Source organism: Sinomonas terrae, from assembly GCF_022539255.1.
In the GTDB taxonomy this organism is placed as follows: Bacteria; Actinomycetota; Actinomycetes; order Actinomycetales; family Micrococcaceae; genus Sinomonas; species Sinomonas terrae.
The window spans coordinates 110922-167939 of the sequence record NZ_JAKZBV010000002.1 but is presented as its reverse complement, the minus strand read 5'-3'; the positions used below and the strand labels follow the sequence as shown (position 1 = coordinate 167939).

At 69.6% G+C, this 57018-nt stretch carries 51 protein-coding genes and 3 pseudogenes (2 of these 54 running past the window's edge); 37 read left to right on the top strand and 17 right to left on the bottom strand.

Annotated features, from left to right (window positions below; translation table 11 throughout):
* Window positions 1-458, bottom strand: the 5' portion of a protein-coding gene (locus L0M17_RS21610; RefSeq protein WP_241056693.1) for a TIGR04255 family protein. It extends 364 nt beyond the left edge of the window; only the first 458 of its 822 coding nucleotides appear in the window; it begins with the start codon at window positions 456-458; its stop codon lies off the left edge, out of view.
* Window positions 459-704: 246 nt separating this feature from the next.
* Complete coding sequence (locus L0M17_RS21605) at window positions 705-1286, bottom strand: hypothetical protein (RefSeq protein WP_241056692.1); 582 nt, start codon at window positions 1284-1286, stop codon at window positions 705-707.
* 437 nt (window positions 1287-1723) lie between these two features.
* Here L0M17_RS21605 and L0M17_RS21600 point away from each other — a divergent pair, with 437 nt between their 5' ends.
* The 9 genes and pseudogenes from L0M17_RS21600 (at window position 1724) to L0M17_RS21560 (ending at window position 9964) form a co-directional block, all read left to right on the top strand.
* Window positions 1724-2830, top strand: a complete 1107-nt coding sequence (locus L0M17_RS21600; RefSeq protein ID WP_308196852.1) for a tyrosine-type recombinase/integrase — start codon at window positions 1724-1726, stop codon at window positions 2828-2830.
* Complete coding sequence (locus tag L0M17_RS21595) at window positions 2827-3165, top strand: helix-turn-helix domain-containing protein (protein ID WP_241053865.1); 339 nt, start codon at window positions 2827-2829, stop codon at window positions 3163-3165. The genes L0M17_RS21600 and L0M17_RS21595 overlap by 4 nt, the downstream gene beginning before the upstream one ends.
* Window positions 3155-4675 (top strand): site-specific integrase, encoded by a 1521-nt coding sequence (locus L0M17_RS21590; protein ID WP_241053864.1) that lies wholly within the window; start codon window positions 3155-3157, stop codon window positions 4673-4675. Before L0M17_RS21595 ends, L0M17_RS21590 begins: the two co-directional genes overlap by 11 nt.
* A gap of 305 nt (window positions 4676-4980) precedes the next feature.
* Window positions 4981-5370: a hypothetical protein gene (locus L0M17_RS21585; protein WP_241053863.1), complete on the top strand. Its 390-nt coding sequence runs from the start codon at window positions 4981-4983 to the stop codon at window positions 5368-5370.
* Between the two features lie 325 nt (window positions 5371-5695).
* Window positions 5696-6805 carry a tyrosine-type recombinase/integrase gene (locus tag L0M17_RS21580; protein ID WP_241056691.1) on the top strand — a complete coding sequence of 370 codons (1110 nt, stop codon included), beginning with the start codon at window positions 5696-5698 and terminating at the stop codon, window positions 6803-6805.
* Window positions 6802-7143 carry a helix-turn-helix domain-containing protein gene (locus L0M17_RS21575; RefSeq protein WP_241056690.1) on the top strand — a complete coding sequence of 114 codons (342 nt, stop codon included), beginning with the start codon at window positions 6802-6804 and terminating at the stop codon, window positions 7141-7143. The genes L0M17_RS21580 and L0M17_RS21575 overlap by 4 nt, the downstream gene beginning before the upstream one ends.
* Window positions 7136-8692 carry a site-specific integrase gene (locus L0M17_RS21570; protein WP_241056689.1) on the top strand — a complete coding sequence of 519 codons (1557 nt, stop codon included), beginning with the start codon at window positions 7136-7138 and terminating at the stop codon, window positions 8690-8692. Before L0M17_RS21575 ends, L0M17_RS21570 begins: the two co-directional genes overlap by 8 nt.
* Before the next feature lie 150 nt (window positions 8693-8842).
* A pseudogene (locus L0M17_RS21565) lies at window positions 8843-9091 on the top strand (transposase); the annotation flags it as partial.
* Window positions 9092-9658: 567 nt separating this feature from the next.
* Window positions 9659-9964, top strand: coding sequence for a hypothetical protein (locus L0M17_RS21560; RefSeq protein WP_241056688.1), 306 nt, complete (start codon window positions 9659-9661; stop codon window positions 9962-9964).
* A gap of 522 nt (window positions 9965-10486) precedes the next feature.
* On the opposite strand, the gene L0M17_RS21555 is transcribed toward L0M17_RS21560, so the two are convergent.
* From L0M17_RS21555 to L0M17_RS21545, 3 genes are read right to left on the bottom strand one after another with little or no spacing between them, the layout of a single operon-like run.
* The gene (locus tag L0M17_RS21555; protein ID WP_241056687.1) at window positions 10487-13075 is read right to left on the bottom strand and encodes a multicopper oxidase domain-containing protein; all 2589 of its coding nucleotides are present in this window, start codon (window positions 13073-13075) and stop codon (window positions 10487-10489) included.
* On the bottom strand, window positions 13072-14151 hold the full coding sequence (locus tag L0M17_RS21550; protein WP_241056685.1) for a DUF8744 domain-containing protein: 1080 nt from the start codon (window positions 14149-14151) through the stop codon (window positions 13072-13074). Before L0M17_RS21550 ends, L0M17_RS21555 begins: the two co-directional genes overlap by 4 nt.
* The gene (locus L0M17_RS21545) at window positions 14148-14846 is read right to left on the bottom strand and encodes a helix-turn-helix transcriptional regulator (RefSeq protein WP_241056684.1); all 699 of its coding nucleotides are present in this window, start codon (window positions 14844-14846) and stop codon (window positions 14148-14150) included. Before L0M17_RS21545 ends, L0M17_RS21550 begins: the two co-directional genes overlap by 4 nt.
* A 27-nt stretch (window positions 14847-14873) precedes the next feature.
* On the opposite strand from L0M17_RS21545, the gene L0M17_RS21540 reads away from it, so the two are divergent.
* From L0M17_RS21540 to L0M17_RS21525, 4 genes are all read left to right on the top strand, one after another.
* A complete protein-coding gene (locus tag L0M17_RS21540; protein ID WP_241056683.1) occupies window positions 14874-15494 on the top strand; it encodes a DUF2249 domain-containing protein in 621 nt (206 codons plus the stop codon).
* Between the two features lie 154 nt (window positions 15495-15648).
* The gene (istA, locus tag L0M17_RS21535) at window positions 15649-17181 is read left to right on the top strand and encodes an IS21 family transposase (RefSeq protein WP_290427278.1); all 1533 of its coding nucleotides are present in this window, start codon (window positions 15649-15651) and stop codon (window positions 17179-17181) included.
* Window positions 17178-17975 (top strand): IS21-like element helper ATPase IstB, encoded by a 798-nt coding sequence (gene istB, locus L0M17_RS21530; protein WP_308196793.1) that lies wholly within the window; start codon window positions 17178-17180, stop codon window positions 17973-17975. The genes istA (L0M17_RS21535) and istB (L0M17_RS21530) overlap by 4 nt, the downstream gene beginning before the upstream one ends.
* 461 nt (window positions 17976-18436) lie before the next feature.
* Complete coding sequence (locus L0M17_RS21525) at window positions 18437-18835, top strand: cytochrome c oxidase subunit 4 (RefSeq protein WP_241056682.1); 399 nt, start codon at window positions 18437-18439, stop codon at window positions 18833-18835.
* Window positions 18836-18906: 71 nt separating this feature from the next.
* Here the strand turns inward: L0M17_RS21525 and L0M17_RS21520 are convergent, their stop codons facing one another.
* The gene (locus L0M17_RS21520; protein WP_241056681.1) at window positions 18907-19881 is read right to left on the bottom strand and encodes an NADPH:quinone reductase; all 975 of its coding nucleotides are present in this window, start codon (window positions 19879-19881) and stop codon (window positions 18907-18909) included.
* Between the two features lie 169 nt (window positions 19882-20050).
* On the opposite strand from L0M17_RS21520, the gene L0M17_RS21515 reads away from it, so the two are divergent.
* The 6 genes from L0M17_RS21515 (at window position 20051) to L0M17_RS21490 (ending at window position 28608) form a co-directional block, all read left to right on the top strand.
* Entirely contained in the window at window positions 20051-23782 is a 3732-nt protein-coding gene (locus L0M17_RS21515) for a nitrate reductase subunit alpha (RefSeq protein ID WP_241056680.1), read from the top strand.
* A 28-nt stretch (window positions 23783-23810) separates the two neighbouring features.
* On the top strand, window positions 23811-25481 hold the full coding sequence (gene narH, locus L0M17_RS21510) for a nitrate reductase subunit beta (protein WP_241056679.1): 1671 nt from the start codon (window positions 23811-23813) through the stop codon (window positions 25479-25481).
* The gene (narJ, locus tag L0M17_RS21505; RefSeq protein ID WP_241056678.1) at window positions 25471-26103 is read left to right on the top strand and encodes a nitrate reductase molybdenum cofactor assembly chaperone; all 633 of its coding nucleotides are present in this window, start codon (window positions 25471-25473) and stop codon (window positions 26101-26103) included. The genes narH and narJ overlap by 11 nt, the downstream gene beginning before the upstream one ends.
* Window positions 26103-26852 (top strand): respiratory nitrate reductase subunit gamma, encoded by a 750-nt coding sequence (narI, locus tag L0M17_RS21500; protein ID WP_241056677.1) that lies wholly within the window; start codon window positions 26103-26105, stop codon window positions 26850-26852. The genes narJ and narI overlap by 1 nt, the downstream gene beginning before the upstream one ends.
* Before the next feature lie 31 nt (window positions 26853-26883).
* Window positions 26884-28125 (top strand): MFS transporter, encoded by a 1242-nt coding sequence (locus tag L0M17_RS21495; protein WP_241056676.1) that lies wholly within the window; start codon window positions 26884-26886, stop codon window positions 28123-28125.
* 147 nt (window positions 28126-28272) lie between these two features.
* Window positions 28273-28608 carry a YegP family protein gene (locus tag L0M17_RS21490; protein WP_241056675.1) on the top strand — a complete coding sequence of 112 codons (336 nt, stop codon included), beginning with the start codon at window positions 28273-28275 and terminating at the stop codon, window positions 28606-28608.
* 91 nt (window positions 28609-28699) lie between these two features.
* Here L0M17_RS21490 and L0M17_RS21485 read toward each other — a convergent pair whose 3' ends face one another.
* From L0M17_RS21485 to L0M17_RS21465, 5 genes are all read right to left on the bottom strand, one after another.
* Complete coding sequence (locus tag L0M17_RS21485; RefSeq protein ID WP_308196927.1) at window positions 28700-28978, bottom strand: carboxymuconolactone decarboxylase family protein; 279 nt, start codon at window positions 28976-28978, stop codon at window positions 28700-28702.
* A gap of 845 nt (window positions 28979-29823) precedes the next feature.
* Window positions 29824-30627, bottom strand: a complete 804-nt coding sequence (gene istB, locus L0M17_RS21480; RefSeq protein ID WP_241054808.1) for an IS21-like element helper ATPase IstB — start codon at window positions 30625-30627, stop codon at window positions 29824-29826.
* Window positions 30624-32297, bottom strand: a complete 1674-nt coding sequence (istA, locus tag L0M17_RS21475; RefSeq protein WP_241054806.1) for an IS21 family transposase — start codon at window positions 32295-32297, stop codon at window positions 30624-30626. Before istA (L0M17_RS21475) ends, istB (L0M17_RS21480) begins: the two co-directional genes overlap by 4 nt.
* 614 nt (window positions 32298-32911) lie before the next feature.
* Window positions 32912-33193, bottom strand: a complete 282-nt coding sequence (locus L0M17_RS21470) for a YegP family protein (RefSeq protein WP_241056674.1) — start codon at window positions 33191-33193, stop codon at window positions 32912-32914.
* A gap of 77 nt (window positions 33194-33270) precedes the next feature.
* Window positions 33271-33564, bottom strand: coding sequence for a DUF3040 domain-containing protein (locus L0M17_RS21465; RefSeq protein WP_241056672.1), 294 nt, complete (start codon window positions 33562-33564; stop codon window positions 33271-33273).
* 316 nt (window positions 33565-33880) lie between these two features.
* On the opposite strand from L0M17_RS21465, the gene L0M17_RS21460 reads away from it, so the two are divergent.
* The 5 genes from L0M17_RS21460 (at window position 33881) to L0M17_RS21440 (ending at window position 36141) form a co-directional block, all read left to right on the top strand.
* Window positions 33881-34198, top strand: coding sequence for a pyridoxamine 5'-phosphate oxidase family protein (locus L0M17_RS21460; protein WP_241056670.1), 318 nt, complete (start codon window positions 33881-33883; stop codon window positions 34196-34198).
* Between the two features lie 59 nt (window positions 34199-34257).
* Complete coding sequence (locus L0M17_RS23025) at window positions 34258-34434, top strand: hypothetical protein (RefSeq protein ID WP_372498082.1); 177 nt, start codon at window positions 34258-34260, stop codon at window positions 34432-34434.
* 234 nt (window positions 34435-34668) lie between these two features.
* Window positions 34669-35028, top strand: coding sequence for a non-heme iron oxygenase ferredoxin subunit (locus tag L0M17_RS21450; RefSeq protein WP_241056669.1), 360 nt, complete (start codon window positions 34669-34671; stop codon window positions 35026-35028).
* Window positions 35029-35459: 431 nt separating this feature from the next.
* Window positions 35460-35744, top strand: a complete 285-nt coding sequence (locus L0M17_RS21445; protein WP_241056668.1) for a hypothetical protein — start codon at window positions 35460-35462, stop codon at window positions 35742-35744.
* Between the two features lie 169 nt (window positions 35745-35913).
* Window positions 35914-36141, top strand: coding sequence for a hypothetical protein (locus L0M17_RS21440; RefSeq protein WP_241056667.1), 228 nt, complete (start codon window positions 35914-35916; stop codon window positions 36139-36141).
* A gap of 156 nt (window positions 36142-36297) precedes the next feature.
* Here the strand turns inward: L0M17_RS21440 and L0M17_RS21435 are convergent, their stop codons facing one another.
* Window positions 36298-36627 (bottom strand): cupin domain-containing protein, encoded by a 330-nt coding sequence (locus L0M17_RS21435; RefSeq protein ID WP_241056666.1) that lies wholly within the window; start codon window positions 36625-36627, stop codon window positions 36298-36300.
* A gap of 260 nt (window positions 36628-36887) precedes the next feature.
* On the opposite strand from L0M17_RS21435, the gene L0M17_RS21430 reads away from it, so the two are divergent.
* The 10 genes from L0M17_RS21430 (at window position 36888) to L0M17_RS21385 (ending at window position 50543) form a co-directional block, all read left to right on the top strand.
* Window positions 36888-39239 carry an ATP-binding protein gene (locus tag L0M17_RS21430; RefSeq protein ID WP_241056665.1) on the top strand — a complete coding sequence of 784 codons (2352 nt, stop codon included), beginning with the start codon at window positions 36888-36890 and terminating at the stop codon, window positions 39237-39239.
* Window positions 39240-39444: 205 nt separating this feature from the next.
* Window positions 39445-40527: a thiamine pyrophosphate-dependent dehydrogenase E1 component subunit alpha gene (locus L0M17_RS21425; protein WP_241056664.1), complete on the top strand. Its 1083-nt coding sequence runs from the start codon at window positions 39445-39447 to the stop codon at window positions 40525-40527.
* The gene (locus L0M17_RS21420; RefSeq protein ID WP_241056663.1) at window positions 40524-41516 is read left to right on the top strand and encodes an alpha-ketoacid dehydrogenase subunit beta; all 993 of its coding nucleotides are present in this window, start codon (window positions 40524-40526) and stop codon (window positions 41514-41516) included. Before L0M17_RS21425 ends, L0M17_RS21420 begins: the two co-directional genes overlap by 4 nt.
* A 10-nt stretch (window positions 41517-41526) precedes the next feature.
* Window positions 41527-42771, top strand: coding sequence for a dihydrolipoamide acetyltransferase family protein (locus L0M17_RS21415; protein ID WP_241056661.1), 1245 nt, complete (start codon window positions 41527-41529; stop codon window positions 42769-42771).
* Between the two features lie 187 nt (window positions 42772-42958).
* Window positions 42959-43699, top strand: coding sequence for a succinate dehydrogenase cytochrome b subunit (locus L0M17_RS21410; protein WP_241056660.1), 741 nt, complete (start codon window positions 42959-42961; stop codon window positions 43697-43699).
* On the top strand, window positions 43687-45642 hold the full coding sequence (locus tag L0M17_RS21405; protein WP_241056659.1) for a fumarate reductase/succinate dehydrogenase flavoprotein subunit: 1956 nt from the start codon (window positions 43687-43689) through the stop codon (window positions 45640-45642). Before L0M17_RS21410 ends, L0M17_RS21405 begins: the two co-directional genes overlap by 13 nt.
* A complete protein-coding gene (locus L0M17_RS21400; protein ID WP_241056658.1) occupies window positions 45639-46391 on the top strand; it encodes a succinate dehydrogenase/fumarate reductase iron-sulfur subunit in 753 nt (250 codons plus the stop codon). Before L0M17_RS21405 ends, L0M17_RS21400 begins: the two co-directional genes overlap by 4 nt.
* A 49-nt stretch (window positions 46392-46440) precedes the next feature.
* The gene (locus L0M17_RS21395) at window positions 46441-49248 is read left to right on the top strand and encodes an aconitate hydratase (protein ID WP_241056657.1); all 2808 of its coding nucleotides are present in this window, start codon (window positions 46441-46443) and stop codon (window positions 49246-49248) included.
* Between the two features lie 48 nt (window positions 49249-49296).
* A complete protein-coding gene (locus L0M17_RS21390; RefSeq protein WP_241056655.1) occupies window positions 49297-49659 on the top strand; it encodes a DUF488 domain-containing protein in 363 nt (120 codons plus the stop codon).
* Between the two features lie 134 nt (window positions 49660-49793).
* On the top strand, window positions 49794-50543 hold the full coding sequence (locus L0M17_RS21385; RefSeq protein ID WP_241056654.1) for an SDR family oxidoreductase: 750 nt from the start codon (window positions 49794-49796) through the stop codon (window positions 50541-50543).
* A gap of 92 nt (window positions 50544-50635) precedes the next feature.
* Here L0M17_RS21385 and L0M17_RS21380 read toward each other — a convergent pair whose 3' ends face one another.
* Together L0M17_RS21380 and L0M17_RS22825 are read right to left on the bottom strand one after the other, a co-directional pair.
* Window positions 50636-51358, bottom strand: coding sequence for a ferredoxin--NADP reductase (locus L0M17_RS21380; protein ID WP_241056728.1), 723 nt, complete (start codon window positions 51356-51358; stop codon window positions 50636-50638).
* Window positions 51359-51569: 211 nt separating this feature from the next.
* Window positions 51570-53240 (bottom strand): transaldolase family protein, encoded by a 1671-nt coding sequence (locus tag L0M17_RS22825; protein ID WP_308196924.1) that lies wholly within the window; start codon window positions 53238-53240, stop codon window positions 51570-51572.
* Window positions 53241-54203: 963 nt separating this feature from the next.
* Between L0M17_RS22825 and L0M17_RS23085 the strand changes: the two are divergent.
* Window positions 54204-54323: pseudogene (locus L0M17_RS23085) on the top strand (ATP-binding protein); the annotation flags it as partial.
* 266 nt (window positions 54324-54589) lie between these two features.
* On the opposite strand, the gene L0M17_RS21360 reads toward L0M17_RS23085, so the two are convergent.
* Window positions 54590-54874, bottom strand: coding sequence for a putative quinol monooxygenase (locus L0M17_RS21360; protein WP_241056653.1), 285 nt, complete (start codon window positions 54872-54874; stop codon window positions 54590-54592).
* Between the two features lie 359 nt (window positions 54875-55233).
* On the opposite strand from L0M17_RS21360, the pseudogene L0M17_RS22820 reads away from it, so the two are divergent.
* Window positions 55234-55740, top strand: a pseudogene (locus tag L0M17_RS22820) (sulfatase-like hydrolase/transferase); the annotation flags it as partial.
* A gap of 61 nt (window positions 55741-55801) precedes the next feature.
* Here L0M17_RS22820 and L0M17_RS21350 read toward each other — a convergent pair.
* The gene (locus L0M17_RS21350; RefSeq protein ID WP_241056652.1) at window positions 55802-56005 is read right to left on the bottom strand and encodes a cold-shock protein; all 204 of its coding nucleotides are present in this window, start codon (window positions 56003-56005) and stop codon (window positions 55802-55804) included.
* A 225-nt stretch (window positions 56006-56230) separates the two neighbouring features.
* Here L0M17_RS21350 and L0M17_RS21345 point away from each other — a divergent pair, with 225 nt between their 5' ends.
* Window positions 56231-56767, top strand: a complete 537-nt coding sequence (locus tag L0M17_RS21345; protein WP_241056651.1) for a GNAT family N-acetyltransferase — start codon at window positions 56231-56233, stop codon at window positions 56765-56767.
* Between the two features lie 25 nt (window positions 56768-56792).
* On the opposite strand, the gene L0M17_RS21340 is transcribed toward L0M17_RS21345, so the two are convergent.
* Window positions 56793-57018, bottom strand: the 3' portion of a protein-coding gene (locus L0M17_RS21340; protein ID WP_241056650.1) for a hypothetical protein. It continues 182 nt past the right edge of the window; 226 of the gene's 408 nt are visible here — the last part of the coding sequence; its start codon lies off the right edge, out of view; its stop codon occupies window positions 56793-56795.

Genomic DNA, 57018 nt, shown 5'->3' with positions numbered 1-57018 from the left:
ATCCATTCTCCCCACTCACGCGCATCGATTGTGGGCGCAGAAGGAACGCGAATCTCGTCGAGGTATCTGAGACCAATTCTCTGTATCGCCGGGGTGACTCGGGATTCAACAAGCGCTGATGTGCAAGCGAGCACGGCCTCACGAAAAGAGCCAAAATCTGTGTAGTCAGTGGTCTCGAATGCTAGGCGGTCTGGAAAGAGGGTCATGGCCGATGTGCTCGCCACATTCTTCATCGTTCTGCCCGAGACGAATTGAACTTGGGGCTGTTGCCCGGGCACTACGACCTGCACGTTCAGGGCCTGCTGGTGTTGAACCTGGATTGGAAGCAGATGCTCCAGGGCAACAGCGATCCCGTCCAACGTCTCCTGCTGACGCAGTCGAGGGGCATCCGTGAACCGGATCTCTGCCGCTACCAGAGCCAGAGGCGAGTTAGGGAAGACTTCGCGCTGTGGGTACATAGTCCGTTAACCTATCGTTCCGACACTTAGAATGGTACCTCCACCTGCACTAAAACTGACACCAAATCTAGCATCGCTTCCTAGGCCCCTATGTGCCACGCATGGTAAGCAGAGAGCACCAATCGCGGCGACCTAAGGCCGACCTCCTGAGAGCTTGGTCGGCCGTTCGAGGGCCGATAGGAACCGATAGGTCGGCTAGAAGGCGAGTCTCCCGAATCGGCTTCGGTGCCACGGCCGGGCTGGCCTTCAGACCAGCTGGTACATCCAGTCGCCGTCGGCTTTTTCGAACCCTGCAGCTGACCAGTAGCGAGCGAGGGAGCGCTTGGCCGAGCGGTGCAGCAGGCTGCCCTCCTCGGCGGCGTCGTCGCCGGGCAGGGGCGCGGCCTCGAGGACGACGAGCCCCACGTACCGGCCGACGCCGTCGAGGATGCCCTCCAGGACCGCCTTGCCCAGCCCGCGGCCGCGGTGGGCCCTGTCGAGCTCGATATAAGACACGTACAGGAGGTCTCGGCCCCAGGATTCGGCGAGGGCCTCGAGGAGGTCCGGGCGGATAATCTGGAGCATCTCGCCGACGTCGGCGAGGTCCTGGCTGTGGGCGTCGAGGGTGAGGAAGAGGTCTCGCTGGCCGGCGGCGTCCGGGATCACGTAGGCCTCCGCGTCGCCGACCGTCACCTCGTCGACCTCGTCGAAGTCCTCGTCGAGCTGCCTGCCTGTGATCTTCACCCGCCAGTGATGCGCGTATTCCTCCGGGATGTCCCGCAGCGCCTCGGGTCCCAGACGGCGCATGGAGAACTCGAATACCAGGTCTTTGGGTTCCAGCAGCCCCACGGGCGCGTCCTCTCCACGGCGGTTGTATCCCGATTCTAGCCAGCAGGTGCGCACGCCTTCCGTGGCCATCGGGAACCGAACCCGGCGCGTCCTCCGGGGCCGGGGTTCTGCAAAACGGATGCACGATTCTCGCGTCTAACGAGCGTTCAGAATGAACGCCGATAACCCGCCTTATGTCAAGCAGTACTCTGCGTATCTCATCTGATGAATCACACTGCCTCCTCGCCCAGCACTGACGCGGGACGGCCCCTGGTGCCCGGAGTTGTGCGGATCTGGGGCTGATCCCGGCCCTGATTTCAGGCCGGGCTCGGCTTCCGCACGAGGACTGGCCGGGAGCTTGCTTGTCCAGAGAACCGGCCTCTGACGTGGGGATTTGCCCTGATGTTGCGTCTGATGAATCATTGATTCGTTTGTTGAGCGGCGTCTGGAGGCAGGAATTGGGTGTGGACCGGTCGGGTCGGGTGCTGTCTGTGGCGGGCTCGGTCCCGCTGCTGCATCCCGAGCAGCACACCTTCAAGGAGATGCTGGACGGGTGGCGCAACCAGCAGCTCTCGCGCAACCTCCAGTTCGACACGATCGCCCAGCGGATCCGCTACGTGAGCCGTTTCGTCGAGCACATGAACGAGTTCCCGTGGAACTGGACGCCGGCCCACGTCGAGGAGTACTTCGGCGACCTGCGCTCGATCAAGCACCTCGCCCACTCCTCGGTCCGGGCCCAGCAGTCCGCCCTGAGGGCCTTCACCTCGTACGTCGCCAACCCGGACTACGGCTGGGACCGGCACTGCGAGAAGCTCTTCGGCACCCACCCTGCCCAGGTGTTCTTCGAGTGGAACACCGCCGCCCATGTTCAGGAGTTCGAGGGCCGGCCCGCGAAGCGCCCGTTCACCCGTCGGGAGCTGCAGCTGCTCTTCGACCACGCGGACGACGAGGTCGAGCGCGCCGCCGCCTCCGGGAACAAGGGCTGGCAGGCAGCCTACCGCGACGCGGTCATGCTCAAGGCCGCCTACTCCTACGGGCTGCGGTTCAACGAGGTCCGGCACCTTCAGGTGGTCGACTTCGCCACCAATCCGCACGCCCGCCGGTTCGGGAAGTTCGGGGTGTGCAAGGTCCGCTTCGGCAAGTCCCGGCGGGCCTCCCCTCCCAAGCCCCGCAGCGTCCTGACCGTCTTCGACTGGACCCCCGGCATCTTCGAGGACTGGCTGGCCAACGGCCGCGGCACCCTCGACACCCTCGACCTGTTCCCCAGCGAACGCGGAGGGCTGATCAGCGAATCCACCCTCCTGCGGCGGCTGCGCCGCTACGTCGCCGAGCTCGGAATCCCGGCAGACGGGCTGGACCTGCACTCGCTGCGGAGGTCTTATGCGACCCATCTTCTGGAGGATGGATGGGATCCTAGGTTCGTGCAGTTTCAGATGGGGCACGAGCACGCCTCCACCACCGGCATCTACCAGTTCGTCAGCGACGACTTCCGCACGAAGACCCTACGGGAAGGGCTCGAGCGGACCCTGGACGAGGCCCTCGGGCATCCGGAGGGCGAGTGGTGAAGCGGCAGGTCGAGTACCGGTGGCGGCTCGCGGAGCTGATGGCCGCCCGCGGTCTGCACAACACCACCGACCTCATCCCGCTGCTCGCCGAGCGCGGGATCGTCCTCTCCCGCCCCCAGGTCTACCGGCTCGTGAACCAGAAGCCCGAACGTGTCGCCCTGCAGCTGATCGCCGCGATCTGCGACATCTTCTCCTGCGGCCCCGAGGACCTCATCACCGTCACCGCAGCGGACGTGAAGGCCCGAAGGACCGGAACCGCCTCATCCCCCAACGTCGTCGACCTCAACCGCGCCGCCCGCCCACGCCGCGCCCGCATCATCGACGATGACCACTGAGCCGGCAGGCCTGAACCCGCGCACGACCACCCGCGGACGGCCCCGCACCACCGGCACTACTCTCTGTGCTCGCTGCGGCCGCAACGCCGGCAGGGCCAGGGTGTGGTGGCCGGAGGGGAAGGTCTGCGGCCCCTGCTTCACCACCGCCACCCGGACCCACGGAACCTGCCCCGGCTGCGGCCAGCACCGCCTCCTCCCCGGCCCGCCCCACCTCGAGGACGGGCCCCGCTGCGCCCATTGCGCTGGCATCCCCCACGACTTCCACTGCACCCGCTGCGGGACCGAGGCCGAGCCCTACCGGCACGGCACCTGCGCCCGCTGCTCCCTCCGAGACGACCTCACCGCCCTGCTCCTCGCCGAACCGGCGGATCCCGCGGCGATGGGACGGCTCGTCGACGTCCTCTGCCAGGCCGAGCGCCCGGAGAGCATCATCACCTGGAAGCGCTCCCCCAAGGTCCAGACTCTCCTGGCCTCGCTCGCGGCGGGGACCACGTCCCTGACCCACGGAGGCCTCGACACCCACATCCCGACCGCGGCGCGCGCCGTCGACCACCTCCGCGCCCTCCTAGTCCACCATGGCCTGCTCCCCTACCAGGACCCGTACCTTGCCCGGTTCGAGGCCTGGATCGAGGACAAGCTCCGCCCCCTGGCACCCGAAGTCGCCAGACCAGTGGAGCACTTCGCCAGATGGCACCACCTCAGGCGCATCCGGTCCACCGCCACCCCGGAGAGCCCGGCCAGAGGACCGGTCCACTCCGCCAAGCAGGAGATCACCGAGACCGCCAAATTCCTCCAATGGCTCTGGGAGACCCACCACCGCAACGCCGCGAGCTGCACCCAGCAGGACGCGGACGAGTGGAGAGCCAGCGGCCCCACCACCCGCAAGCTGATCCGCACCTTCTTCGTCTTCGCCCGCAAGACCCGGCTCAACACCAGCGTCGACATCGGTTACTACACGGCCCAATCACGGCCGACCCTCGCCCAGGACCGGCGGCTCGCCTGGCTCCGTGAGCTCCTCACGGGAACCAGCGAATCCCGCCCCTACCGCGTCGCAGGCATCCTCCTGCTGCTCTATGCCCAGCCCCTCGTCCGCGTCGCAGCGCTGCGCGCCGACGCGATCACCGTCGATCCCGCGACGGGCCAGACCTACATCACCTTCGGAGTCCGCCCCGTCCCCGTCCCGGCACCGTTCGGCGACCTGCTCCTCGATCACCTCGAGTGCAGGCCCAACCTGAGGACCGGTGTCACCGAGAGCCCTTGGCTCTTCCCCGGAGCGCGCGCCGGCCACCACCTGCACCCGAACACCATCATGGACAGGCTCCGCTCCCTCGGCATCGACCTGCAGGGAGCCCGGAACCGGGCACTGGACGACCTCGTCACCCAGATGCCCCCGTCCGTGGTCGCCGACGCCCTCGGCTACAGCTACCAAGTCGCCTTCCTCCACGCCAACGCAGCCGGAGAGAACTGGGCTCGATACGCGGATCTCAAGCGGCCTGTCACTCGGCCCTAGAAGGAGGTAGTCTCCGGTCTCAACGAACGCGGAGGGGGACGCATGGGCAAAGCGAGCAGCAATCCGGTCGGCGACAACATCTGCTCCCCGACAGCGAGGTCGGGCGCCAGAGGGGGGAACCAAGATCTTCCGCCCCTGCACTATCCCCTTTCGAATGCGGTCATATCGTGGTGGCAAGGATGAGTCGAACGCCTTCCTACCATCCATCCCCGGCTCGTACTTGGCCAGGAGCCCGCCTGATCCTCTGGGGTGCGATCCTGACCCTGCTCGGTGCTTTGGGCGGGGCAGGCTTGACAGCCTCCTCAATGCAGCCGCAGGGAACGGCGGTGCCCGTGACCGTCACCGCGCTGAATCGCCTCACGCCCGACGGGTGCCGGAATAGCCAGAGTCTGCGCGTGGCCTTCGATTGGCATGGGCAAAGAACAGAGCAGTTCTACTCCACGTCCTGCGACCAGACCTATTCGGCCGGCGAGACGTTCCAGGCCTTTGCCCTTTCGAATGACCCTTCGGAACTGGGACCAACCGCAGAGTGGATCCTTCACCCCGATGAGCACGACCCTTTCGACTTCATCGGACCGAATGGGCTCCCGACCGTTCTCGCCATCTTTTCGCTGCCGGTCCTGGCGGCCGGGGTATCGCTTCTGATAGTCGGACTCGTCGCCGTCCGGAAACGCTCACGGCTGGCAGCGTCCTGAAGTTCAGGCTCAAGGCGAGCCCCTGTCATGTGTGTTGATTACGCCCAAACCTGATACGCAGGGGTGCCAGTAGAAAAGACTCCGTGTGCCTTCTTCGCACATCGTGAGGTTTCGGGTAACGATCCTCTGCCTACCTTCAACTGGCTTCTGACCTGCACTTTCTCTGTACGGCAGCGCCTCGGCCCTGTGGTGCCCGTGGGTGTCGGCCAGCCCAAGAAATCTGGGCTGATTCGGCTTCTGACGTGCGGATTCGGTGTGGTGCATTGCGGTTCTCGCAATCTGTGTGCGAGTATCGCAATCACGTTTCGAGTGCTGAGGACGGTCGATGGCCCAGGATAAGAATGTGCTTTTCGCCCCGTTCGGCGGGCAGGCGCCAGACCCGGATGCGTTCCTCGGCATGGTCCTGGACGGCTGGGGCCGTCAGCAGCGGGCGAAGGACTTCGCGTCGGCGACGATCCGGACCCGTCGGAGCGTGGTGATGAGCCTGGTGGACTTCTCCGGCCGCTATCCGTGGGAATGGACCCTCGGGGACGCCGACGACTTCTTCTCCCACGCCAGGGCTGTTCGGAACCTCTCCCACGGGACCGTTCGCTCGTACCAGGGCCACATCAAGCTCTTCTGCGAGTACGCCTGCGACCCGCACTACGACTGGTGCGAGCAGAGCGCGAAGCTGTTCGGGCAGGTCTTCGCCCAGATCGTCACCGAGCTGAACCGCGTCACCCACGCCCAGCCCTCCGAGGCGCGCCCGGCCAAGCGGCCCTTCACCCAGCGGGAGCTGCAGGACCTCTTCGACCTGGCCGACCTGGAGGTCGAGCGGATCCTGGACTCAGGCCGCAAGGGCGCCCTGGCAGCGTGGCGGGACGCGATCGCGTTCAAGACGGCCTACGGCTGGGGCCTGCGCGCCAACGAGCTGCGCCACCTGCAGGTCGTGGACTTCTCCCGCAACGCGCGTGCGCCCTACCTCGGCGACCACGGCGTGCTGCGCGTGCGCTGGGGGAAGTCGCACCGCGGCTCGGCGAAGAAGCCCCGCTCGGTCCTGACCGTCTGGCCCTGGTCGGTGGAGATGATCCAGGACTGGATCCGCAACGGGCTCCCCCGCTACGGGCACCCCGTGACCGACCTCTTCCCCACCAGCGGCGGCTCGATCGTGGGCGAGTCCCACCTGATCGGCAGGCTACGCGACCTTGTCGACGAGCTCGGCTTCCCGCCCGGGCTCGACCTGCACTCCTTCCGCCGCTCCTACGCCACCCACCTGATCACCGGAGAGGGCTTCGACGTCGCCTTCGTCCAGCTCCAGCTCGGCCACGAGCACGCCGCGACGACCTCGGGCTACACCATGCCCTCCCCCGACTACCAGCGCCTCGCCCTCGAACGGGCCCACGAACGCACCATCCAGGCAGCCCTCGGACTGCAGGCACAGAGGAGGAACCCATGAGCCGACGCGAGATCACCTACACCTGGCGCGTCCGCGAGATCATGGCACGCCGCGGCGTCCACACAGCCAAGGACCTCGCCGAGCTCCTGCACGAGCGCGGCATCACCCTCACCGCCAACGCCGTCTGGCGCATCGTCACCCAGGAGCCCGAGCGGATCTCCTTCAAAGTCCTCGTCGCCCTCTGCGACGCGCTCGACGTCACCCCCAACGACCTGATCGCCTACACCGCCACCGACGCCAGGACGGTGCGACAGCGCCGCAAGGCATCCGGGGACGACATCCCCGACCTGCGCCAGTACAGGCCTGTCCGGGCACGGATCGTCGAAGACGATGAGTGACCCCGGCCGCCCGGCAACCGGAGGCAACGGATCGGCGCGCCCGCCCACACTCGAGAACTTCGCACCGCAGAACAAGCGAGGCCGGCCCCGCTCGGCAGGCAGCCACCTGTGCGACCGGTGCCAGCAGCATGTCGCCAAGATCCGGGTCCGCTGGCCGGACGGGGCAGTCTGCGGAGCCTGCTTCACCCAGGCCACCCACACCTACGGCACCTGCCCGGACTGCCGCGAGGACAGGATGCTCCCCGGCCGCTCCCCCGCCACCGGCGAGCCGATCTGCCGCGACTGCGCCGGCATCGCCACCGACCTCTCATGCACCCGCTGCGAACGCGAAGCAGAGAGATTCCGTGCCGGCCTGTGCGTCAGGTGCGCCCTCGCCGACGACCTCACTGCCGTGCTCAAACCCGGCGAAGACCTACGACTCCACCGCCTCATAAGCCTGCTCACCGAGACAGGGCGACCCGAGAGCATCTACACCTACATGCGCCCAGGCACCAAGGCCCGGCAACTCCTCGAGTCCATCGGGAACCGCACCCTCGCACTCACCCACGAGGCCTTCGACGCACTCCCCCGCTCCGCCGCCGCAGAGCACCTGCGCGCCCTGCTTGTCCACCACCGCATGATGACCGCCCGCGGGAACGAGAACCTCGCACGCTTCGAACAATGGATCGCCGCCAGAATCGACGCCCTGCCCGATGACGGGACCAGCCGGCTCATCGAGCGCTTCGCCACCTGGCACCACCTCAAACGAGTCCGCGCCAGGGCAGCAGACCCCGAGACCAACCTCGAGACCGTCACCCACGCCGCCAAACAGGACATCACCGAAGCCGGGAAGTTCCTCCTCTGGCTCCGGCAGCACCACAACGCCGGAGCAGACGACCTCCAGCAGTCCCACGTCGACGACTACCTCAGCAGCGGCCCCAGCACCCGCAAGGCCGTCCGGAACTTCGTCCGCTGGCTCAACAGGCAACAGAGTGGCCGCCCCTCCGGGCTCGACGCCCCGTTCCGCAGCGCCCAGAGCATCCCGATGATCACCCAAACCCAGCGGAGAGAGCTCGTCCGGAACTGCCTCGAGCACCACCACGTGGTCAGATCCACGCGCCTCGCTGGGCTGATCCTCCTGCTCTGGGCACACCCGCTGAACAAGATCGTCATGCTCCGCCGAGATCACCTCACGACCACCCCGGAAGGCATGCTCATCAAGCTCGGCATGACCCCGGCGGCCGTACCCGCGGCACTCACCGAGATGTTCTGGCAACAATCGCAGAACCCCGGGAACCGCAACACCGCCAACACCGGCACCGACTGGCTCTTCCCAGGCACCCGCGCAGGCCGGCACCTCCACCCGGGCACCCTCGCAGAACGCCTCAGAGTCCTCGGCATCGACGCCCAACGAGCACGCAACGCCACGCTCCGCGACCTCACCCAAGAAGTCGACGCCCGCACCCTGATGGACCTGCTCGGCTACAGCCCCGGAATCATCGCCCAGCACGCTGCCCGCGCCGCGGTGCCGATGTCCGACTACGTCGCGCTGAAGAACTCCGGCCGCTAGATCACGGCGCAATCGCCGCACCACCGAGGATCTCCAACCCCGAGCTTCCTGGGCGCATGGCTGCCCGTCTGCCTCTGAGGGGACCACCAAAGGAGTCAAGATAAGCGAGGAAACGGATAACGCGTTTTCCCATCAGAAAAGACTCCGTGCGACGTGGAGATCCGCAAGGTCATCTGCACGACGAATTCGATTGAGTCGATCAATGCCCGGTACCGGCGGGCAGTGCGGGCACGGGGCCATTTCCCCACCGAGGCCGCGGCCCTGAAATGCCTCTACCTCGTCACCCGCTCGCTTGACCCCACCGGCGGTGGGCGGGCACGCTGGGTGGCCAGGTGGAAAGCCCCGCTGAACGCGTTCGCGATCACCTTCGACGGACGCCTCGAACGGCCCGACGACTAGAAGAACGCCGGACTCAAACACCGTTCGTCAGACACTCCCCCCGTTAGTGCGGGTGGGACCTGAATACGTGAGAAACGGGCCATGACCCGATCTTGGATGTTGGATGTGAAGGCGCCGTTCGGCGCTTATGCCGACGACGACGAACACGAACGTGCTGACGGGGGCGTGGAATTTGGGACGACCCTCAGCGGTGGCCCTTCGCGTTGGCTGACTGGCGATGGTCCTCTTCGCGTACCAGGGGCATGGGGAGCAGAACTGAGAAAAGTGGCGTTAGCCTGTGTGCCCCTGTCGGGGTGTCACCGGAGGTGAGGAATTACGTGGCGGACGACAGCCGGGGCACCCGTTCCGAGTTGAGAATGGTCCTGCGGCCGCCCGATGAGGCCGTTTTCCCCATGGTCCGTCGAGGCCGTGCGTTAGCCGGGTGGGGAGCCACGGTGTGAGCCTTTCAGTGCTGCCAGGGCCGGGTGACGGTGGTCGGTGTGCGTGAAGGCATGCCAAGAGCCCCTGACGAGAGACGGGACACCTCGATAGCATCCGATTGGAGCAAGTAGCGATGGATCGTGTGTCATGAGGGTTGGAGCACTTGTGGGGCTGGGGCTCATCATTGTGGTGGTGCTGGGCCTGATCGTCATGAACTTCGTAGTGCGGCGTCAGGGCTACTCCATCCCGGGTCGCACGGCCGTTCGCTGCAGCAAGGGCCACCTCTTCAGCACCACGTGGGTCGAAGGCGCCTCCTTGCAGGCTGTCCGCCTCGGGCCTTTCACTCGTTTTCAGTACTGTCCTGTGGGCAGGCACTGGGCAATAGTGCATCCTGTCAAAGCGGACGACCTTTCCGACGACGAACGGCGGGCTGTCGACGGAGGCTCGGGGTAGGCAGCTGAACGAGAGAACGTGCTCACTTTGAGGCCGGAAGCGTGCTCACCGATCCCACCGGGCACCGTCCTTCCGCTCTACGGCAGATAGTTTCCAGAGTCGCCGGTGCGCGCGACCGACATCGCGGCAGGACGGCCCACCAGTTCCGGCAGGTAGTGTGCGGCTATCTGCCGCAACTCCTTAGCGCCACTTTTTTCGCGAGCACCGACCCGGCGCTCGGTCCTTCACGACGAGTTCGGGCTCGACGCGGCCTGGCTGATCGCGCGCACCGGGGACCTCGTTGCACTCTGAGCCGGTCCCATGGGGCGTGGCCGAGGAGTCCCGTCGCCATCTTCGGGCCGTCGACGACTGTGCCGCGAGGGGCTTGGGCCGGAAGCCTGACGTGGCCCGCGACCTCTGCTGCGGTGCAGGCGGCGCCCGTCGGGTATCTCCGTATGGTTGGCGGCCGCTGCTGGCTGGCCACTGTGTTGGGTGGATGCGTTTCCCCGGCCCGGGCGGTGGAAACGCCCTGGGCAGGGAGGGCTACTGGGTCCCGGCCGTGATGTCGAACGTCCCTTGGGCTCCGTGTTCGGCGTCGACCATGTAGTGGGTCACGAAAGGATAGTGACCAGCCTCCGGGAAGGTGAGGTCCACGTAGCCGCCTTGGCCCGGCGCGAGGTCCATGGCCTGAGATGCGCCGGTCCCGGGCGCGAGCCGGAATGTCCCCTCGGCCCAGACCGCGGTGAACTGCCCGCCCACCACGTGGAATGACGTCGGCCGGTCGGGCCCTGCGTCGAGCACCCAGATGCGGACTGGCTCGCCGGCCTTCGCCTTGAGCGGCGCCTGCTGGTACTGGTCCGCGTAGCCGTTGAAGACCACGGCGTCGGGCTTCTCGGCGGCGATCTTCGCGGGATCGGCCGAACCGGCAGCCATTCCGGGCTGGCCGTCGGTCGGCTGGCCGTAGTAGAGCTCGCTCTGGATGAGGACAAACTGCTCTGCGACGGGCGGGGCATCAGGCGGGTCGATGACGACGGCGCCGAACATCCCGTTGGCGATGTGCAGCGACATGGGCATTGTGCTGCAGTGGTAGAGCCAGATTCCCGGGGCGGTTGCGGTGAAGGTGTACGTGCCGGTCTTCCCCGGCGCAATGGTGCTCATCGGCCCATCGGGGGCGACCGATCCTGCATGGAAGTCGATCGAGTGGCCCATGGGCGCGTGGTTGACGAGGGTGATCTCGAACGTGTCGCCGACGTGGCCGTGGAGGATCGGCCCCGGTGAGGTGCCGTTGTAGGTCCACAGCTCCTGCACCACGCCGGGGGCGACCGCCCGCGCGGTGTCCTGCACGGTGAGGGTGATGCGGTGCACCGTTCCGGGAACGGCGGGTGGGAGCGCGGCGGGATAGGGCGTGAAGGGAGGGGCCGAGGCCGCCGGGGTGGTGCCGGCATCGATGCGGAACGTCATGCCCATCTGCTTGTGCCCCACGACTGAGCACCAGCCGTCGACACTCGCGGTGATGATGCCGGCGTCGAAGTCCGCCGTGGTGCCGGGGGCAACGCGTGGCGATGCCTTGCCGTTGGCGAGGGTGAGGTCATGCGGGGTCGGGTCCAGGTTGTGGAGATGCACCAGGAGGTGCTCGCCCGCGGGAACCGTGACGGACGCGGGGCTGAAGTGCATCCCGGTCATCGTAACAGTGACGGTCGTGGTGTGGCCTGTGGGCGTGACCGACGCCGTGCTCGCCGCGGAGCCGCTCCCCTGAGCCAGTATGAGAGCGGAGGGGTCGAAGGCGGCGCCGACCACCACGGCCACGATCAGCAGGGCCAGGCCGAGGGCCCCCGAACCGTACCTGCTCCGAGCCTCTTGGCCAGCTGTGGAGGCCACGGGGGTCTCCTTCGTCGGCGCCCTCCCCCACAGCGCCTTCGCGACGAGCCACAGGAACGCGCACAGCGCGATGAGCCCGACCGCCGCTGCGGCGACACGCACCGCACTCGGCACGGGAAGGACGTACAGGAGGATCGCGCCGTTGGCGAGGATGACGCGGAACCATGCCCCGCGGTCGAGCGCCGCGGTCCGGGCTCGCACCATGGTGGGCCCGCCGCCGAGGACGACGGGCAGGAGGTAGGCCAGGGCGCCGAGGAGCACCTGGGCCGCGAAGCCGGCGGCGAGCACGGGCGTGAGCTCGCCGAGCGCATCGTGGAGCGCCATCCAGTCTGGCTCGGTCGTGCAGAGCGCCAGGAGCCAGACGAGGGCGACGACGAGCCACAGCACCGACGCCACCGCGCTGAGCGGGGCGAAGTGCACGGGCGCCTTCCGTGCGACCGTCCGGGCGAGCGGGCCCGAGGAGACGAGGACGCCGGCGAGGTACGCTGCGATGCCGGCGGCGGTGAGCCACTGCGCATCGACGAGCGCGCCAGCGGTGGCGACGAGGACCCCGGCGAGGAGCAGCCACAGCGCGCGCCGCGAGGTGGGCTCAGCGGCGTCGTCCGCACGCGTGCGGAGCATGGTGGGCAGGAGCGTCACGAGAGTCCCCAGCACCGTGAGCCCCACCCAGCCGAGGACGTTGAGTGACTCGTGGGCCACGAGGATACGCGCGTGCCACTCACCCTGCGCGCCGTCGTCGATCGCCGCGAGCGCTGCGCCCGCGGCGGCTCCGAACGGAAGCATCGCGCAGGACGCGAGATAGTACCGGACGGTCGAGGCGAAGCGCGAGGGGAGCGCGCGACGGGCACGGGCGAGGATCGCTGTGCCGTGCCAGGCCGAAGCCACGCCGACAGCGGCCGCTCCCCCGACTGTGAGCGGCCACGCCGGCAGGACGACGCCGGCCATCGCCGCGGCCGCTCCCAGGTTCAGCAGCACGAGCCGGACGGCGAGCGGCCGGCGGGACGGCACGGGCAGCCTCAGCAGCGCCTCGGAGAAGTGCCAGCTGTAGACCACGATCGCGTTCGTGACCGCGCCGAGCAGCGTCAAGTGCACGAGTAGCCACGCCGGATCTGGGACAGCGCGGTGCGCGAGCGCCAGGACGGCGACGGCCGTGAGCCAGCCGAGCGTCGGGATGTTGGCCCAGCGGTGCCAGCCGGCACGGCCCGTCATACCCCCCGGGTTCGTACCCGGCCCGTCCATGCCCAGCCCGTTCATGCCCGCGCCCTCGCGCCGGACCACAGCGCAAGGGCGAGGAATGAGAGCACCGCCACCACGTTGCCCACGCCCCCGACCTGCCACCCGAGGGCCGAACCGCGGGCGTCGCCGAGCGCGAGCCGTGTGAGCAGCGTGGCGTGCAGGAGCGCCGCGGGGACCCACATGGCGGGCGAATACGGGAGGGGCCTGCGCAGGACGGCGGGGAGGATCACGGGTGCGTGGGCCATGATCATCGACATGACGAAGCCGAGGAAGATGGCGTGGAGCAGCGCGTCGTAGGCGGCGCCCGTCGGGGGGCCGGGGGCGAGGAGGCACACGCCGCCCGCGACGGCGAGCCAGCCGTAGCCTGCGATGAGGCACGCGGCGACGAAGCGCGGGAGTCCGGACGAGCGCAGTGTTGTGCGCGCGATGTCGTAGCGGAAGAGCCAGGCCGCGAACGCGAGGATGGCGAGCCCCAGGAGGGGGTAGCCCACGGCAGGCCACAGGAGCGTGGCGGGGCAGGCGATCAGGAGTGCCGCCGTGGCCGTGAGCAGGAGCGGTTCGGGCCAGCGCCCGCGGATGCGGAGGCGGGCGAGCTCGAGGCGTTCGCCGCCGATCGTGAGGAGCAGGAAGACCGCGAGCCAGGGAGCGACGGGGTCCATGGGGACTTCCCGGGCGAGCAGGAGGGCCCCGCACGCCGCGGCCAGGGCCCCGAGGGCCTGGACGAGGACGGCGGGGTCGCGCTGCCGGCGCCACAGCGGGACGTACACGTAGGCGAAGACGACGGCCCCGGCGAGGACGGCCGCGCGGCCGGCTCCGGCGGCTGCGGGCAGGAGCTGGACGAGGCTGCCGAGGGCCAGCAGCGCCGGGGCCGCGTACCCCCAGGGGCGGCGCAGGGCGACCGCGCGCTCCAGGGCGATGAGCGTCCCGACGAATCCGAGGGTCATGAGCTCCCCATGGGTGTCCGGGAGGTCCGGGACGGTTGTGACCACGACCGGGGCCGGGAGCCGGAGCAGCGTGAGGGCGGCGTCGAGCCCGGTCAGGAGTGCGGCGGCACCGAGGGCGAGGACGACGACGCGGGGCCAGAGGCGCGTCATCGGGTCCCCTCTGCAGGTGCCGGATCGCCCAGCGTCAGGAGGCATGCTCCCGGCTCGGCGAACGGCTCGAGCCTGGACGGGATGTCGTCGCGGCCGAGCAGGCGCAGCGCTTCCTCGACGAGCCCGGCATGGACGGCGCACACGACCCCGGAATGCGCCCGTGCGGCCGAGAGCAGAGGGCACGTCACGAGACGCACCGTCGGGCCGCCCGCGTCCTCCACGCCGAAGCCGAGGCGCTCGAGCTCGGCGAGCACTCGCCGTCGGGCGTCGTCGGCGCTGACGGGCCCGGCGGAGGGGCCAAAGGTCTCCTGCGCCCAGCGGACGCCCGCCTCGCGCCCGGCCCCGACGGGATCAGGGGCGAGGCGCTCGATCTCCCCTGCGAGCATCGCGGCAAGCGCGGCGTACTGGGCCGAGCCTTCGGGGGCCTCCGACGCCTGGTAGAGCATCGCGGGCCGCCCCCGCCCCCTGGCTGCGGCAGCGCTGCGCGTGGCAAGGCCCTCGAGCGTGAGCGCCTCCAGGTGCTCCCGCACAGTGTTCGGGTGCTGGCCCGTCTCGCGGGCCAATTCCTCGACCGTCGCAGGGGAGCGCTTCGACCTCAGCCGATCGAGGATCGCCGCGCGAGCCGTGGAGAGCGGGCGGGCGGGAGCCGTCGCGGCCGACGCGGGACCCAGAGGAACTGCCGCACTATTTTTCACGGAATCTATTGTAGTAAAGTTTCGGGCATGGACACCTCCCCCAGCCCCCTGAGCCTGACAAGCAGTGCCGCCGACGCCGCGGCCCTGGCCCGCACCCAAGAGCTCATCGCAGAAGCGCAGGGTTCCCTCGACGCTCACGTCCGCGAGAGCCTGCGGGCCGCACTCGACGACACTCTGGCCGCGCTTGGCGCCGCCGGGGCGGCAGGCCCCGCCTCGACGCTTTCCACAGCGTCGGCGCTCGAGGAGTACTCGACGCGCGTCCTTCCCGAGCTCGCGCTGGCGCCCGGTGCCGACCTCGCGGCGATACTGGCGGCCGCCGAGGCGTCGCTCCCGGCCGAGACCGAGCAGCATCGCGAGCGAGCCCACGGCCACGCGCATTCCTGCGTGTGCGGCGAACCGGACGGCGAGGGATTCCCCGAACTCGACACACGCCTGATCCCCCACGCCATACGCCACGCGACCATTTTCGGCGCCCTCGACTCGATCGCCGCCCCCACCGCATCGGGCAGGGGGCTCGTCATCACCGCGAACCACAACCCCCTTCCCCTGCTCGCCCAGGCCGGCCAGCGCTACCAGGAGGGCACCTTCGAGGTGCGGTACCTCGCGGAGGGCCCCGAAGAGTGGATGCTGCTCTTCCAGCGCCGCTGACCCACTCGAGCCGCCCGCGTGTCAGCGGCCATGAGATTCTCCCCATTGGCGGCCAGATAGTTCCCCGCTGACGGCCAGTTCTTTCTCCCCGTCCACGGCCAGTTGTTCTCCCCGGGTGCGGGATTCCTTCCGCCGGTCGTGGTGATGATCGCGGATGAAGAGCAACGAGGAGATCATGGAGATTCTTGAGGCGTATGACCTCACCGGCAGCTACCGTGCCGCGGCGGAGCTCGCGGGGTGTGACCATCACACGGTGGCCAGGTATGTGAAGCTGCGGGCTGCCGGAGGGCCGGATCGCGAGAAGGGGCAGCGGGCCAGGCCGATCGACGGGTTCCTGCCGAAGATCGAAGAACTCGTCGAGCGCTCGGGAGGCCGGGTCCGGGCGGATGTGGTCCATGAGCGGCTGGTCGCGATGGGGTTCGCCGGCGCGGAGAGGACCACGAGGCGCACGGTCGCGGAGGCCAAGGCGCAGTTCGCGGCGGGGCGGCGGCGCGTGTTCCGCCCCTGGATCGTCGAGCCTGGGCTGTGGCTGCAGTGGGACTACGGATGGGGGCCGAGGATCGGGGGCCGGGCGACGCTGCTGTGGTGCGCGTGGCTGGCGTGGTCGCGGTTCCGCGTCGTGATCCCGATCTGGGACAAGAGCCTGCCGACGGTCGTGGCGTGCATGGATGCCACGCTGCGCAGGATGGGCGGGGTCCCGGCGTTCGCGCTGACCGACAACGAGCGCACCGTGACCGCCGACCACATCGCCAGGGTCGCGGTGCGCAACCCGCAGATCGTGGAGATGGGCCGCCACTACGGGATGACCGTGCGCACCTGCGTTCCCGCCGACCCGCAGTCCAAGGGCGGCTCGGAGTCCACGGTGCGGATCTCGAAGGCGGATCTGGTGCCCACGGCGGCGAACCTGCTCGAGGAGTACCGCACCTTCGGGCAGTTGGAGAAGGCGTGCCACGATTTCTGCGACGAGGTCAACGCCCGCCCGCACCGGGAGACACGGCAGGCGCCGGCGGCGATGCTCGCTGCGGAGCGGGAGCGGCTGCATCTGCTTCCGAAGGCGCCGTTCACGGTGGTGTTCGGGACCACCCGCCGGGTGAACTGGGACGCGACCGTGTCGATGAACGGGGTCCGGTACTCGGTCCCGCACGAGCTGGCCAACACCAGGGTCTGGGTGCGCGAGGCGGGCGAGGAGGTCATCGTCACCTCCGTGGCCGAGCGCGGGGAGGCCCGCGAGGTGGCCCGGCATGCGACCGGGCGTCCCGGGACCCCAGTCCTGGACGACGCGCACTACCCGCCCCGGGCGGATGAGGCCGCGGACCGGCAGCCCAGGGCGACCACCCCGGAGGAGGCAGCGTTCCTGATGCTCGGCGCGGGTGCCAAGGCGTGGCTGGTCGAGGCCGCCGCCGCGGGAGCCAGGCGGATCCGCGCGAAGATGGCCGAGGCCGTCGCGTTCGCCAAGCTCTACGGCACCGACCAGGTCGACCGGGCCCTGGGCACGGCCGCGACGACGGGCAGGTTCGCCGACAGGGACCTGGTCTCGATCCTGGGCTACCAGGCCGGGCTCGCCCACGTGGAGCCCTCCCGGGCCTCCGAGGCCCATTCCCTCCAGCCGGGCACGGGCGGCTGGGGCCGCCTCGATGGCTCAGAGCCCGCCGCCGCCGACATGACGGGCGAGGAGGAGGGCCGGTGACGATCACAACGATGCAGACCGTGGTCGCCCGCGCCCACGGCGACCCGCTGGCCGAGGCCCTGGAGCTGACCCGCCGGCTGAAGCTGCCCCACATGCGCAAGGCGCTCACGGACCTGATCCCCACCGCGAAGGCCCAGCGCTGGGACCCGGCCGAGCTCGTGCGGGTCCTGCTCGCGGAGGAAGTCGCCGGCCGCGACCGCGCCAACCTGATCACCCGCCGCAAATCCGCCGGCTTCCCGGCAGGGAAGACCTTCGGCGACTGGGACGAGGAGCTCTCCCCGATCCCGCGCCCGACCCAGGAAGCACTCAAGTCCCTCGAATGGGTCCGCCGGCGGGAGAATCTCGCGATCTACGGGCCGTCGGGGACTGGGAAGTCGCACTTCTGCGAGGCGCTCGGCCACGCGGCAGTCGAGGCCGGCATGATCGTGTCCTGGTTCGGGATCGAGGATCTCGGCGCCCTGGTGCGCAAGCACCGCGCCGACGACTCCATCGCCCGGGCCCTGACCAGGGTCGTGCGCAGCGATCTGATCATCGTGGACGACATAGGCCTGCTCCCGGTCTCCCCAGACGCCGCCGAGGGGTTCTACCGCCTCGTGGACGCCGCCTACGAGCGCCGGGCGATGGCGGTCAGCTCGAACCTCGCCCCGGCCGGATTCGACGAGATCATGCCCAAGACCATCGCGACCGCGACGGTGGACAGGTTCATGCACCACGCCCACCGGGTCGAGACCAAGGGCGAGTCCTACCGCCTCGCCCAAGCCGCCTCCGGCAAGGGGGTGACGCCCTTCCGCTGACCCGACAGACAGTCCAAACCCGAACCGGGGAATCAACTGGCCATACGTGGGGAGGAAAGATGGCCGCCACCGGGGAGAACAACTGGCCGTCCACGGGGAAAACCAACTGGCCGTTGACACCCGCGCAGGGGCACCCCCCGCCAGAGCTCGGCCCAGTCCGCCGCTGCGGCGATGGAGCATGGAACCCTCGTGGCACCACCGGAGGGCAGGACCTCGACCCCTGTGGAAGACAAGGGGTACCGGCCGCGGCGGCGGCACCTGCATCAAGCATCGCCATGGGGTCCCCGGACCCCGTGAATCCGGGACGAGGACCAGCCTCGGCCCAATGCCTCCTCCAGGCTGCCTCCCACACCGGTTCGGCCCGCTTCCGCTCATCCCGTGCGGGGAGCAGGCACTTGGCGCCCTGGGATCCCGACGCACGGGCAGGATTCCGCTCGGCGGAACCCGGAAAGGGGAACGGTGTGAAAGTCGAACGGACCATCTTCCTGCTCCTGGCGGGATTCTTCGTCATTGTCTCGACCGCCTACGGGCTGCTGACCTGGATCGAGCCCGTCGGCACGGCCGGGCTGGCCCTGTGCGCCGGCCTGGCCCTGCTGATCTGGTTCTACCTGAGCCAGACCGCGCGACGTGTCGGGATGCGCCCCGAAGACCGCGAGAACGCCGAAGTCCAGGAAGGAGCCGGGGAACAGGGCCACTTCTCTCCCTGGAGCTGGTGGCCGATCTGCCTGGGCGCCTCGGCCGCCGTGTCCGTCCTCGGGCTGGCCATCGGGTTCTGGATCCTCTTCATCGGTGCCGGGTTGGCCCTGATCTCCCTCGTCGGCTGGGTCTTCGAATACTCCCGCGGAGACCACGCCCACTGAGCCTCTCGAACCGGCCGGGGGCGCGGGACGGTCCGGCCCGCTCCAGGGCAGGCCCCGCGATGGGCCCGTGGTCACACCGACGGGTCGATGAGGATCCGTCCCTTGAGCCCGCCGGCCTCGAGCAGCTCATGCGCGTGTCGCGATTCGGAGAGGCCGAGCGTGGCGGCGGTGCGGAACCTGAGGCGGTCGGCGGACAGGGCGCGGTTCACGACCAGTGCTGCGTCGGCCAGCTCGGCCGCCGAGGCGTTGCTGATGGCGAACCCGACGAGGCGGACGTCCTTCGTGTACAGGGCCCCGAGCGGGATCCGCGCCCAGGCTGCGATGCCCGCCGTGACGAGCACCGTGGCGCCGGTGCGCAGGAGCCCCGGCGCGGCGTCGAGGTCCTGGCGCCCGGACTGGTCCCACCACAGGTCGATCCCCTCCGGTGCCGCCAGGGCCAGCCGGGCGGGCATCTCCGGGTCCCGGTAGTCCAGGACCGTTCCGGCTCCGCACGAGCGGCACCACCCGGCGTCCTGCCCGGAGCAGCTCGCCAGGACCCGCAGGCCCGCGGCGGCGGCCAGCTGCACGGCTGCCGAGCCCACTCCCCCGCCGGCGCCGGCGATGAACACCGTGTCCCCCGGGCGCAGCCGGGCCCGCCGGAACAGGCCCAGGGCCGCGGTCGCGCCCGTGTGCAGGACGCCGACGGCAGACCAAGGGTCCACCCCCTCGGGGAGCCGGTACAGCCGCTCGCCCGGGACAAGGCAGAACTGGGCGAAGGAGCCCTGCCGGCCGCCGTGGCCGAGGCTGTTGGACCACACCCGCTCCCCCTCGGCGAAGCCGCTTCCCTCCCCGGCCTGCTCGACCACGCCGACCACGTCGCGGCCGATGACGAACGGGAACGGGGTGGGGGTCCGATAGGCCCCGCTGCGCACGAAGGCATCCACCCTGTCCACCGCGAGGGCCTCGGCACGGACCAGGGCCTCCGTCGGCCCCGGGTCCGGCACGGGCAGCTCCCCGACCTCTATGGCGTCGGGGCCTCCCAGCCCCCTCACGTAGGCCGCCCGCATGCCCCCACCATAGAACGCCTGTGCCCGGCACGGAGCGGTCGGGAAGTGGGAGGGAGCGCATCCGGGGCCGGGTTGCCCCAGCCCGCGCCCGCGGGCCTGCGCCCCGGTCCCCGGGGCGGGCGGCGGGCGGGGCCTTCACTTCCCCGCGCGGCTTCCCTAGGCTGGCGCCATGGCCGTCGGACCGCTTCGCCCTGGAACTGATGGAACCGCCTCGGATGCGTTGCTCGCCCTGGGGCGGTTCTTCACGAGGTGGGAGGAGACGGAGGACGGCCGTGCCGTCTTCCGGGAGGGCGGCCGGGCCGGGGACGTGTTCTACCGGGACCGCTGGAGCCACGACAAGGTGGTCCGCTCCACGCACGGGGTTAACTGCACGGGCTCGTGCTCGTGGAAGGTGTACGTCAAGGACGGGATCATCACCTGGGAGTCCCAGCAGACCGACTACCCGAGCGTGGGCCCGGACCGGCCGGAGTACGAGCCCCGCGGCTGCCCCCGCGGCGCGGCGTTCTCCTGGTACACCTACTCGCCGACGCGGGTGCGCTACCCCTATGTGCGCGGGGTCCTGCTGGAGATGTACCGGGAGGCGAAGGCCCGGCTGAAGGATCCGGTGCTCGCGTGGGCGGACATCATGGCGGACCCGGCGCGGCGGCGCCGCTACCAGCAGGCCCGGGGCAAGGGCGGGCTCGTCCGCGCGGGCTGGGCCGAGGCGGTGGAGATCGCCGCGGCCGCCCACGTGAACACGATCAAGGAGTACGGGCCCGACCGCTGCTCGGGCTTCTCCCCGATCCCGGCGATGTCCATGGTGAGCCACGCGGCGGGCGCCCGGTTCATCCAGCTCATCGGCGGGGTGATGACGAGCTTCTACGACTGGTACGCCGACCTGCCGGTGGCGAGCCCGCAGGTCTTCGGCGACCAGACCGACGTGCCCGAGTCGGGGGACTGGTGGGACTCGACGTACCTGCTGATGTGGGGCTCGAACGTGCCGATCACGCGCACCCCCGACGCGCACTGGATGACCGAGGTCCGCTATCGCGGCACCAAGGTCGTGGTCGTGAGCCCGGACTACGCCGACAACACCAAGTTCGCCGACGAGTGGGTCCCGGCCCAGGCCGGAACGGACGCGGCCCTGGCCATGGCCATGGGACACGTGATCCTCAAGGAGTTCTACCTGGAGCGGCAGGTGCCGTTCTTCACGGACTTCGCCAAGCGCTACACCGACCTGCCCTTCCTGGTCACGCTCGTGCCCTCCCCGGACGGGACCGGCCTCGTGCCCGGGAAGTTCCTCACGGCGGCCGACCTGCCCGGGCAGGAGACCCAGGCGCACCCCGAGTGGAAGACCGTCCTGCTCGATGCCGCGACCGGTCAGCCCGTCGTGCCCAACGGCTCGATGGGCTTCCGCTACAACCCCGCCGACGAGGGCCGCTGGAACCTGGACCTCGAGGACGTCGACCCGCTGCTCTCCGCGGCCGACGGGGCCGGGGGCGCCCCGCCCCCGGCCGTGGCCGAGGTCCTCCTGCCCTGCTTCGAGGCCCCCGACGGGTCCGGGTCGGTCCTGCACCGCGGGGTGCCCGTGCGCACCGTCGCCGGCAGGACGGTCACCACCGTCTTCGACCTGCTGCTCGCCCAGCACGGGGTGGGCCGGCGCGGCCTGCCCGGGCAATGGCCCGCGGGCTACGAGGACCCGCAGGTGCCCTACACGCCGGCGTGGCAGGAGGGCATCACGAACGTTCCCGCCGCCCAGTGCATCCGCATCGCCCGGGAGTTCGCGCGCAACGCGGAGCAGTCGCACGGGCGGTCCATGATCATCATGGGGGCCGGGATCTGCCAGTGGTTCCACGGGGACGCCACCTACCGCTCCGTGCTCTCGCTGCTGATGCTCACCGGCTCGATGGGCCGCAACGGGGGCGGCTGGGCGCACTACGTCGGGCAGGAGAAGGTGCGCCCGCTCACGGGCTGGGCCTCGCTCGCGAACGCCCTGGACTGGAACAGGCCGCCGCGGACCATGACCGGGACCTCGTACTGGTACATGCACACCGGCCAGTGGCGCAGCGACGGCTACACGGCCTCGGCGCTGGCCTCCCCGCTGTCGGAGGGGCACCTGGACGGGATGCACACCGCCGACGCGATCGCCCAGTCCGCCCGGCTCGGATGGATGCCGTTCTACCCCCAGTTCGACCGGAGCCCGCTCGAGGTCGCGGACGAGGCGCGCGAGGCCGTCGCGGCAGGGGCTGCGGAGTCCGAGGCGTCCTACATCGCCGCGCAGGTCGCCTCGGGCGCGCTGCGGTCCGCGATCGAGGACATCGACGCGCCGCAGAACTGGCCGCGGACTCTCCTCTTGTGGCGCTCGAACCTGCTGGGCTCCTCGGCCAAGGGCAACGAGTACTTCCTGAAGAACCTGCTGGGGACCCACCACAACGTCATCGGCAACGCGGCCCAGGCGCGCATGCCGCGGCCGAGGGACGTGGCCTGGCACGAGGAGACCCCCGAGGGCAAGCTCGACCTGCTGGTCTCCGCAGACTTCCGGATGACCTCCTCGACGCTCCTCTCCGACGTCGTCTTCCCCGCGGCCACGTGGTACGAGAAGCACGACCTGTCCTCCACGGACATGCACCCGTACGTGCACGCGTTCAGTCCCGCGATCGACCCGCCCTGGGAGACCAAGACCGACTTCGAGATGTTCCACCTCCTCGCCCAGGAGCTCTCGCGGCTGGCCCGGACCCACCTCGGGGTCCGCCGCGACCTCGTCACGGTGCCCCTGCAGCACGACACCCCGGGGCAGATCTCCCAGCCCGGGGGCGTCGTGCGCGACTGGCGCGACGGGAGCGTCCCGGCGGTGCCGGGGGTGACCATGCCGGCCGTAGCCGTCGTCGAGCGCGACTACACCGCGATCGGGGAGCAGATGGCCGCGGTCGGCCCGCTGGCGCGCGAGAAGGGGTTCACCGTCAAGGGCGTCACGTTCGACCTGGGCCACGCGCTCGACCAGCTGGCCGGGGCGAACGGGGTCATGTCGCACGGGGTGGCGGCGGGCCTGCCGGCGATCGACACGGATGCGAAGCTGGCCGAGGCGATCCTGGCCTTCTCGGGCACGACCAACGGGGAGCTGGCCGTGCAGGGCTTCCGCACCCTCGAGCGCAGGACCGGGCACCGCCTGGCGGACCTCGCCGAGGGGTCCGAGGAGAAGCGCATCCGCTTCGCCGACACCCAGGCCGCCCCCGTGCCCGTGATCACCTCCCCGGAATGGTCGGGCTCGGAGACCGGGGGGCGCCGCTACGCCCCGTTCACGACCAACGTCGAGCGGCTCAAGCCCTGGCACACGCTCACCGGCCGGATGCACTTCCTCCTGGACCACGACTGGATGCGCGACCTCGGGGAGGCACTGCCGATCTACCGGCCACCGCTGGACATGCACCGCCTCTTCGGCGAGCCCCGGCTCGGGGCGAACGGCATGGAGGTCACGGTCCGGTACCTCACCCCGCACAGCAAGTGGTCCATCCACTCCGAGTACCAGGACAACCTGCTGATGCTCTCGCTCTCCCGCGGCGGCCCGACGTGCTGGATCAGCGCCGAGGACGCCGGCGCGCTGGAGATCAGGGACAACGACTGGATCGAATGCGTGAACGCCAACGGCGTGTTCGTGTGCCGGGCGGTCGTCTCCCACCGCATCCCGCCCGGGGTCGTGTTCGTCTACCACGTCCAGGAGCGCACGATCGACGTCCCCAAGTCCGAGGCCACCGGGCGCCGGGGCGGCATCCACAACTCGGAGACCAGGCTCCTGGTCAAGCCGACGCACCTGATCGGGGGCTACGCCCAGCTCGCGTACGCATTCAACTACCTCGGCCCGACCGGCAACCAGAGGGACAACGTCACGACCATCCGCAAGCGGTCCCAGGAGGTCACCTACTGATGGGAAGACAGATGAGCGGAAGCGGATCATGAGGGTCATGGCCCAGATGGGCATGGTGATGAACCTGGACAAGTGCATCGGCTGCCACACCTGCTCGGTCACCTGCAAGCAGGCCTGGACCAACCGGGCCGGCACCGAGTACGTGTGGTTCAACAACGTCGAGACCCGGCCCGGCCAGGGCTACCCGCGCACCTACGAGGACCAGGAGCGCTGGCGCGGCGGCTGGGAGCTGAACAGGCGGGGCAGGCTGCGGCTCAAGGGCGGCGGACGGGTCAAGAAGCTCCTCGGGATCTTCGCCAGCCCCGTCCAGCCCGAGCTGAAGGACTACTACGAGCCCTGGACCTACGACTACAGCACCCTCATCGACGCCCCCCTCGGGGACGACTTCCCCGTCGCCCGGCCCAAGTCCCTCATCACCGGCCAGGACACGAAGATCACCTGGAGCGCCAACTGGGACGACGACCTCGGCGGGGCCCCCGAGAACGGCGAGCTCGACCCCATCATCGCCAAGCTCCGGCGCGAGAACGGCGAGAAGATCAGGTTCGAGTTCGAGAAGACCTTCATGTTCTACCTGCCAAGGATCTGCGAGCACTGCCTCAACCCCTCCTGCATGGCCTCCTGCCCCTCCGGGGCCATCTACAAGCGCGCAGAAGACGGGATCGTGCTCGTGGACCAGGACCGGTGCCGCGGCTGGCGCCAGTGCATCACCGGGTGCCCGTACAAGAAGATGTACTTCAACCACAAGAGCGGCAAGGCAGAGAAGTGCACCTTCTGCTACCCGCGCGTCGAGATCGGACTGCCCACCGTGTGCTCGGAGACCTGCGTGGGCCGGCTGCGGTACCTGGGGATCTTCCTGTACGACGCCGACGCCGTCACCGCCGCCGCGTCCACCCCGGACCCCAAGGGCCTCTACCGCGCCCAGCTGGACCTCATGCTCGACCCCAACGACTCAGCTGTGATCGCGGCCGCCCGCCGGGACGGGATCCCCGAGGACTGGCTCGAGGCAGCCCGCCGCTCGCCGGTCTACAAGCTCGCCAAGGTCTACCAGGTCGCGCTCCCCCTGCACCCCGAATACCGCACGATGCCCATGGTCTGGTACGTGCCCCCGCTGTCCCCGATCGTGGACCTGCTGAGCAGCCAAGGACATGACGCCGAGGACGCCAGCACGCTGTTCGGCGCCATCGGCGCCCTGCGCATCCCCTCGGAGTACCTGGCCGAGCTGTTCACCGCGGGCGACACCGGCATCGTCGAGGGCGTCCTGCGGCGGCTCGCAGCGATGCGCGCCTACATGCGCGGCATCTCCCTGGGCACCGGCGCGGACGAATCCATCGCCGCCGCCGTCGGGATGGCCGGGCCGACGGTCCAGGAGATGTACCGGCTCATGGCCATCGCGAAGTACGACGAGCGCTACGTCATCCCCACCGCCCACGTCGAGCAGGCCCACAGCCTCGAGGAGATGGGCTGCTCCCTGGACTTCGAGGACGGCCCCGGGATGTACCCCTCCGACTCCTTCGGCGAGGGGAGCGGGAAGCCGGTCCCCGTCGCGGTCGAGACGTTCCATGCGCTCAAGCAGCGCCAGACGAGCGAGGGCAGCGCCCAGCCCGGGCAGCTCCACGGCCGGGTCAACCTGCTCAACTGGGACGGGCAGGGCGTCCCGGAGGGCATCTTCCCGCCGAAGGGCGACGGCGATGCAGAGTAGCGAGGCGCGGGCCCGCGTCCTGTACGCCGCCGCCGCCGTCCTGCTCGACTACCCGGACGCCCGCGTCCGCGAAGCGCTACCCATGCTCCGGGCGGCCCTCGCCGAGCACCCAGGCCCGCTGCCGCGCCTCCTCGAGGCCACCGCAGCCCAGATCTCGGCCGAGGAGGAGCAGGCAGCCTGCTCACGCTATGTCGACACGTTCGACCTCTCGCGCCGCCACGCGCTCCACCTCTCGTACTGGACGGATGGGGACACCCGCCGCCGGGGTGAGACCCTCGGGAAGTTCAAGCAGAGGTACCGGGACAGCGGCTGGCTCGTGGACCTCGGAGGCGAGCTGCCTGACTACCTCCCGCTCGTGCTCGAGTTCACCGCCCGGGTGGACTACGGGGCCGGCCGGTCCCTCCTGGAGGAGTACCGGGCAAGCCTGGAGCTCCTGCGCCTCGAGCTCACCGCCGACGCCTCGCCGTACGCACCCGTGCTCGACGCGGTCTGCGCCTCGCTTTCGGGTCCGTCCCCGACGAGCCGGGCCGAGGCCATGGCTCTGGCCGGTCCGCCGCGCGAGCAGGTCGGCCTCGAGCCCTTCGACCCGAGACTGCTGCCGCTTGCGGAAGGAACTCGCTGATGGACGTCCTGCTCTGGGGCGTTGCCCCCTACCTCATGGTCGTCGTCCTCGTCGGAGGGAGCATCTGGCGCTACCGTTACGACAAGTTCGGCTGGACCACCCGCTCGTCCCAGCTCTACGAGTCCAAGCTCCTGCGGATCGGCTCCCCGATCTTCCACTATGGCCTCGTGTTCGTCATCGCGGGGCACTTCGTCGGCCTGGTGATCCCGAAGTCGTGGACCAACGCCGTGGGCATGTCCGAGACCCTGTACCACTGGCTCGCCCTCACGGTCGGGCTCGTGGCCGGCGTCTCGACGCTGTTCGGCATCGCGCTGCTGATCGTCAGGCGCCGCCGCACCGGCCCGGTGTTCATGGCGACCACGCGCAACGACAAGGCGATGTACGTCTTCCTCGTCGGCGCGATCGCCCTCGGGGTGTGGACCACGCTCGTCAGCGCCGCCCAGCCGACCAACCCTGCCTTCGACTACCGCGAGACCGTCAGCCCCTGGTTCCGGTCCCTCTTCGTCTTCCAGCCGGACATCGCGGCGATGTCCGCAGCGCCCGACGAGTTCAAGTGGCACACCCTCGTTGGCATGGCGCTGTTCGCCCTGTGGCCGTTCACGCGGCTGGTCCACGCCCTCACCGCCCCGTTCCACTACCTCTTCCGGCCCTACATCGTCTACCGCTCCCGCGACACCGGCCCGGCGCCGGGAGCCAGGCCCTCCCGGCGGGGCTGGGAAAGCATCGGAACCCGCGACCGGGAACGCTGAACCGCCCAACCCGACCTCCTGAGGAGACCCGGTGACGAAAGCAGCCGAACCCGGCCGCCCCTTCGCCCTCCCCGGCGCGGGCCGCAACCTCGCCCTCGCCACGCTCGCCTCGGCTGTAGGCTTCTGGGGCTGGACCGTGATCGCCCCGCTGGGCAGCCGCTACGCCCACCAGATGGGCCTGGACGCCGCTCAGACCGGGGCCCTCGTGGCCATGCCGGTCCTGGTGGGATCCCTCGGCCGGGTGCCCGTCGGCGTCCTGACGGACCGGTTCGGCGGGCGGCTCCTCCTGTCCGTCATCCTCGCGGCGACGGCACCGCTCGTCCTGCTCGTTGCCCTTGCCGGGAGCATCGGCTCGTTCTGGCTCATGATCCTCTTCGGGTTCCTCCTCGGCGCGGCCGGGACCGTCTTCACTGCCGGCATCCCGTTCGCCGCAGCCTGGTACCCGGCCCAGCGCCGCGGCTTCGCAACCGGCGTCTTCGGGATGGGCATGGGCGGCACCGCCCTCTCGGCGTTCCTCACGCCCCGCCTCGTCCAGTCCATGGGGTACTGGCCCACCCACGTCCTCATCGCCGTCCTCCTGGTGGCGACCGCCGTCGTGGTCCTGGTGGGGATGCGGGAGTCGCCGGGGTGGACGCCGGTGCAGCACGGCACTTTCGGGAAGCTCCTGGAGGCGGCAAAGCTGCCGGTGACCTGGCAGCTGTGCTTCCTCTACGCCGTCGTCTTCGGCGGCTTCGTCTCCTTCTGCACCTACCTGCCCACCTACCTGCGCGACATCTACAGCTTCGACCTCACCGCGGCCGGCACCCGTACCGCCGGCTTCGCCCTCGCCGCCGTCATCGCCCGGCCCATCGGCGGCGTGGTCGCCGACCGGATCGGCCCCCGCCCGGTCGTCCTGGCCTCGCTCGTCGGCGTCGCCGTTCTCGCGTACATCGTCAACCTCCAGCCCTCCGGTGAGGTCCCCACCGGACTGGCCTTCGTCGCGATGGCCGCCGCGCTCGGCCTCGGCGCCGGAGGAGTCTTCGCCTGGGTCGGCCAGCGGGCGCCCGCTGGCATGGTCGGCGCGGTCACCGGCGTCGTCAGCGCCGCCGGCGGGCTCGGCGGCTACATACCGCCGCTCGTCATGGGCGCCACCTACAACGCCGCCGAGCACAGCTATGCCATAGGGCTGATGCTGCTGGTCGCCACGGCCCTCCTCGCACTGGTCCTCGCTGCGCTCGTGGGGCTGCGCCTGTCTCGCCGCACGGAGAGGACGACCGCGACGGACTCCCCCTGAAGCTGTTCCCCGCCCGACTCGTCCGAAAGCACACCGTCCCCCGCCCCGGCCCCACAGCGGCGGAGAACCGGGCTTGTCATCTTCTACAACGCGTAGAAGAATGGAAGGCATAGGACGCCGGATCGCTTCAGTCCCGAGGAGGACGCCATGGCCGGTACATTCGAGCTCTTCATCGACGACGACATGCGCTTCAGGTTCAGCCTGAAGGCCCCCGACGGAACCGTGGTGGCCGTCTCGCGGCCCTTCCCCGACAAGCCCGCAGCAGTCTCCGGCATCGACGACGTGCGCGAGTACGCCGGAATGGGCCTGGTCAACGACCTATGCCCGGAAGTCCCCCTCCGCCGGCCATCGGAGCCCCCGGCCGCGCTGCAGATCCCGCGGTCCCCGGCCGGTGGCCCCGTCGGCCTGGTGGCCCCGGGGACCCGCAGGCCGCCAGCCTCGCACCGGATCCGCCCCGGGTCCGACCTGCACCAGGTCGCCTGAAGACCCTTTCCCCCGCCGGGCTCGCACACGGTCCCGCGGCTTGACGGCTGCCCGCACCTCAGCCCTGGCCGGTGATCCCGTGCAAACACCGCTACCCGTCTGCCCGGGACATCTCGTGGTCCAAGACATCCAGGGCGATCGCGGCGTGGGCGTAGGCCCCGCCGGCGCGCATTTCAGCTGCCACCCAGATGGCCTCCATGACCTCCCTGTCGGTGGCGCCCTTGCGGGACGCGAGTCTGGTGTGTCCGTCGATGCAGTAGGGGCACTGGGTCACGTGCGCGACGGCGACGGCGATCAGCTGCTTGGTCTTCTCATCCAGGGCACCGTCCTTGAGAACCTCCTGACTGAAAGCCGTAGAGGCATCATGAATTTCTGGGGCAGATCTTTGCGCCGCGCGGATAGTTCGGGCGTTGCCCTAGGGCGCACCGTTACCGGCCTCCTTCGGTATCACGATGCCGGCCCCGCTGCGCGGAGCGGCTGCCGTCGGCATTTCTCTGTCCGCCGTGCGGGTCTGTCACGGCTGCGCCGGCTCCGGCTGTGGCCTGGAGCCGGTCTTACCACTGGTCCGTGGCGGCCGAATCGCCGCCCCCAGGTTCCTGATGGCTGCCGCTGCGGGAGCCGGCCCATCGGGGCCGGCAGGCCCTTCAGCAGGTTCCTCCGCATGCATCCGGTCGTCTGTGGGATCAAATGTGGTATCCCCTTCCGCCGGAGCCTCACTGTGAAGCCTGAGTCCCGCATCCGGATGCTTCGACTCATCCATGACATCACCTTCCGGAGCAATCGTGATCATCTGGGAACATCTTCGGCGGCGTCCCGCCGGCACCGCACGGGCCACACCTTCCGCCGGACCGGCCGGCCGGGAACGCAGCTCCTCCGTTGCAGCCTGCGGGGGCTCCTCCGGTTGAAAGGTGACTGCCAAAGTGCAACCACATACGCTGTGTAGCGCGGCTTGATCGCAATCAGGATGCCGGCGGAAATCTCCACGACCCCCACGATAAGCATTGCCGTGCGGCTGCCGAAGGGCATCACATCAACAAGTCACGGGGCCACATTGCCCTCCCAGTTTCGTCAGGACGCTGGCAACTTATCCAGGCCGAAGACGCCGGAACGGCAACGGAACCGGCCAAGAGGATCAGGAATGATTCTGTCAACTCAAGTGAGGACCACTTTGGCAATCCAAGCCGGGACCACCTGAGCGTGGACCGCGCCGGGCGGTTATGCGTTGGCCCTAGTGTGTTGGAGGCGGTAGGAGTCGGTCCCGGTTTCGATGATGGTGCCTTTGAAGGTGAGGCGATCGACGATGGCTGCGCAGAGGCGCGGGTCCGTGAAGGTGCGCGTCCAGTCGGAGAAGCCCGAATTTGATGCGATCGCCACGCTCGCCTTCTCCTCGCGCTCGGTGAGAACCTGGAAGAGGAGCTCGGCCCCACGCCTGTCGAGCTCCATATACCCCAGCTCATCGATCAAGAGCAGATCCACCCTTCCGTAGCGGGCGATGGTGCGGGCGAGCTGCTTCTCGTCGGCGGCTTCGACGAGCTCGTTCACGAGCTTGGTCGCGAGGGTGAACTTGACTCTGTATCCCTTCTCGGCGGCCGCGGTCCCCAAGGCGATGAGCAGGTGGGACTTCCCGGTTCCGGAGTCTCCGATGAGGCACAGCGGGTCGCCTCGTCGGATCCATTCGCCCTGCGCGAGCTGGTGGACGGTGGCGGGGTTAACGTTCGGGTTGGCCTCGAAGTCGAAGTCGGCGATCCATTTCTGTCTGGGGAACCCGGCCCCGCGGACGCGGCGCTCGATGGAGCGGCGGTCGCGGTCGTCGCACTCGGCCAGGAGGACCTCGGCGAGGAAGCCGGTGTAGGAGAGCTGCTCGCGCTCGGCGACTTTGATCGCCTCCTCCATCACGGCGCGCATCGTGGGCAGGTGCAGGCGCCGGCAGGCCTGCTCGACCGCGGCCTGGGCCGCTTCCTCGCTCATGCTGCGCTGGCGGCGCAGGGTCGTGGCGACCCTCGTGACGGTGGGGCTCATGCTGTTGTTCCTTCGCTCTCGGCCGGGGACTTCCCGGGCTTCTTGCGCCGTTTGAGGAGTTCGTCGTAGGCGGTCACGCTCGGCACCGGGCGGGTGTCCTTCGGCAGGCCCGCAATCACCGCGGCGGGATCGGTGAGCCGGCGCTGGGTGAGGCTGATGACGCGGTGCTCGACGGGTTCGGGCTGCTGATGGGGATGATGCATTCCGAGGGTGGAGCCGTTGGCGTGCATCCTGGCCTCGATGGCGACGACGTCGGCCGAGACCGCACCGACCGAGAGCGCTGCCCGGATCCCGGCGATCACGTCCGAGGCGCGCAGGCTGCGGTGGAGCAGGAGCACATCGATCAGCTCTCTGGTGCCGGCGGCGTCGCCGTTGACCTTGCGGGACTCTGCCCAGAACGCCTCATGGGCGCTGGTGAATGTCCCCGACTCCCTCGCCCTGGCAAGCGCGGTCGAGCCCGGGAGGGCGCCGGGCTTGCGGGCAAGGACCTCGAGGTAGTGGTCGAGCTGGACGGACTGCCCGTAGCGCTCGACAACACGCTCGTGCCGGGCCACCTGGGTGCGCCCGTCGAAGACGACCAGCTCCGTCGCCCGCAGGGAGACCCGCACCTTCCGCCCGATCAGGCGGGCCGGGACCGAGTACTTGGCCTGCCGGACCGTGATCAGCGCCGAGCGGTCCACCCGCGGATACAACGGCAGGCCCGGGTCGAACCTCTCGGCGGGCAGCGGGGCGAGGAAGGGCCTCTCGGCCTCGAAGTCCTCCCCGATCGTGCGCGGCCGGCCAGTGATCTTCCGGTTGAGGTCCTGGGCTTCCCATTCCCGGATCCTCTCGTTCAGCTCCGCCAGGGAGGACACCTCGGGCACCGGGGTCAGGCGCCGGCGGCGGAACCAGCCGACCTCGCCCTCGACTCCGCCCTTCTCGTGGGCGCCCTCCACCCCTGGGATGCAGTAGAACGGATCGAAGCCGGCCGTCGACCGGAACAGGATCCAGCGCTCGTTCTCATCCCGGACGCGCCCCGCCCCGAACACGACCCGCCGGACCGCCGAGGAGAGATTGTCGTACCTGATGTGGCGGGTCGGCACCCCGCCGAACTCGTCGAACGCCTCGAGATGGCCTTCGAGGAAGGCCTCCTGGGACTGGGTGGAGTAGACGCGGTGGACCGCGCGGCCGCTGTGGCTCAGCCGCATGATGAACATGTGGCACTTCGTCCTCACCCCCGCCAGGACGATCCAGACCTCGCCGAAGTCGACCTCGGCTTCCTCGCCCGGGGCGTGCTCCTGAGGCACGACGGCGTCCGCGGCGACACTTCCACGCTCGGCGGCGATCTCCGCCCGTCGAGCGCGCACGTAGTTCCGCACGGTCGAGTACGACGGTGCGACGTCGGCGCCATGCCGCTCGACGAGGACTTCGGCGACGCGAACGGCAGAATGCCGCTGCTTCCTCGGCGCCTCCAGATCAGCGCGGAGCATCTGGTCGATCTCGGCCCTGAACGGCCCCAGCCGAGGGGCAGACCGGACGCGGGGCTTCTTCGGCGGGGGCTCCGCCGATGTCAGCGCCTGCCGCACGGTGTTCCGGCCCACACCGTGGCGTTTCGCCAGCGCGCGGATCCCCAGACTCTCGACGCGCGAATCCCTGCGAATGCGAGCGAACAACTCCACCCGCGGCTCCATCCTCATCCTCCACCTCCGGCAATCAGACTCGACTCGTCTGATCACGGTGGAGGGTGGGTCCGGCTTAGATTGCCGCCGACACTCCCAAGACCCCCAAGTGGGTCCCGCTTAGATTGCCAGGGTGGGTCCCGCTAAGACTGTCAAAACCACCGGAACGCCCCGTACGCCGGTTCTACCGGGGCCCGGTGCAGGGCCCGGCCCGCCCGGTCGCCCGGCGGGGACGGGAATGGAAGGGGCAGCCACGATCTCTCCTCTCATAATGACGACCTCATCGTGATGACGCTTTTGTGGGGGGCGCGGACCGCCTTTCCGTCGCCGGGCGGCGGGACCGCCGGCGCCCGGCGTGAAAATGGGTCCCAGGAAGTACGAACAGGGCCGTGACGGGAGTCCACTAGGGTTATGCCCCTGCCCTCCGATCCGTTTCGTGTGCGGGCTGGCCGCGGCGCCCGGGAGCCGCTCCCGCATGGGGGAAGAGTAGCCCGGTGGGGCCCGAGGCGCCCGGGCTCCCACCCAGGGTTCGCGGCGCCCGGGCTCCCACCCAGGGTTCGCGGCGCCCGGGCTCCCACCCAGGGTTCGCGGCGCCCGGGATGAAATGCAGGACAGGGCGGCTGGATCTATGCCGTGGAGCCGGCGGCACTGTGCCCTCGTCTCATCCAAACCATCGAGACGGGACTCCCTGGCCGCGCCGCCAGGCAAGCCGGCGGCGTTGCCGGCTGCGCTGTCTGGTCATTGATCCGCGCCATTGCCGCGCTTTCGCGGGCCAGAGCGATGGCGGCGACTGCCGAATCCCTGTCCGGGTAGGGGCCGGATACGGCAAGTACCTTTCCTGTGAGGGAGAGCAGTCTGAACTCGTAGTACCCCCGGCTGTTGACCAGCAGTTCGAATGTTCCTGTCATGGCTGCACTTGTTCCTTTGCTCCTTGATCAGCCACCCGCCCTTGCCTGCGGGCATCGGCGTGAGGGCACGCACCTGTTCACCCCGGGGGCCGCCCCGGACGGCCGCGGTGATTCCGCAGCCCGACGAGCCAATAGGCGCCGGCGCCCATGAGGACAAAAGCCGCAACCCCCAGGACTGTGAATTGCAGGGCGATGCCCAGGATCAGCACCACGAAGCCCACCGAAACGGTCAGGATGCTGAACACGGCGCGGGCCGGGAGTGAAGGGCCCAACGAGCCGGAGAGCAGTTCCCGGGCCAGCTTGGGATCCTCGACCGTCAGCTCTTGTTCCAGCTCTTCGAGCTGTTTTCGTTCTTCATTGGACAACGGCACCTGAGCCTCCTCCCTACATCGGGGTGGCGTCTTCGGCAGCTCCGGGGCATCTGCGCCCCGGCAGAAGTGCTGCCGCCAACCCGTCCAAAAAGATCTCTAGCCGCGCCCGCTGCCCTGTTTCGCGGCAGGAACGAGGTAAGCCTGTTGAGATTCCGGCCGGTGCGGGATCAGATATCTGAAACGAACTGTAGGGTAGACTTTACTACAGAAAATTCCGTGAAAAAAGAGGCAGCGCTCCTCCACGACGATCCGGCCAGGGTCCTGCCGGACCGCGAGTACTGGTCGCTCCTTCGGCAGGCCCGCTTCGGCCAGGCCCGTGACCTACGCGGCAGGCCAGCTCGACGTTGTCCCGACCAACGTCAAAGCCGTGGAGGGACACCTGCTCGTCCGCACGGCGCCCGGCATGAAGCCCGCCGAAGTCGTCCTCGGCGGCAAGGCCGCATTTCGAGGCCGACGGCCTCCTCCTGTGGAGGCGTGGAGGGCCTCGGTCCTGAGAAACGCCAGGATGCTCGAACGCCGCTCCGAGGTCGAGGCGGCCGAAGCGGCAGGCAGCGAGTCCTGGCTCCCCACCGCCAAGGACGTCTGCGTCGAGATCGCCCCGGAGCGGGTCGAGGGCCGGCAGTTCCGGCTCTGATGCATTGGTGTGCCGTTGCTGCTCCCCAATCCATTTCCAGCGAGAAGGCGACCCACCCCGTGGCCATCGACTACGACGGACTGCGCCCGGACCTCAACGAGTCCCCGGGCGACTCGCTCGAGGCCGTGAAGTCAGCCAACGCCCCGGTGCGCGGAGCGTCGTCCGCGACCTCGACGGGGACGACAGCGGCAAGGGCGAGGCCCTACCGGGAGGGGAGATCCTCACAGGCGAGCTGACCGTGCAGGTCATCCCAAGGGCGAGGACGAATTCGTCTGCCAGTCCTGCTTCCCGTCCGGCACTGCTCCCAGAAGGCCAGGGAGAGCACGGGCGCGCCTACTGCAGGGACTGCGAAGGCTGATGCAACGTCGCCGACCCCTGGCCCATCGGACGGCAGCGCCTGCCGTTGCCCCATCGCCGGGGCGCGGCGCCCTCATTCCCTCGGCCGTGCCCGCACGGCTACAGTCGAGAGCATGAGGGAGGGAATCGACGTCTGCGGTCCCGACGAGATCGAGGAGGGCACGGCCCGCGTCATCGAGCCCGAGGAGTCGGGCTTCGACGAGTCGATCGCGCTCTTCCACACGGAGACCGGCTGCTTCTTCGCACTCGATGACAGATGCACCCACGAGGACGCCTCGCTCGCCGAGGGCTGGATCGAGGGCGAGACGGTCGAATGCCCGCTGCACTCCTCCAGCTTCAGCCTGCGCACCGGGAAGGTCCTCTGCCTGCCGGCCACCCGTGACGCGCGTACCCACAGGGTCGAGGTCGCCGGCGGGCGCGTCGTCCTGTACCCGGGCGTCGATGCGGACGGGGCGGCCCGCGCCAACGAGTAGGTAGACATCCACAGGGGGTGTCCCTGCGCAGACAGCCCTCCCCTTTCGAAGCCCGCGACCCCGGGCGCCTCCACCGTCCCGGGCCGGTGGGTGGGAGCTCCAAGGAACGTGCGTGCTCGTCGGGACCGGACACAGCCGGTGGCACATCGGCCCAGCTGTTACCTCCCAGATCCACAGCAACTGCAGAAAGGCGCGTCGCCCATTGCATTCTTCTACACGGCGTAGAAGAATGGGATACGGCATATGTGGTAGCCGACAGGCCATTTCCAGCCCGGGAACCGCCGTGCTGCCGTCCCGACGTCGGCCCACGGGCGTGCCCGACCAAGGCCCCCCGCCCGCTGCTCTGCGGCAGCCGCGCGGCCATGGTCGGCCGCGCCCGGATTCAAGGGCCGCGTCGAGCCGACTGACGAACCGACCGCTGAGGAGCAGCCATGAAAGGAATTCCGGAGCCTTCTCACCTTGTCCGGGCAGGCTTCGACGAGTGGGCCCCGGAGCCCGGGGCCTTCGTCGAACTGCGGAGTGGGGGTGCGATCATCCGTGCGGGCAGGATCGAGGCCGTCATGCCCGACGCAAGCGGGTTCTGGCTGGGGGCCGACGGACTCGACACCCGGCAGTACGTGGGCCTCAGCTCGGACTGCCCCGAGATCTGGATCCGTTCCGACTCCCCGGTCGGGAGCCTGGACACATCCCTGGGATCCAGCGCGGGCGCCGTGTGACGCCGTCCCCGGAGGTCGCGGGCCACCGGCACCCGGGGTGCCCGCCTCGTCGGTCAGGCGCCCCCAGAACGCGAGCGCCCCACCTGTTGCCTATTTCTACGCTTCGTAGAATACTGGAATCAATCCGGCATTTGAAATACTGGATTAGCACTGCCAGTCAGGAGCCGTCATGCCGTCCCATACTGCCCGTCCCCAGGCCCCGGTCCAGCGCCATCTCCCAGGCCAGCGCCTTCCGTTGGTCCAGCGTCTTCCGTCGGCCCGTCCGCGCCCGGCCGGGCCCCAGGCCTTCGGCCATCAGGAGTACCTGGTCACAGCCCTGATGGAGGCCGGGCTCAGCGAGGAGCAGGCGCGGCAGCAGTTGTCCCGCCTGGCTGCGGGCGATGTCTGGAGCGGGTGAAGACCCGCGGGGACGGCTGTGCCGGGCGCGCTCGTCAGGCCGACCCTGCAGGGAGCCCGGGATCGGTCGCCGGACCCGCAGCGGCCGCCGGCCCCGGCGGGGCACGGGCAGCCCAGCGCCGGCCGTCGGGCCGGGGAGCTGCGCCTGAGGGCTGGACTATTCCTTGACGACAGTGAGCAGGACGACACTGTCTTCGATCGCGTCGAGGCTGTGCCGCGCGGGCGGGATGGCCAGGAGGTCGCCGGTCCGGCCCTCCCATGCATCGGCGCCGGCGTTGAGCCGCACCCGGCCGCGGAGCACGATCAGGGTTGCCTCGCCGGGGCTGCCGTGCTCGGTGAGCGAGATCCCGGCGAGGAGGGCGACCAGCGTCTGGCGCAGGGACTGTTCGTGGCCGCCGTAGACCGTGGTGGCGCTTCGCCCGGCCGAGCCGGCGGCTGCCCGGTCGAGGTGTTCCCGGGCCAGGGCGTCCAGTGAGAACTTCAGCATGGGTTGCCTTTCCGAAGTCGGTGCCGGACTTCCGATGCTACGGCAGGGCGGTCGGGCAAGGGCCGGCGTGCGTTGCGGGGCTGGGCGGTCTGCGGGCTTGGGGGGGCGCCGATCCGGTGGCGGAGGCCTAGGATCCGATGTCCTTCCGTGGTTAGAGTCACTGTGACGGCAGTGCCTGCAGTTCGGCTGCTGTTTTCACATGATCAGGGTGTTCGGCTGGCGGCAGAGCCCCGCCACGATCAGGGAGGTGGAAGGCCGCGATGAGCGCCTCGGCCGAGCTTGGGGGGTCCGGGGGCGCGTCTGGTGCGCCGGTCAGCATCCAGCTGCTCGGCCGGTCCGCGCTCTGGTGCGCGGGCCAGGAGCAGCCGGACCGGGTGTTCAATGGGCGGCTGGCGCGCCAGCTGCTGCGAATGCTCGCGGTCTCGCGCGGAACGGTGCTGTCCAAGGACGTCGCGATCGAAGCACTGTGGCGCGGCCGCCGACCGGCCGACGCGGCCGGGAACGTCGAGATCCTGGCCAGCCGGGTCCGCCGTGCTCTTGGCGACCGGACGCTCATACGGGCCGGGTCCGGCGGCTACACCCTCGTCGAGGACGACCGGTGCTGGGTGGATGTCGAGGCGTTCCTGGCCGCCGTGGGACGGGGGCAGTCGGAGTCGGGCCGGGATCCTGCCAGGGCCTTGTCTGCCTTCCGGGAGGCTCTGTCCCTGTGGCAGGGTGAGCCGTTGCCCGAGGACGCCTACGCGGAGTGGGCGCTCGAGCACCGCGCTCGCCTCTTCCGCACCCATCTGGAGGCCTTGGAAGGTGCAGCCGGTGCGGCGCTTGCCCTCGGCGATACCGCCGCGGCAGCGGCCTGGGCCCAGGCGGCCGTGGACGAGTCGCCGTTGCGGGAAGCCTCGGCCCTGCTCCTGGTCCGCGCCCTCGCCGACGACGGCGACCGCGCCGCCGCCTTGGCGGGCCTTGACGCGTTCGGTGAACGGCTGGCCCACGAGCTGGGCATCGGACCCTCGCCGGAGGCGCTCCGGGTCCGCCAGGAGGTGTTGGGGGGACCGATCCCGCCAGATATCCGGGCCGGGCGCGGGGCGCGGGAATGCATCGCACTTCGTGCGGGACTGTCCGCGCAGGCCACGGAGGTGGCGGCTTTGCTGGCGCTGACGGGAAGCCGCACCGACGCCTGCGTGGTCAGCGCCGCGGCCGGTCTGGATTTGCGCGCGACGCTGGATGCCCTGGCCGAGCTCGGCCGAGCTGGCCTGGCGGACGCAGGCGAGGCGGGCTGGTCCGCGGTGCCAGGCGCCGCTGAGGCTGCGGGCGCGGGCTTGGACCCGGTCGGGCGGGGCAGCCGCCACCTGCTGCTGGCCCGGGCCCTGTGCCAGCACGGCGCGGACCCGGCCGAGGTAGCCGCCCATCTGGCCGCGGGCGGTGATCGGCTCGCAGCGGTCGCCGCGTTTGCCGAGGCGGCTCGCATCCGGTTGAACCGGCTTGAAGACGCGCAGGCGCGGGCCTTGGCGGGTACGGGTCTTGCGATCGCCCCGCCGGGGCGGTCCCGTGCCGTGCTGCTGCAGATCCGAGCCGAAGGACGACGGCGTCAAGGGCTCCTCTCCCAGGCCCGGGCCGACCTGGATGAGGCGCTGGCCGAAGTTGACGACGGGCCCGAGCGGTCCCGGATCCTGGCCCGCCTGGCCATCCTGGAGGCGCGCTCCCAGGATGCGGCCCGGGGTGCGGGCCTGGCCGAGATGGCTGTGGCCGAAGCCGGTGAGGACCCGGCGGCCCTGGGCCAGGCACTGGCCGCGGGCGCGCTGGTGGACCTCTGGCTGGCCCGGCCGGGCCGGGCGGGGTCACTCGCCCGGCGCGCCCGCCGGCTGTTGGAACGCGTCGGCGACCCGGAAGGTACCGTCCGGCTCCTGCACTGGCGCGCCATGGCCGCCTTCGTTGCCGGCCGGCTCGTCGAGGCGGTCCCCCTCCTGGACCGCCTGGCCACACTGCCGTCGACGCTGTCGGAGACGTTGCGCCTGTGGAACCCGGGCGCGGCCCGCGGGCACGCCCTGGTTCTGCTGGGCGAGCCCGAAGCCGGCTTGAGGGAGATCGATGCAGCCTTGGCCAGGGCCAGCATCCTCGGCCAGCCCGTTGTGCACGGCTCGTTCCTGTGGCGTCGCAGCGAGGCCTTGGCCGCCCTCGGACGGCATGCCGAGGCGGTCGACTCGGCCGAGGCCGCGCTCGCCATCGCCCGGCAAGTGCATCACACCGAATGGGCGACGGCGTCGTTCCGAGCCCTGGGCATCGCCTGGCAGGGCGCCGGTGACCTGGAGCGCGCGGAAGCATCGTTCCGCGCCGCGCTGCGCGTTGGCGAGGCGAACCCGCTGTTCGCCGGCTGGGCGGCGGCCCGGCTGGGCCTGGTGCTGGTCGCCCAGGGGCGCCTCCTGGACGCCGGTCCGATCATTGACAGCTCGCTGCGCCACGGCGCGCCGCTGGTCCGGCACGAGGCGGATTGGGCGTATGCCGCCTTGCTGCATGCCAGCCGCGATCCCTCCGCGCCCCGTGTGGCAGCCGCCGCGCTGGCCTCTGCCCGCGCCGATGGCTATCAGGCCTTGGTGCCGCGGCTGGCTGCGCTGACCTGAGGGATGACTGCAGGCAATCTGCAGGGCGCTGCGGCCACCATGGGCACGGAGTCCGCTCATGGCCGATCGGGGACGGTGGCCATGACGGATGCTGCCCCTTGGCAGCCTGCCGGCGTTTCCGAGGACCCGTGAGGCGTGATGAGTACCGAAGGGCCCTGCTCAGGCGCCCAGTCAGGGAGTCCGTGTCCTGCCAGGAGGGATCGGCGTGGATGAGCCCATTTCGGCGCCGGGGAGTGGCCCGGTGACGGTCCGCGGCCACGGGCTGTCCGAGGACGCCGAGGTGCTGCGGGGCTACTACCGGCAGATGATGCTGATCCGCGTGTTCGACCAGCGCGCCGCCGAGATGTACACCAGGGCGAAGATCGGCGGCTACTGCCACCTCAGCCTGGGCGAGGAGGCCACCGTGGTCGGCCTGATGGCCGCGATGCGCCCGACCGACTACCTATTCTCCACCTACCGGGACCACGGCTACGCCCTGGCCCGCGGCTGCGAGCCCGAACGGGTGATGGCCGAGCTGTTCGGCCGCGCCACGGGCCTGTCCGGCGGTCGCGGCGGCTCGATGCACCTGTTTGACGCCGAGCGGCGGCTGCTGGGCGGGTACGGCATCGTCGGAGGCCAGATTCCCCCGGCCACGGGCGCTGCCCTGGCCCTGTCCTACCGGCACGGCCCGGGCCCGGGCTGCGAGGCGGTGATGTGCCTGCTGGGGGACGCGACCACGAACATCGGGGCGTTCCACGAGTCGCTGAACCTCGCCGCCGTCTGGCGGCTGCCGATCGTGTACGTGATCGTGAACAACCAGCTCGGCATGAGCACCCCGGTCGAGGCCGCCGCCGGGGAGCCCGAGCTGTTCCGGCGGGGCTGTTCCTACCGGATCCCAGGGAAACGGGTGGACGGCAACGACGTGCTCGCCGTCCGCGAGGCTGCCCGGGCCGCCCTGGACCGGGCCCGCGGCGAGCACCAGCCCATGCTGCTGGAGGCGGTCTCCTGGCGCTTGGGCGGGCACTCGGTGGTCGACCCGGCCCGGTACCGCAGCGAGGCCGAGAACCAGCAGGCCCGGGAGGCTGACCCGGTGCCGGCCTTCCGGGCCCGGCTGATCGGGGCCGGCGTCCTCCACCCCGCGGCCGCGGACCGGATCGAGGCCGAGGCCGAACAGGCGGTCGCCGGGGCCGTGGAGGCCGCCGACCGGGCCCCCGCCCCACAGGCCGAGACGCTGTTCGGGCACGTGTACGCCACACCGGCGGCGAACACGCACTACGGGCTCCCCGGGGACCCGGCGGTGCAGCCATGAGCATGATGACCTACCGGCAGGCGCTGCACGACACCCTGCGCGCCGAACTGCTCCGGGACGAGGACGTGCTGCTGATCGGCGAGGAGATCGGCGTGTTCGAGGGCTCCTACAAGATCACCGCCGGGCTCCTGGCAGAGTTCGGGCCCCGGCGGGTCCGGGACACCCCGATCTGCGAGGAGGGCTTCGTCGGAGTCGCGATCGGGGCGGCCATGCTGGGGCTGCGCCCGGTGGTGGAGATCATGACGATCAACTTCAGCCTTTTGGCCATCGACCAGATCGTGAACAACGCCGCGAAGGTCCGCTCGCTGTCCAACGGCCAGCTGCGCGTCCCGCTGGTGATCCGCACCCCCGGCGGGGGCCGGCAGCAGCTCTCCGCCACCCACTCGCAGAACCTGGAGGCCTGGTACGCCCACGTGCCCGGCCTGAAGGTGCTCGCCCCCGCCACCCCGGCCGATGCCAAGGGCCTGCTCACCGCGGCGATCCGCGACGACGACCCGGTGGTCGTGGTGGAGAACCTCGGACTGTACAACACCAAGGGCGAGGTCCCCGACGGGGAGCACGCCGTCGCGATCGGCACCGCCGCGGTCGCCAGGCCTGGCGCCGACGTCACGGTCATCGCCTATTCCCGTTCGACGCTGCTGGCCCTCGATGCGGCCGCCCGGCTCCAGGACGAGGGCATCTCAGTGGAAGTGGTCGACCTGCGCAGCCTGCGCCCGCTGGACCGGGAGGCCGTGTGCGCCTCGGTGCGCAAGACCAGCCGGGCCGTCGTGCTCGAAGACGACTGGCTCTCCTACGGCATCGGCGCCGAGATCGCCGCCACCATCCAGGAAGGAGCCTTCGGCCACCTGGACGCACCCGTGCGCCGCGTCGCCGCCGCGGAAGTGCCCCTGCCCTACGCCAAGGGGCTGGAACTGGCCGCGATGCCCGACGGGGCCGCGCTGGCCCGCGCCATCCTGGACACCCTCGACGCCACCGGCTTCACCGCTTGAGGAGGCCCTGATGACCGACGTGCTCATGCCCCGCCTCTCCGACACCATGGAAGAAGGCGTGCTCAGCGTCTGGCGCAAGCACGAGGGCGACGTCGTGCACCGGGGCGACGTGCTCGCCGAGATCGACACCGACAAGGCCACCATGGAACTGGAGGCCTACGACGAGGGCGTCCTGGCGCGCACCCTCATCGAGGAAGGTGCATCGGTGCCGATCGGCACCCCGATCGCCGTCATCACCCCCGGCGGGCCCGTGCCCGACGGCACCTCCGAAGCCCCGGCCCCAGCTCCCGTGGCCGCACCACAGCCGCCACCGGAAACGGTGCCCGAACCGCCCAGACCAGCGCCCACCCGGCCCCCGGCGCCACCGCCGTCGGCAGGCCTGACAGCCTCGCCGTTGGCCCGACGGCTCGCCCGCGAGCACGGCGTGGACCTCGCCGCGGTCCAGGGCAGCGGCCCCGGCGGTCGCATCGTGCGCGCCGACATCGACGCCGCCGTCGCCCGCACCCCTCCCTCGGCCCCGCCGCCGTCGGCCCCCGAGCCGGCCGCACCGCCGGCTGCCCTCGGTGCGGACGCCGAGGAGGTCCCCCTGAGCCGGATCCGGCGGCTGACCGCCCAGCGCCTCACCGCAAGCGCCGCCCAGGCCCCGCACTTCTACCTCACCCGCACCGTGGACGTCGACGCCCTGCTGGCCTTCCGAGCCCAGATCAACAACGGCCTCGCAGAGGGCGGCGCCAGGGTCAGCCTCAACGACCTCGTGGTCAAGGCCAGCGCGCACGCACTGGCCGCCCACCCCGAGGTCAACTCCTCCTGGGCCGGGACCCGGCTGCTGCGCCACCGCCGGGTCAACATCGGCGTCGCCGTCGCGCTGGAGGACGGGCTGATCGTCCCGGTGATCCACGACGCCGACCGGAAGAGCATCACCCAGATCAGCGGCGAAGCCCGCGACCTCGCCCACCGGGCCCGCACCGGGCGGCTGTCCCTGGAGGAGATCACCGGGGGGACGTTCACCGTCAGCAACCTCGGCATGTACGGCATCGACCAGTTCACCGCCGTCATCAACCCGCCGGAGGCCGCCATCCTCGCCGTCGGCGCCGCCGCCGCCGCCCCGACCGTGCGCGAGGGCCAGCTCGCAGTCGCCGCCATCATGACCCTGACACTGGCCATCGACCACCGCGTCCTGGACGGCGCAGCAGGCGCACGCTTCCTGGCCGACCTGGTCGCACTGCTGGAACACCCCCTGCGGATCCTGCTGTGAACCCCGTCCACGACACCACCAGGCCTCAGAGCAGAAGGGAGAACCTCATGAGCGGACCATCCCCTGGTCTCATCCCGGCAGGGGCATCGGCCCGGCCGAACGGCCCGAACCGGCTCGCCGGAACCGCATCACGGCAGCGGTGGCAGACCGGCCCGCCCCGAACGGACCCCTCCGGAGGGTGGCCGGCATGAGCGCCCAGGACACGCCGACGGTAGCCGGGCAGGGGGCCGGCACGCGGCCAGGGGCCCTGGGCTCGTCGGTGGCGCTGCACGCGTGGATGGCCATCTCTGGCCTGATCATGGTGCTGTTCCTGCTGGTGCACATGTACGGCAACCTGAAGATCTTCGAAGGCCGGCAAGGATTCGACGGGTATTCGCAGTTCCTGCGCGAGGCGGGCGAGCCGCTGCTGCCCTACTCGGTGGCGCTGTGGATCGTGCGGGCGGTGCTCTCTGTCAGCGTCCTGGCCCATGTGCTCTCGGCCTTCATCCTGTGGCACCGGTCGAGGGCGGCCACCGGCGGAAGGGGCGGGTGGCGCTACGCGTCCACCCGGAACCGCCGGGGCGTGCAGCGCACTTACGCCTCGTTCATGATGCGGTGGGGCGGGATCGTCATCGGGCTGTTCGTCGTGTACCACATCCTGAACATGAGCGCGGACGTCATCGACCCCGGTGGCGCCTCGGCGAGCCCCTACCAGCGCATGGTGAACAGCTTCTCCATCTGGTGGGTGGTGCTCTCCTACGTGATCGCGCTGATCGCGCTCGGCTTCCATCTGCGGCACGGCGTCTGGGCCGCGTTCGCCTCCCTGGGGGCCAATTCGAGCATGGCGCGCAGGCGAACCCTGAACCAGACGGCCATCGCGGTTGCAGCACTGATCACGGTGGGCTTCCTGATCCCGCCGCTGGCGATCTTCGCGGGGTGGGTGCGGTGAGGGCCGAGCTGTTCACAACCGGGGAGCCGATCGCGGACACCAAAGCACCCACGGGCCCGATCCAGGACCGGTGGGACGCGCGCCGCTTCGCCCTGAACCTGGTCAGCCCGGCCAACCGAAGGAGGCGCTCGGTCATCGTCGTGGGCACCGGGCTGGCCGGGGCCTCCGCGGCGGCGACCCTGGGCGAGGCCGGCTACCGGGTGAAGAGCTTCTGCTACCAGGACAGCCCCCGGCGCGCGCACAGCATCGCCGCGCAGGGCGGGATCAACGCCGCCAAGGACTACCGCAACGACGGCGACAGCATCCGCCGGCTCTTCTACGACACCGTCAAGGGCGGAGACTACCGCTCCCGCGAATCCAACGTCTACCGGCTCGCCCAGGTCAGCTCCGCGATCATCGACCAGTGCGTCGCCCAAGGCGTTCCCTTCGCCCGCGACTACGGCGGCCTGCTCGACACGCGCTCGTTCGGCGGGGTGCAGGTCTCGCGGACGTTCTACGCCCGCGGACAGACGGGCCAGCAGCTGCTGCTGGGCGCCTACCAGGCACTGGAACGGCAGGCGGCCGCCGGGACGGTCCGGGTCGGCACCCGGCACGAGATGCTCGAGCTCATCGTCATCGACGGCGCCGCCCGCGGGGTCGTGGTCCGGGACCTCGTCACCGGCGGGCTCCGCGCCCATCTGGCCGACGCCGTCGTGCTGGCCACCGGCGGCTACAGCAACGTCTACCACCTCTCCACCAACGCCATGGGCTGCAACGCCTCGGCCATCTGGCGGGCACACCGCAAGGGCGCGTTCTTCGCGAACCCGTGCTTCACCCAGATCCACCCCACCTGCATCCCCGTCAGCGGCGTCCACCAGTCCAAGCTGACCCTGATGAGCGAGTCGCTGCGCAACGACGGGCGCATCTGGGTGCCCCGCCAGGCAGGCGACGGCCGGGATCCACGCGAGATCCCGGAATCGGAGCGGGACTACTACCTTGAGCGGGCGTACCCCTCCTTCGGGAACCTCGTGCCCAGGGACGTGGCCTCCCGGGCCGCGAAGAACCAATGCGACGCCGGTCGCGGGGTCGGCCCGGGCGGGCGGGGGGTGTACCTGGACTTCGCCGAGGCGGTCGGACGGCTGGGCCGGGCCGCCATCGAGGAAAGGTACGGCAACCTGTTCGAGATGTACCAGAAGATCACCGACGAAGACCCCTACCAGGTGCCCATGCGCATCTACCCCGCCGCCCACTACACCATGGGCGGGCTCTGGGTCGACTACGACCTCGAAAGCACCATCCCCGGGCTCTTCGTCGTCGGCGAGGCCAACTTCTCCGACCACGGTGCCAACCGGCTCGGCGCCAGCGCCCTGATGCAGGGCCTTGCCGATGGCTACTTCATCCTGCCCAACACCATCAGCGGCTACCTCGCCCGCAACCCCCGCCCCGAGGGCCTCGACGAGACCCACCCGGCGGCGGTCGAAGCCGTCAAGGACGCCCGCCGGCGCATAGGCTCGCTGCTGGCGATCGACGGCCGGCGCACCGTGGAGTCCTTCCACCGGGAGCTCGGTTCCATCGTCTGGGAGCACTGCGGGATGGAACGCACCGCACTCGGGCTCCGCGAGGCCATCGATGCCATCGGCGCCCTCAGGGAGGAGTTCTGGGCCGATGCGAAGGTCACCGGCACCGACGGGGAACTGAACCAGACCCTCGAGCGGGCAGGCCGGGTGGCGGACTTCTTCGAACTGGCCGAGCTGATGTGCATCGACGCCCTCCACCGGGACGAATCCTGCGGCAGCCATTTCCGATCCGAAAGCCAGACCGCCGACGGCGAAGCCCTCCGCGATGACGAGCACTTCGCCTACGTCGCCGCCTGGGAGTTCACCGGCGACGGTTCCGCGCCCGTGCTGCACCGAGAACCGCTCGTTTTCCAGAACCTCGAACTGACGCAGAGGAGCTACAGATGAACTTCACCCTGCGGATCTGGCGCCAGCACGACGCGGACACCCCCGGCCGGATGGTCACCTACCCGGTGGAGGGCATCACCCCGGACATGTCGTTCCTGGAGATGCTCGACGTGCTCAACGAACAGCTCGCCGCCGCCGGCGACGAGCCCGTCGCGTTCGACCACGACTGCCGCGAGGGCATCTGCGGGATGTGCAGCCTGGTCATCAACGGCATCGCCCACGGCCCCCAGGCGCTGACCACCGCCTGCCAGCTGTACATGCGCCACTTCCGCGAAGGCGTCATCGACGTAGAGCCCTGGCGCTCCGAATCCTTCCCGGTGCTCAGGGACCTGATCGTGGACCGCAGCGCCCTGGACCGGATCATCCAGGCCGGAGGCTACATCAGCGCCCCCACCGGGGCGGCCCCCGACGCCGCCGCCGTGCTCGTGCCCAAAGAGGACGCCGACCGGGCCTTCGACGCCGCCACCTGCATCGGCTGCGGCGCCTGCGTCGCAGCCTGCCCCAACGGATGCGCCATGCTCTTCACCGGGGCGAAGGCAACCCACCTCGGCACGCTCCCCCAAGGCCAGCCCGAGCGCAGCTGGCGCGCCCTGGCACTGATCACACAGCACGACGCCGAGGGCTTCGGCGGCTGCACCCAGATCGGCGAATGCACCGCCGTATGCCCGGTCGGGATCCCACTGGATATGATCTCCCGCCTGAACGCCGACGTGCTCTCCGCCCTGCGCGGGACCCCGGGCCGACCATGACCGGCGCGGCGGTTCCGCTTCCACCGACAGCACAGACGGAGGTCAGGCCATGAACGACACTTTCGGTTCGCGGGGCATCCTCGCCCTCGGCACCCAGGAGTACGAGGTGTTCCGGCTGGACGCGGTGGAGGGCTCGGCCCGGCTTCCCTACAGCCTGAAGATCCTGCTGGAGAACCTCCTGCGATGCGAGGACGGCGCTCACGTCACGGCCTCGCAGATCGCCGCCCTCGCCGCGTGGTCCCCGGACGCAGAACACGGATCCGAGATCCAGTTCACCCCAGCCCGTGTGCTGCTGCAGGACTTCACCGGAGTCCCCTGCGTCGTGGACCTGGTCGCGATGCGCGATGCGATGGCAGCTCTCGGCGGCGACCCGCAGAGGATCAACCCCCTGATCCCCTCGGAGCTGGTGATCGACCACTCCGTGATAGCCGACGTCTTCGGAAGCACCGACGCGTTCGCCCGAAACGCGGAGCTGGAGTTCTCCCGCAACCGGGAACGCTACCAACTCCTGCGCTGGGCCCAGCACGCCTTCGACGACTTCCTCGTCGTCCCGCCCGACACCGGCATCTGCCACCAGGTCAATCTCGAGTACCTCTCCCGCGTTGTCTTCACCCGCAACACTCCGGGCGGCGGTGGAGCGCGCCAGGCCTACCCCGACACGCTCGTGGGCACCGACTCCCACACGCCCATGGCCAACGGGCTCGGCGTGCTCGGCTGGGGCGTGGGCGGTATCGAGGCCGAGGCGGCGATGCTCGGCCAGCCGATGAGTATGCTCATCCCCCAGGTCATGGGCGTCAGGCTCACCGGGGCCCTGGGCGAGGGCGTGACAGCGACCGACCTCGTGCTCACCGTCGCCCACCTGCTGCGCAAGACCGGCGTCGTGGGCAAGTTCGTCGAATTCTACGGGCCCGCGATCGCCCAGATCCCCGTGGCCACCCGCGCCACCATCGGCAACATGAGCCCGGAATACGGGTCGACCTGCGCGATCTTCCCCATCGACGACGCCACCCTGGACTACCTCAAGCTCACCGGCCGCCCCGAGGAGCAGGTCCGGCTCGTGGAGGCGTACGCGAAGGAACAGGGGCTCTGGCACGACGGCAGCCATGAGCCGGTCTACTCCCAGACGATCGAGTTCGACCTGGCCCGGGTCGAGGCCTCCATCGCGGGCCCCAAACGCCCCCAGGACCGCATCCCGCTCGCCGACGCCCGACGCGTCATCGGAGCCTTCCTCGCCGAGGGCCCGAAGGTCTCCCAGGAGCTCACCGGGCTGGACGAGGCATCGGCCGAATCGTTCCCGGCCAGCGATCCCATCTCCGTGGACAGGACCAGCCCCGGGGACGAGCCCCTCGAGCGCCCTGGCCCCGGCCAGGACTCGCTCTACCCGTCGAACCCGGCCGAGGTGACACTGCCCGGGGCGGGGAAGGCCGCCATCGACCACGGCCACGTGGCCATCGCCGCGATCACCAGCTGCACCAACACCTCCAACCCCTCGGTCATGGTCGCCGCCGGGCTGCTGGCCAAGAAGGCCTCCGAACGGGGCCTCGCCTCCAAACCATGGGTCAAGACCTCCCTGGCGCCCGGGTCCCGGATCGTGACCTCCTACCTGCAGAAGGCCGGGCTGACCCAGTACCTGGACCGGCTCGGCTTCGAACTCGTCGGATACGGCTGCACCACCTGCATCGGGAACTCGGGCCCCCTGATCCCCCAGGTCGCCCAGGCCGTGGCCGCGAACGACCTCAAGGTCGCCTCGGTCCTGAGCGGAAACCGCAACTTCGAAGGCCGTATCCACCCCCAGACCCAGATGAACTTCCTCGCCTCCCCGCCGCTGGTGATCGCCTATGCCCTGGCCGGCACCATGGACACCGACCTGCTCGAGGACCCCCTCGGCGAGGACACGGCAGGGCAGCCCGTCTACCTGCGCGAGATCTGGCCCACGAGCCGGGAGGTCGAAGACCTCATCGCCAGCACAGTCCAAGCGCAGATGTTCACAGACGGCTACTCAGGCCTCTTCGACGGGGACCACAACTGGCGCACCCTCGAAATCCCCACCACCGACAGATTCGCCTGGGACGAGGCCTCCACCTACGTGCGCAGGCCCCCCTTCTTCGACGGCATGGGCCGCGAATCGCAGCCCCTCACCGACATCTCCGGCGCCAGGGTCCTCGCACTCCTGGGCGACTCGGTCACCACCGACCACATCTCGCCCGCCGGCGCCATCGGGACACACACCCCGGCAGGGCGCTACCTGCTCGAGCACGGCATCGGCCCGGAGGACTTCAACTCCTACGGCTCACGCCGCGGCAACCACGAGGTGATGATCCGGGGCACCTTCGCCAACATCCGCCTGCGCAACCAGCTCGTGCCCGGCACCGAGGGCGGGTTCACCCGGCACCTGCCCGACGGGGAGCAGCTGAGCATCTTCGAGGCCTCGCAGAAGTACCTCCGGGAGAACACGCCCCTGATCGTCATCGCCGGCGCCGAGTACGGCTCCGGGTCCTCCAGGGACTGGGCAGCGAAAGGCACCCTGCTGCTGGGCGTCAGGGCGGTGCTCGCAACCTCGTTCGAACGGATCCACCGTTCCAACCTGATAGGCATGGGCGTACTGCCGCTGCAGTTCCGCCACGGCGAAAGCGCAACGACCCTCGGGCTCACCGGGGAAGAGCTCTACACCGTCACCAGCCTGGCCGGAGACCGGAGCGTGCCGAAAGAGGTCACCGTCCGCGCCGAAAACGGCGGGGCCGTCACCGAGTTCACCACCCTCGTGCGCATCGACACCCCGGCCGAGGCCACCTACTACCGCAACGGCGGCATCCTGCCCTACGTCCTGCGCCAGCTCCTGCGGCCCCGGCCCGCATGACACGTCGACCCCCACGAGAATCGGCAAACAGGAAGGAAGGCACGGACCATGGCAGGTGCACACCACATCAGCGTCAGCAGCCCCTACCGGGAACGCACCGCCCAAGATGGCACCAGAGTGCTGGTCGACCGGATCTGGCCGCGAGGACTGACCAAGGAAAAAGCAGACCTCGACGAATGGTGCAAAGCCGTGGCCCCCTCGCCCGAGCTGCGCAAGTGGTACAGCCACGACCCGGAACGCTTCGAAGAATTCGCCCACCGATACCGGCAAGAGCTCGAAGAACCGGAGAAGGCCGACGCCCTCCAGCACCTGAAGGAACTGGCCGGCCAGGGAAACCTCACCCTGCTCACCGCCACCCAGCACGCGGACATCAGCCAGGCAGAAGTACTGGCCGACCTGATCCGAAGCTGACCGGCCCGCCCGGGCCCGTCAGCGGTGTCAGCCGGGACCTTGGCGAACGGCCAGCCACCCTTCCCCCGGCCCGGGCCGGCGCGAATCAGCCGCTCATGCATCCCGGGGGACACAAGGGCGAAGAAGAGCAAGCCATGAGGATCGCAGTCATCGGAGGAACCGGAACGTCCGGGACCGCAACCGTGGAGGCCCTCCGCCACCTCGGCATGGACGCCGTGCCCGCCTCGCGCGCCACCGGCACAGACCTGCATACCGGTGAAGGCCTCGCCGATGCGCTCCACGGCGCCGCCGTCGTGATCGATACCTCCAACGCCCGGCCCTCAGCCCCGTCGGCCGACGTCGCCACCGCCATGGGCGCCGCGGCCCGGCGGGTCGTCCAAGCCTGCGCACAACAGCGCGTACGGCACCTCGTGTTCCTCTCCATCTGCAATATCGACAGCCCCGAATTCGACGACTACCCGTACTACCTCGCCAAGCGGGAACAGGAGCGCGTGATCCGCGAAAGCGGCTGCTCCGCCACCATCGTCCGCTCGACCCAGTGGTACGAGTTCGCCCTCAACCCCGCTGCGGTGTGGTTCACCGACGCCGCTGTCGAAGTTCAGGACTGGCTGATCCAGCCGATCGCCGTCCGCACCGTCGCCGCCGTCCTGGCCGACGCCGTCCAAGACCGGCGACCGACCCGCGCCGTCACCGGTCCGGACATCCTGCGCCTGCCCGAGCTCACCACCCGCGTCCTGGCAGCGCACGGCGACGCCCGTCCCGTTCACGCCGTCACCCCCGCCACGGCCGGATTGGGCAACGGCGCGCTCCTGGCCCCGCCCGGAGCCGAGATCCTCGGCCCCGGCCTCGAATCATGGCTGTCCGCCCTGCACCGACACCCCTGACCCGCAGGGCGGACAGCCGAGGCGGGAAGCTCTTGGACGGACGGTAGTCCTTAGCTTGCAGCGTCCGCTCGTCTCACCGGGCAGCGGGGCGTCTAGTAGCCGGCGAACTCCTCGGTCCGGATGTCGTCCTCGTCCGCGCCCATATCCTTCAGCAGGCTGCGCATGGCCGCCACCATGCTGCGCGGGCCGCAGAGATAGTAGATAGGCGCGGTCAGGTCCTTGATGTGCTTGGAGATCATCTCTTTGTCGATGTGCCCGGTCTCGCCCTCCCATGCCCGCTCCGAGTCCTCGGGTTTCGTCATGGTCGGCACGAAGACGATGCTGTCCTCTGATTCGCCGAGCCTGACCATTTCGTCCAGGAAGGGTGCGTCTTCAGGGCGTCGGTTGGAATGGAACGCGAAGATCCGATGGCCACTCTTGTCGCGCACCGACTGCAGGGCGATGCTGCGTACCGGCGTGATCCCGATCCCCCCGGTGAGGAAGACCGCCGGCCGCGCGATGTTGTGGTGGAGGGTGAACGACCCATAGGGAGCATCCAGCGTCAGCTCCGTACCGACGGGCATGTCCTTGAGCACGCGTTTGAACGCGGTGTCGCGCATCCGCGTCGCGCACATCAGGAACGGCTCATAGGGTGCGCTGGCCAGGGTGAATCCCCGGGTGTTCCCCTCGCCGTCCGTCTCTGGCGGATCAATCAGGGTGTAGTCGGCGAACTGGCCCGCCTGATAGGTGAAGCCTTCAGGCTTTGCGAAGCGGAATGCCATCGTCCCTTCAGCGATCTGTTCCTTTTCGATCAGTCTTGTCGTCGGCAGTGTCATGCTCACATCTCCTTTCGAGGATGGCCTTCCGGCCCGTTCGATCCGCTGTTCTGTTGCATTCCCTTGTTTCGCGCCAAGAACGCCTCCCCCGGACACCACCCCCTCGTCTCCAGGCCGTCGGAGGCCCTTGCCGCCGGCCCGCAGACAGCCGGAAGCCATGGGCGGGCGTACCCCGGCGGACACGCTGTGGGTGCCGGCTCTGGGCGTGCGCCTACTGAGCGGTGATGACGACTTTGAGCGCCTTCTCCGTGGCGGCGTTGGCGAAGGTGTCGTAGGCGTCCATGATCTGGCCGAATGAGAACCGGTGGGTCACGAACTTGGCCGGGTCAATCTCGTCGGCGATGATCTTGGCCAGGAGGTCCGGTGTCGTCGTCGCGTTCACAAGTCCCGTGGTGATCGTGATGTTGTTGATCCAGTCGCGGTCGATTGGGAACTCGACTGGCTTGCCGTGCACTCCGACATTCGCGACGCGGCCACCAGGGCGGATCGCGCCGAGAGCCGTGGCGAACGTGGCAGGGAGGCCGACGGCCTCGATCGCGACGTCTACCCCGAGCCCGTCTCGGCTGAGCTTCTTCAGCTCGGCTGCGACGTCAACGCCCTCGCCGACCTGGACCAAGTCGGTGGCGCCGAACTTCTTGGCCTGCTCGAGCCGGTATTCGTTGCCGTCTACGGCGATGACCTTCGACGCGCCCGCCGGGCCTGCCGTCATGATCGCTGCGAGCCCGACGGGACCCGAACCAACGACGGCGACCTCGTCACCGTCCTTGACAGCGCCGTTGAGGACGCCGATTTCGTACCCCGTTGGGAGGATGTCGCTGAGCATGGTGCCCTGCTCGGCGCTGACGCCCTCGGGCAGCGGGATGAGCCCGTTGTCAGCGAACGGCACGCGCACGTACTCGGCCTGAGTCCCGTCGATGAGGTGGCCGAAGATCCAGCCGATCCCGCCCAGGGTCTGGCAGTGGGAGGTCAGGCCGGCCTTGCAGAAGTCGCACTCCATGCATTTGCTGATGCACGAGACGATGACACGGTCGCCGACCTTGACCTTCGTGCACTCCGGGCCGATCTCGGTGACGGTTCCGACACCTTCGTGGCCCAGGATCCGTCCGTCGGTCACGGCGGGGACATCGCCTTTGAGGATGTGCAGGTCGGTTCCGCAGATCGTGGTGGTCTCGATCTTGACGATCGCGTCCGTGGGGTCCTTGACGACCGGGTCCGGAACGTCCTCCCAGACTTTCTGACCGGGGCCGTGGTAGACGAGCGCCTTCATGGTGGACCTTTCTGGGTTGTGGTGCCTTCCTGTGGGGTAGGCGGGGCGTCCGGCGGTGCGAGCCTGTTCCAAGCCCTCCAGGAACGCCAAGATCACCTCCGTGTAGCGGTCCAGGGAAAAGATCAGAGTGACGTTGACGCTGATCCCCTCCGCCAGACAGTCGGTGATCGCAGGCAGGCCCTGCTTGGCTGCCGGGATCTTGATGAACAGGTTTGTCGTGTCCACAAGCCACCACAGCGCGCGAGCCTCGGCGATCGTGCGGCCGGTCGGGTGGGCGATCCCCGGGTCGACCTCTATGGACACCCGCCCATCCACTCCATCGGTCGCCTCGTAGACCGGGCGGAGCACGTCGCATGCCTGGCGCACGTCGGCCCCGGCCAGTTCCCGCATCGCCTCCTCCTCCGACACCTGGTGCAGGGTCAAGTCCCGAATCTGCTCGTCATAGGAATCGCTCTCGCTCACGGCTCGGGCGAAGATCGTCGGGTTGGTCGTCACCCCCGACACCCCACGATCGCGAAGCGCGGCGAGGCTGCCGCTGGTCTGCCGATCCCGGCTGAGGTCATCCAGCCAGACCGAGACTCCGGCCGTGCGCAGACTTGCCAGCGAGTCCGTCATCGACACCCTCCGCCTCCGCGTGCCATACCAGCCATTCCGTTCATCGCTGGTCTTCTCCGAACGACTCCTATTCCGGTCCGCGTAATCCTCCGATGGAGCTCCGGCTCGCGCCGGGGCGCGATGCCCAGCCCATCGCCTCCCACACGTGGTGACAGACAGTCATCAAGCTTCAGCGCAGGCCGTCGAGCTGAAACCGGCGGCCTCCGCCTCCATGTTCACGCTGGAGGGCTGCAGGTTCCCTGCAGGCCCGAGGACGGTCCGGGTGCTCCAGTGACAGGGCCCCGCCAGTCGCCCGCCGGATTCGGTTGCGGGCGGGGAAATACCGCGCATGGCGTACCGCAGGAACAGATACGATCCGTGTCGGCGCACGGTGAGAAGCTCAGCTCCTCCTTGGTCAGCGTCGCGCCCGCCGACTGCGGACCGCAGGCTCGCGCCGCCCCCGGCAAGCCTATGCACGGCCCTCACGGGCGCACAGCCTGCCCCGGGCCACGGGATCGAGAGCAGTCCCCGTCGCCCACCCTGGGGGCCGGGATCCCCATGCCCGGAGAGCAGCTCCGAGCCTCCCCGCGGCCCGGATGAGGGGGCGATGCCCCCAGCCTGCGGAACGGACTGGTACGCGAAGAGGACCATCGCGAGTCAGCCGGCACCAAGGGCCACCGCTGAGGGTCCCAAATTCCACGCCCCCGTCACCCGTCAGCAGGTTCGTGTTCGTCGTCGGCGGCATAGGCGCCCAAAGGCTCCTTCACGTCTTCAAGATCGGGTCATAGCCCGTTTCTCACGTACTCAGGTCCCACCCGTTAGTGCGTAAAACGCGGACTGAGAACCCCGGAAAATCAAGGCAGTGCGGCCCTCAAGTCGCCGAAACCCCCAAGAGTGGCACGACTCAGGTTCGAGTGTGGTCCTCGTGTCGGGGGAGCCGAGCGTGTAAGCCTGGGTCGGGTCGGGAGCGCCCAGATCGACTTTGAATCTTTCACCGACCCCCGCCTCTGCGCCGCGATCGTGGACCGGCTCACCTTCAACGGCACCATCATCCAGACCGGCACCGACTCCTACCGCCTCAACCCCACACGCCTTCACAGCTGACGCCCTGCGAACAATCGAACGCCAAGCAGCGCCCGTTAGGGGCGCTCGGGTTGCGCATGCCCGCAAGCAGATCCGCTTGCGGGCGGCCAGGAAGCTACCGCCTGCGCCGAACGATGATGAAGACCACCACCAGGACAACGAACAGAGTAGTGAGGACCCCGACTAGGGCTCCGGTACTGATCCCCATCCAGTCCTCCTCGCGGAATGTCGTGACACGACCGTATCAGCGTTCATACGTCAGCGGGGGCTGCACAATGGCGATCGGCTCAGCGGATAAGGCCCTCGATCGAGTAGCGGCGTTCGACGCCAGCCGTGGCCCGGCCCCACTCACTGCTCACGACTCGTTGCTGATGAGAGTCGAACACGTCCTGATCTTCAAACCGCTCCTCGACTGACCAGACCAGTGGATCGTCGGTTGGGATGACCTCGAAGGAGGTGCAGCCGACTTCGGCCCGCGTGAGCCTGACATGATCCGGCAGGTGAAGGCGCACGACTCGTGCCTCTTCCTCCGTCGAGCATACGAGCTGGCCAGTGATATGAATCTCGGTCATGCACCCACGGTACGGTGAGCTTCGCCGTCCGATAGCCGGTCCTCTTTCGGGCGGTTCGCTCGGGTCCCAGGAACTGGGCAGCCGACCTTCCGGCGGTAATGTACATCGGCAGCAGCCAGCCACAGGGAATCATCGGAATTCCGTAAGCGACGAATATCCCGATGTATACGCGCATCGCTCCAAGCAGGGCGGGCGGAAAGGCGTTGGCAAATTTCAGCAGGGCAAACACCGCCCCCCCGTGGTCCTATGTCAAGCCGTCATCCTGGTCTTCGTTCTGGTTGACATAGCAAGGCAGGTCCAGCCCCCACTGGCTTGCCCGCAGTCCATCGAGACGCTGGAGTATCGCCGACTTCGCCGCAGTGGAGGGGGGGTCGGAGACCACAGTCCCGGACCCGTGTGTGGGCGTTGCCGCTGGCGTGTTGGCCGGGACGAGTCCTGGAGGCGGAAAGGGAGTTGCTTCCGGATCAGCTCCTGCCGTCGGCTCGGCAGGGCAGCCGAGCGGGCCATCACCGCGATGGCCGAAAACGAGGAACCATTCCTCGTCAGGGCTTCCTGTCTCCGGCCCCACACCCCCGTCATCGTTCCCGAGCCCTGGGCCAGCAGCTACGAGCACATTGACTTCGCCAACGCCCCGGTCTTCGCGGACGGCACGAGCAGATTCGAGTCGCGCTTCGCCGAGGTCAATGGGGGCCACGACATGGATCTGTCCGACTTCCAGCGCGGCAGGTCGCATACTACGGGCGGTCGCGTGGCTCGACCATCAGGTGGGCCGCCTCCTGGACGCGCTCGAGGAGCAAGGCATCGCCGAGCGCACCGTCGTGGTCCTCGCCTCAGACCACGGAGTCCACCTCGGCGAGGACGGCGCCTACGGCAAACACACCTTCGGCCCGGCATCCGTGGACCCGGAAGCTCAGGAAGCCGCTGGGGTCAGAGGGGGCGGATCTTCTGGGCCTGCGGGCCCTTCTGCCCCTGCCCGACTTCGTACTCGACCTTCTGACCCTCCTCGAAGGAGCGGAAGCCGCGGGCGTCGATCTCGGAGTAGTGGGCGAAGAGGTCGTCCGAGCCGTCGTCGGGGGCGATGAAGCCGTAGCCCTTCTCGGAGTTGAACCACTTCACGGTGCCTGTTGCCATTGGTGCTGCCTTCCGCCGGTGGCTCTGTGGCCGCATTCCGCGGCCGGGTCCAGCGCCTTCCTTCGCGCTCATCCTAAGGGCGAGCGGCCAGTGGAGTGGAAGGAGTGACCGATGTGGCAGCGGTTGCGCGCGCCGGTCCTGCTCGGTCCGGGGCGTCGGCAGGCCGGGGCGGCCATTCGCCTCGACTTTCTCACCGTGGGTCGGAGCGGCCGTTAGGCTGTGCGGATGGAGGCCGAGAGGACGCTCGCCAGCGGAGTCGTGCTGCGACTGTTGAGCCCGGAGGACGCCGGCCTGCTGGCCAAGGCGTACGCCGAGAACCGCGAGTACCTGGCCCCATGGGAACCGGCGCGCCCCGAGGAGTGGTACACGGAGGAGGGGCAGGTGCAGGCGGTCGCCCACGCGCTCGGGGAGCTCATGCGGCGAACCGAGCTGCCGCTGGTCCTGGTCGAGGACGGCTCCATCATCGGCGGGGCCACCCTGTCTTCGATCGTTCGCGGCGCCTTCCAGAACGCACATCTGGGGTACTGGATCGCCGAGCGCGCCCAGGGGCAGGGGATCATGACCCAGACGGTCGGAGTCCTCGTGGAGATCGCCCGGGACGGCCTCGGGCTGCACCGCATCGAGGCCGCGACGCTCCCGCGCAACGCGGCCTCCCAGAGGGTGCTGGAGAAGAACGGCTTCGAGTTCTACGGGCTCGCCCGCAGCTACCTTCAGATCGCCGGCTCCTGGCAGGACCACCGCATGTACCAGCGCATCCTCTGACCGCGAGAGAAGCCCGGGGTCGGGCTCACGAGCCGGCCGTCTCCTTCTTGAGGACCTCGACGTCGCATCCGAAGAACATGGTGTCGTTCCAGTCCTCGCGCATCCGCTGCACGGGACGCACCGCCGGGACATCGAGCCAATCCGGGGGCTGGCTGGGGTAGTCGAGACCGAACACGGCCGCTTGCGCACTCGCCCCGGAGAACGCCGCCCCGGCTCCCGGTGCCGGCAGATCGCGACCTCGAGCCTGAGCC

Coding starts and splice junctions, on each gene's coding strand:
- L0M17_RS21590 (WP_241053864.1), top strand. CDS start 3,155: ATGACCACTGAGCCGGCAGGCCTGAACCCGCGCACGACCACCCGCGGA.
- L0M17_RS21585 (WP_241053863.1), top strand. CDS start 4,981: ATGCAGCCGCAGGGAACGGCGGTGCCCGTGACCGTCACCGCGCTGAAT.
- L0M17_RS21580 (WP_241056691.1), top strand. CDS start 5,696: ATGGCCCAGGATAAGAATGTGCTTTTCGCCCCGTTCGGCGGGCAGGCG.
- L0M17_RS21575 (WP_241056690.1), top strand. CDS start 6,802: ATGAGCCGACGCGAGATCACCTACACCTGGCGCGTCCGCGAGATCATG.
- L0M17_RS21570 (WP_241056689.1), top strand. CDS start 7,136: ATGAGTGACCCCGGCCGCCCGGCAACCGGAGGCAACGGATCGGCGCGC.
- L0M17_RS21560 (WP_241056688.1), top strand. CDS start 9,659: ATGAGGGTTGGAGCACTTGTGGGGCTGGGGCTCATCATTGTGGTGGTG.
- L0M17_RS21555 (WP_241056687.1), bottom strand. CDS start 13,075: ATGAACGGGCTGGGCATGGACGGGCCGGGTACGAACCCGGGGGGTATG.
- L0M17_RS21550 (WP_241056685.1), bottom strand. CDS start 14,151: ATGACGCGCCTCTGGCCCCGCGTCGTCGTCCTCGCCCTCGGTGCCGCC.
- L0M17_RS21540 (WP_241056683.1), top strand. CDS start 14,874: ATGGACACCTCCCCCAGCCCCCTGAGCCTGACAAGCAGTGCCGCCGAC.
- istA (WP_290427278.1), top strand. CDS start 15,649: ATGAAGAGCAACGAGGAGATCATGGAGATTCTTGAGGCGTATGACCTC.
- L0M17_RS21520 (WP_241056681.1), bottom strand. CDS start 19,881: ATGCGGGCGGCCTACGTGAGGGGGCTGGGAGGCCCCGACGCCATAGAG.
- L0M17_RS21515 (WP_241056680.1), top strand. CDS start 20,051: ATGGCCGTCGGACCGCTTCGCCCTGGAACTGATGGAACCGCCTCGGAT.
- narH (WP_241056679.1), top strand. CDS start 23,811: ATGAGGGTCATGGCCCAGATGGGCATGGTGATGAACCTGGACAAGTGC.
- narJ (WP_241056678.1), top strand. CDS start 25,471: ATGCAGAGTAGCGAGGCGCGGGCCCGCGTCCTGTACGCCGCCGCCGCC.
- narI (WP_241056677.1), top strand. CDS start 26,103: ATGGACGTCCTGCTCTGGGGCGTTGCCCCCTACCTCATGGTCGTCGTC.
- L0M17_RS21490 (WP_241056675.1), top strand. CDS start 28,273: ATGGCCGGTACATTCGAGCTCTTCATCGACGACGACATGCGCTTCAGG.
- istB (WP_241054808.1), bottom strand. CDS start 30,627: ATGAGCCCCACCGTCACGAGGGTCGCCACGACCCTGCGCCGCCAGCGC.
- istA (WP_241054806.1), bottom strand. CDS start 32,297: ATGGAGCCGCGGGTGGAGTTGTTCGCTCGCATTCGCAGGGATTCGCGC.
- L0M17_RS21470 (WP_241056674.1), bottom strand. CDS start 33,193: ATGACAGGAACATTCGAACTGCTGGTCAACAGCCGGGGGTACTACGAG.
- L0M17_RS21450 (WP_241056669.1), top strand. CDS start 34,669: ATGAGGGAGGGAATCGACGTCTGCGGTCCCGACGAGATCGAGGAGGGC.
- L0M17_RS21445 (WP_241056668.1), top strand. CDS start 35,460: ATGAAAGGAATTCCGGAGCCTTCTCACCTTGTCCGGGCAGGCTTCGAC.
- L0M17_RS21440 (WP_241056667.1), top strand. CDS start 35,914: ATGCCGTCCCATACTGCCCGTCCCCAGGCCCCGGTCCAGCGCCATCTC.
- L0M17_RS21435 (WP_241056666.1), bottom strand. CDS start 36,627: ATGCTGAAGTTCTCACTGGACGCCCTGGCCCGGGAACACCTCGACCGG.
- L0M17_RS21430 (WP_241056665.1), top strand. CDS start 36,888: ATGAGCGCCTCGGCCGAGCTTGGGGGGTCCGGGGGCGCGTCTGGTGCG.
- L0M17_RS21420 (WP_241056663.1), top strand. CDS start 40,524: ATGAGCATGATGACCTACCGGCAGGCGCTGCACGACACCCTGCGCGCC.
- L0M17_RS21415 (WP_241056661.1), top strand. CDS start 41,527: ATGACCGACGTGCTCATGCCCCGCCTCTCCGACACCATGGAAGAAGGC.
- L0M17_RS21410 (WP_241056660.1), top strand. CDS start 42,959: ATGAGCGCCCAGGACACGCCGACGGTAGCCGGGCAGGGGGCCGGCACG.
- L0M17_RS21400 (WP_241056658.1), top strand. CDS start 45,639: ATGAACTTCACCCTGCGGATCTGGCGCCAGCACGACGCGGACACCCCC.
- L0M17_RS21395 (WP_241056657.1), top strand. CDS start 46,441: ATGAACGACACTTTCGGTTCGCGGGGCATCCTCGCCCTCGGCACCCAG.
- L0M17_RS21390 (WP_241056655.1), top strand. CDS start 49,297: ATGGCAGGTGCACACCACATCAGCGTCAGCAGCCCCTACCGGGAACGC.
- L0M17_RS21385 (WP_241056654.1), top strand. CDS start 49,794: ATGAGGATCGCAGTCATCGGAGGAACCGGAACGTCCGGGACCGCAACC.
- L0M17_RS21380 (WP_241056728.1), bottom strand. CDS start 51,358: ATGACACTGCCGACGACAAGACTGATCGAAAAGGAACAGATCGCTGAA.
- L0M17_RS22825 (WP_308196924.1), bottom strand. CDS start 53,240: ATGACGGACTCGCTGGCAAGTCTGCGCACGGCCGGAGTCTCGGTCTGG.
- L0M17_RS21360 (WP_241056653.1), bottom strand. CDS start 54,874: ATGACCGAGATTCATATCACTGGCCAGCTCGTATGCTCGACGGAGGAA.
- L0M17_RS21350 (WP_241056652.1), bottom strand. CDS start 56,005: ATGGCAACAGGCACCGTGAAGTGGTTCAACTCCGAGAAGGGCTACGGC.
- L0M17_RS21345 (WP_241056651.1), top strand. CDS start 56,231: ATGGAGGCCGAGAGGACGCTCGCCAGCGGAGTCGTGCTGCGACTGTTG.